This window comes from Aliidongia sp. (genome assembly GCF_035943795.1).
GTDB lineage: Bacteria > Pseudomonadota > Alphaproteobacteria > ATCC43930 > CGMCC-115725 > Aliidongia.
This window is the reverse complement of the sequence record NZ_DASZBY010000002.1, coordinates 1-44,212: the sequence shown is the minus strand read 5'-3', so window position 1 is coordinate 44,212 and position 44,212 is coordinate 1. Positions and strand designations below refer to the sequence as shown.

The window sequence follows — 44,212 nt, the reverse complement described above, 5'->3', positions numbered from 1 at the left end:
TTCGATTTTAGCGACATCGGCGCCTTTATCACGGCGGTTTCGGGGTCGCAGCTGCTGGCCGGCTACGGCTTCGTGACCGGCGACGGCTTGCCCGGCTCGGGGTCGGACCTGACGTCGTTCAGCGGACACGGCGTCCTGACCTACACTTACGTCGATGCCGCGACGGTGCCGGAACCGGTGACGGCGCTCGCCTTCGGCACCGGCCTGCTGGGTCTGCTGGCGCTGCGGCGCCGGTCGACCTGATCCGATCCGGGGGGGGGGCGGATCAGGCCGCCTTTGACTCGGGTGCGCCTCCATCGCATCATTGCTGACTGAAAATCATGGGGTGGCGATGGCGTTCGATGGACGGCTGCTGGCCGGAGTCGGCGTCTTGGCGGCAATCGTCGAGGGCGGCAGCTTCGTGCGGGCGGCCGAGGCATTGGGTATCACGGCGTCCGGCATCAGCCGCGCGGTCGCCCGGCTGGAAGCACGGGTCGGCGTGCGGTTGCTCGATCGCACGACCAGGTCCGTTACCTTGACCGACGAGGGGCGGCGATTCTACGAGCAGGTCGGCCCGCTGCTCGTGGGCATCGAGGACGCGGCGATCGCCGCGTCGGGTGCGTCCGGCACCGTGCGCGGTCGCTTGCGCGTGGATCTCGACCCATATTTCTCGCGGCTGGTCCTGGCCGGGCATTTCGGCCGATTTCTCGAGCGCCATCCGGCGCTTTCCCTGGAGTTGACGACGCGGGAACGAGCCGGCGACCTGGTGGCCGACGGCATCGACGTCGCCATGCGTTTCGGCGAGCCGCTGGCATCCTCGCCGGCTGCGCGCAAGCTGATCGAGACCAGAATCCTCACGGTGGCGTCGCCGGCCTATCTCGAACGGCATGGCCGCCCGAAGCATCCGAACGACCTCACCGGCCACGCCTGCATCCAGTTCCGCAACCCGGCGACCGACCGGGCCTTTCCTTGGGAATTCCACAAGACGGGCAAGATGCTGGCCGTGAAGACGACGGGACGCCTGTTGCTGAGCGATGTCGGCACCATGCTCGGCGAATGCGTCGCCGGCACCGGGGTCGCCCAGGTGATGGCGCTCGGCATGCAAGACCTGATCGACCAGGGTCGGCTGGTCGAACTGTTTCCCGATTGGCCGGGCGAACGATTTCCGCTCTATGCGCTGCACCCGTCGCGGCACCTGCCGCCGGCGAAGGTGCGGGCCTTCATCGACTTCATTCTGCAGACGGTGCACTGACGTGATGCCGTACCGCCGTAAGGATCGCGCGGCATCTGGTTGGCGGCGCTGGATGGATCGGTTCGGCAGCCCGCTCAGTCTGATTGCAATGGTCGCGGCCGTCCTGCCATTTGCAACGGCGCATGCCCAGGATGATGCCAAGGGGGACGGTCCGAGCTTCGATTGCGCCCGGGTCACGTCCGACGTGAACAGGCTGATCTGCGCCACGCCGGAGTTGGCGGCCTGGGATCGCAAGCTCGCCATCGATTACGCGGCCACGCTCCACCAGGGCGGCACGGATCAAAAGGCGCTCGCGGCAGACGAAGATCGCTGGTTGAGGACGATCAGGAACCGCTGCCCCGATGCGGCCTGTCTGGAAACGGCCTACGCGTCGCGCGACAGGGCGGTGCTCGACCAGGGCCTGAAGGCGGCGAGCCCGGCCGCCTATGACGAAACCCGGCCCTTTCCGACACCGTCGGCATCGCTCGAGATCGCGCGGGCCTGGATCGGAAAACCCTGCGGCCGGGCGCCCGCGACGCCCTTTCCCGATTTCACCCGGATCAAGGGTTACCTGCCGGTCGTGACGCCGGGCGCCATCGTCGCCCCGTTCGAAACCGACGGCACGCGCTTCGCCTTCCTGCTACTCGCCGGCAACGATCCCAATACGTGCCGGGTGGCGGACGTGGTGGCGCTGCCGGACGCCGACGCGGGAATGTCGTTCCTGCAATGCACGCTTGGCGGCGAGGGCGACGATCATGGTTTCGGCGTGCGACGGGACGGCCATCCGAACACCGCGGCCTATTGGACGATCGATATCCGCAACGGGCGCCTGATGCGCCGGCCGCTCGGCGTTCTCTCCGGCTTCAAACTGGTCTGTCGGGAGCCCGAAACGGGCGAATAGCCGAAGATCCGGAGTTCAATGCCCCGTCGGCGGCAAAGGATGGCCGAAGTGGAAACGATGAAAGCGCGACCGGGCAGTCGCCAGCTTCTGCCGATAGTCTTTCATCTGCGCATGGCGCCAGCCGTAGAGTACCGGCAAGCCGATGGAAAGCACGATCCAACCCAAGCCGATTTCTAGCCACGTCATGGCGGGTCTCCCACCTTGATCTCATTTCCTGCTCATTAGAAATGTGGCGGAATTTCGGCAAGACAAGATGCTAACCGTTTGGGGCAGGGCTGCCCTACGCCCAGCAGATGGTGCTATCCCTGCAGATCGTACGGTGCCGCCCAGCCCGGGAGTGCGCGGATGCGGTCGAGCCATGTGCCCACGGCCGGCCAGTCGGCAATATCGAGGCCGGCCTGGTCGAGCCAGAACAGATAGCCGCAGGCGGAGATGTCGGCGGTCGTCACCGTATCGCCGGCCAGGAACGGTCTCTCCGACAGTTCCTGGTTCATCCGGTCGAGATCGAACCGCGCGCGGGCGTTCAGCCAGTCGATGGCGCCCGCCGAGCCCCCCGTCGGGAAATGCCGGTAGAAGCGCAGGTTCGGCACCGCGAGATTGATCCGGTTCGCCACCCAGAAATGCCATTCCAGCACAGCCGGATCGCCGCCGCCGTCGAATTTGCCGATCATCCGCGATAGGTGCAGCAAGATCGCATCCGACTGCACGTGCGGCCGGCCGTCGATCAGCAGCACCGGCACCTCGCCGAACTTGGCGACGGCACGGAAATCCTCCGGCCGTTGGGCGCGCGGCGTCATCAGGTCGACCGCGACATAACGATGGGCCAGCCCGGCCAGCGACAGGAACAGCTTCACCTTATAGGCGTGGCCGGATTCCCGGTTGCCGTAGAGCACGAGTTCCGTCATCGCATCAGATCCGTGTCGCCATCCAGATCGCCAGGCGCGAGCCGGCCTTGATCACGGCCGACAGCGCCTCGTAGCCCGGCGCCGCTTCCGCGCCATGGGCGAGGCCGGTGTCGCGATGCTCGCGTTCGTCGGCCTGGAATTTCTCGATCACCGCCTTCAACTCGGGCTCGGCATCGCCCAGCGCCTCGACCTGGTCCTGGTAGTGCTCGTCGATCACTTCCTCGACCGCGACGGTGCAGGCCATGGCGGCCTTTTCGCCCATCAGCGCGGTCGCCGCACCCAGTGCATAGCCAGCCATGTCCCAGAACGGGCCCAGCAGGGTCGGACGCACCCGGCGTTCGACCAGCATCCGGTCGAATTCGGCACGATGCTCGCGCTCCTGGGCCGCCATGTGCCGGATCGTCTCGCCGACCGGCCGCTTGCCGAGGATCGCCAACTGCCCCTCGTAGATCCGTGCGGCACCATGTTCGCCGGCATGGTCGACCCGGACCATCCGTTTCACCTGGTCGGCCGGGATCGGGTCGCCGGGCAGATAACGCTTCAACGAGGGCTTGGCGGTCATGCGGCATATCCTTCGGCCCGGCGCCGGCGGCGGCGCGCATCCCAGGCCGCGGCGACCATCGCCAGCGACAGGATCGCGTCCCAGCCGGCAAGCGAGATGCCGACCAGGCTCCATTGGATATCATCGCATCGCACGGTGGGCGCCGCCATGATTTCGGCGGTCAATTCCTCGATCGTCTTGGCGTGGTGGCTGCCGCCGACGGTGCAGGCGTCAGGGCCGGCAATCCAATGCTGCTCGACACCGACATGATAGGCGGCGAGGCCGGCAGCGGCCAGGAACAAGAGGCCGAACAGCACCGGCGCGTAGCGGTCGATTTCCGGACGCTTCAAGCCCAGGAACGCGCCGGACAGCACGATGGCCGCATACCAGGGCCAGCGCTCGGCCAGGCACAGCTCGCACGCGACCAGGCCGACGACGAGCTGGAAGAACCAGGCGCCGGCGAGGACGGCGATCGAGGTCGCCAGCACGATGACGTTCAAGGGCGGGACGCGCATGGGGCCGATGCTTTCTCAGCTGCCGAAATGAACGAACCTGACCAGCACTACGCCACCGACGAGCATCACGGCCGAAACGGTCGTGACCAGCATCAGGCGCTTTTCGATGAAGGTGCGCGCCTGCTCGCCGATGAAGAACAGGATCAGGGCCAGCAGATAGAACCGGATGCTGCGCGAGACCAGGCAGGCAAGCGTGAACAGGCCGAGGTCGAACCGCGCGAGGCCGCTCGCGATCGTCACCAGCTTGAACGGGATCGGGGTCATGCCCTTCAGCACGATGATCTCGACGCCGTACTGGACGAATTTCTCGCGCAGCGCGTCGAACGTCTGCATGGCGCCATAAAGCTCGAGGATGCGCTCGCCGACGGTCGCGAACAGGTAATAGCCGATGGCATATCCCAAATAGGCACCGACGACCGACGAGGCCGTCGCGACCGTGGCATACCAGAAGGCGCGCCGCCGGTTGGCGATGATCATCGGGATCATCAGCACGTCGGGCGGCAGCGGAAAGAACGAGCTTTCGGCGAAGGCGATGGCAGCCATGACCCAGGTTGCGTTCTTCTTGCCCGCCTGGAGCAGGAGCCAGTCGTAGAGACGTCGAAGCATGCGTGTCCTTGTGCGATCACCGCCGTCCTCGAGCGACGGTCGCGGCATCTAACAGGCTCGCGGTATCGGACGCAACCGCCAGCCGCGCGACATCGTCGCCCAAATCAGCCGCGGCCGGCGAACAGGCCGTACTCCCGGGCGAGGCCGTCGCCGACCAGATCGAAGAATGCGCGGACCCGGGCGGTTCCTTTCAGGTCGGCGTGGGTCACGATCCACAACTCGCCGGCCAGCGCCGGGATCGGATCCGGCACGGCCCGGACCAGGTCCGGATCGCCGTCGGCCAGGTAGCAGGGCAGAAGCGCCAGGCCGATGCCGGCCTTGGCGGCCAGGAACTGGTTGACCAGACTGCCGGTCCGATAGACGAACGCCGTCGCGGGCATCACGCGATCCAGCCAATCCGCCGCCATGATGCCGGCGCTGGCCTCGTCCCAGCCGATCACGGCGTGGCGGGCGAGGTCTTCGGGCGATCCGGGCGGTCCGTCGGCGGCGTCAAAACAGGCTCTGGTGCCATAGATCGACCAGGCGACGTCGGCCAGCTTGCGGCCCCACAGATCGTCCTCCTTCGGGCGCGTCGGGCGCAGCGCAATGTCGGCCTCGCGCCGCGACAGGCTGAGGATGCGATTGTCGACCGTCAGTTCGAGCACGATGCCGGGATGGGCCGCGCGGAACGCCGCCAGGTACCGGGTCAGTACGCGAAAGGCGATCGTTTCGGACGAGGTGATGCGCAGGCGGCCGGACAGCAGATGGTCTCGACCAGCGATTTCGCGATCGAGCGCAAGCATCTCGCCTTCCATCCGCTCGGCCGCGGCCGCCATGCGCGCGCCGGCCTCGGTCGTCCGGTACGTGCCGCCCGGCAAGCGCTCGAACAGTCGGACGCCCAGCTTCGCCTCCAGCGCGTTCAAGCGCCGGAACGCGGTCGAATGATCGATGCCCAGCGCCTTGGCCGCGCCGGTCAGGCCGGCGGCGCGCTGCAGTGCCAACACCAGTCGGGGGTCGTTCCAATCCGCCATGCCGGCCTCGCAGCGCGTCGATGATTTGCAATCATGCAAGCATGGTTGGCAAAATGCCAAGAAGCGTTGCGCGGTGGCACATCCCATCTCAGATCCTGACGATCAGGAGATACTGCCATGGAAACGACCGCATTGACGTTGGTCAGCCACGACCTCTGCCCCTACGTGCAGCGGGCGGCAATCGCGTTGCTGGAGAAGGGCGTCGGTTTCGCCCGTGTCACGATCGACCTCTCGGTCCGGCCGGACTGGTTCGCGGCCCTCTCGCCGCTGGGCAAGGTGCCGTTGTTGCGGGTAGGTCGGCCGGATGGGTCGGAGGCGGTGCTGTTCGAAAGCAACGTCATCTGCGAATACCTGGAGGAGACGCAGCCCGGTCCGAAGCTGCACCCGGCCGATCCGCTGGCCCGGGCGCAGCATCGGGCCTGGATGGAATTCGCCTCGGCGATCCTGGGCGACGTCTGGGGCCTGGAGACGACTCCGGATGCGGCCGTGTTCGACGGCAAGCGCCAGGCGATCGCTACGAAATTCGCCCGGGTCGAGGCGGCCTTGGGCGACGGCCCGTATTTCGCGGGCGAACGATTCGGACTGGTCGACGCGGCGTTCGCGCCGGTCTTCCGCTATTTCGATCTGTTCGACCTGCTCGCCGACACCGGCGTCTTCGCCGCGGTGCCGAAGGTCCGGGACTGGCGGGCGGCGCTGGCGCGGCGGCCCAGCGTCGGCGCGGCCGTCGCAGTGGACTATGTCGAACGCCTTCATGGCTTTCTCGCCCGCCACGACGCCTATCTTCTCAGGGCGGCCCGATGAGTGCGCCGCTGTCTCCCACCCTCGCCTGGGTCGCGCTGATCGCTGCGGGCCTGCTCGACGTCGCGTGGGCGATCACGCTGAAATATGCCGAGGGCTATACCCGTCCCGCCTGGACCTTGACGTCGCTGGCGCTGCTGGGTGCCTTCGTCTTCCTGCTGGGACGCGCGATGCAGGCACTGCCGATCGGTACGGCCTATGCGGTCTGGACCGGCATCGGCGCGTGCGGAACCGTGCTGATGGGCGCGACGCTGTTCGGCGAAGCGCTCGACCCCGCGCGGCTCGGCGGCATCGCCCTCGTGCTGGCCGGAATCGTGGTTCTGAAGCTCGCGCCCGGATGACGGCTCAGCCGTCGACCCCGATGCGATCGGCCAGCCGGTCGATCGCGGTTTCGGCCGCATTGAGGGACGCGGCGAGACGCTCGTCGGCGAACTCGTCGTATTCCGTAGCAATCGCGTCGACCCGGGTCAGGCCGATATAGGCGAACGGGACGGACAGGCCCGTCTCGACCAGGTTCAGATGGGCGATCCGGCCGCCCGGGTCGTAGCCATGGTCGCCGCGCGACCCCAGGATGACCAGGCGCTTGCCCGGCGCCAGCATCGGCCAATAGGGCACGCCCTCGCGGCGGCGGTCGAAGCCGAAGGTGACGCCGACGCGGACGATGTTGTCGATCCAGGCCTTGAGCGGTGCCGGCATGCCGAAATTATACATGGGGGCACCGATCACCAGGATGTCCGCCGCCGTGACCTCCGCAACCAGTTCGTCGCTTTCGGCCAGGGCCTCGTGCATCCACGGCTGGCGCCGGTCCGGCGGCGTGAAGGCGGCGGTGATCCAGTCCTCGGTCACCGGCCGGGGCGGCGATCGGCCGACGTCGCGATACAGCACCGTGTCGTCCGGGCGGACAAGGCGCCAGCGATCCACGAAACGGGCGGAGAGCCGCCGGGTGTGCGAACCATGCCGATCGATGCCGGAACGTCCGGCGCGGGCACTGGCGTCGATGTGCAGAAGCGTAGCCATGGGGACTTGTCCTGGTATGATGAGAAAGATCAGCTCATGCATGAATGCCGGCTCGTGAGATCTATTGACTGAACCAGCGATGGACAAACTCGCATTTCTCATCCGACAGATAAGATGTCCTCATCCATGAAGCAGCGTCGGCTTCCGCCACTCGCGGCGCTGCGCGCCTTCGAGGCGGCGGCCCGACATCTCAGTTTTCGAAAGGCCGCTGCCGAGCTGGCCGTCACGCCGACGGCGATCAGCCACCAGATTCGGATCCTGGAGACGGACCTGGGCCTGACGCTGTTCGACCGCCATATCCGCCGGGTTTCCCTCACGGCCGCGGGGCGCGCCCTGTTCCCGCCCCTGCGCGATGGGTTCGCTGGCTTCGCCCGGGCGATCGACGGGCTCTATCCGCAGGTCCGGCGTGTGGCGGTCACCTTGACGGCGACGCCGCTGTTCACTGAGCGCTTGTTGATCCCGTCACTCGGGATATTCCGGGCGCGCTATCCCGATTTCGAGATCCGGCTGCACGCGTCGGAGGCGGCGGTGGATCTTCAGGGTGACGTGGCCGATGCCGCCGTCCGCTATGGCACGGGACCGTTTCCCGGTCTCGTTGCCCATCCTCTCGGCGACGAGCGGTTCGGCGTGCTGTGCAGCCCGACGCTCGGTCTTGTCGTACCGGCGGACCTGCGCCGGGTGACACTGCTCCATGCCGAATGGCATCGTCAGACCGAGCGGACGCCGGATTGGCGGCGCTGGGCGCGCGAGGCCGGTGCCGATTGGCTGGACGTCGCCGCCGGCCCGCGCTTCACCGACGAGAGCCACGCGATCCAGGCCGCCATCGCCGGCCAGGGCGCGGTGATTGCGAGCCCGCTGCTGCTGCGCGACGCGCTGGCGAGCGGCGTGCTCGTGCAACCGTTCGGGCCGCTGCTCCAGGGCGACGGATATCATTTCGTGGCGACACCCGGGAACATGGCCTGCGCCGACGTGGTCGCGCTCCGGCGCTGGATCCAGGAAGACTGCCTCGGGCATGTGGCGGCTTCCGCCAGCTCCGGCGAAAAAGCCCATCGCCAAACCGGGGGCGGGTCGGCTATAAGCCTGCTCCCCGACAGCAGGTAGCTTTTGACAGCGCCGGCCAAGGGGCGGTAAAGACGAAGCCGTGGCCGTGGCCGCGTTCCGCCCATCGGGACGAGAACGATCGGTCGCCTCGGATGCGGGCGTGGTGGAACTGGTAGACGCGCCGGACTCAAAATCCGGTTCCGAGAGGAGTGTCGGTTCGATTCCGACCGCCCGCACCATCTCTCAAGTTTTAGCGGATGCCGCGGATCGTGCCGCCGTCGCCAGCGTGCGGGCGGTCTGCTGCAGGAACGGCGCTGGTCCTTCCGCATGAAGCGCACGGCCGCTGCTGAGCGCGCCGTCGATGATGATCGCCAGTTGCAACGCAAAGCGGGTGGGTTGGGCCAGGTTCATGGCCGTGGCGAGCACGGTCAGCCGCCGCCGCAGCTCCGCCTTATGGGCCACGGCGACCTTGCGCGCCGGATGGCTCTCGTCCGAATATTCGGCTGCGATGTTGATCTGCGGGCAGCCGCGGTAGCCGACACGGGCGACGCGGTCGCCCAGCCATTGGAGTTGGGCATCGAGTTCCTGGTCCGGCGCGCCGACATGGGCCGCGGCCACCATGTCCCACTGCTGCCAGAACGACTGGTCCTCCTCCAGCAGGAAGGCTTCGATCAGGTCGTCCTTCGTCTTGAAATGCCGATAAAGGCTCGTTTTGGCGACGCCCGAGCGCGCCACGATCAGGTCGACGCCCACGGCCCGTGTGCCTTCCCGATAGAACAGCGCGCTCGCCGTCGCCAGGATCCGGGCACGCACGTCGGTCACGGTATCGGTCGCTCCGGCAGACTGCTGTTTCGGCATCGGGATTTCCTGGCGATCACATTTCCTCCCGATTTTAGCACTAAAGCCGTTGACGACGCTACAGATCTGTATCATGAATAGCTACAGACAGGTCTGTAGCGTTCTTTCTGGGGGAAAATCATGATGCAGAACAAGACGATCGCCGTATTCGGGGCCACCGGCCATACCGGACGCTTCGTCGTCAACGAACTGAGACGGCGCGGGTTGCGGGCGATCCTGGTCGGTCGCGACGCCGGCAAGCTCGCAAGCGCTGCCGGGGGCAGCAACGATCTCGCGAGGCTCGCGCGGGTCGACGACGCGGCGTCGCTGGATGGCGCGCTGGCCGGCGCCGATGCCGTCATCAATTGCGCTGGGCCATTCCTCGATACCGCACTTCCCGTCATCGACGCCGCGTTGCGCGCCGGAATTCCCTACCTGGATGTGACTGCCGAGCAGGTGACGGTGCAGACCATCATCGCGGAACGGGACGATGCGGCCCGCAGGGCAGGGATCGTGCTGTTGCCCGCGGCCGCCTTCTATGGCGGGCTGGCGGATTTGCTGGCCAGCGCGGCAGCCGCATCCTTCGAGCGGGTCGATGAGATCGCCGTGGCGGTGGCGCTGGACAGCTGGCATCCGACCGAAGGAACGCGGGTGACCGGTGCCCGCAACGTCGCCCGCCGGCTCGTTCAGCGGAACGGCCGGCTGGTCCCGGTCGAAGTGCCGGCATTGCAGGGCAACTGGACCTTTCCGGCGCCGTTCGGGCGCCAGGAAATGGTCATGCAGCCATTCAGCGAGACGATCACCCTCGCCAATCATATTCGGGCAGAAACAATCCTGTCCTGGATCAACCGGGCTCCCTTACACGACCTCGACGATCCGAAGACACCGCAGCCCGTGCCGAGCGACGACAGCGGCCGGTCGTCGCAGCAATTCGCCATGGATGTACTGGTGCGCAGCGATGCCCGCCATCGTCGGGCGACCGCTACGGGGCGCGATATCTATGCGGTCAGCGCGCCGATCATCGTCGAAGCCGCCCAACGGCTCCTTGCCGGAAAGGCTTCGGGCATGGCGGGGGTGCGGTCGCTCGCCGAAATATTCGATCCGCGCGACTTCCTGGAAGCGCTCGGCCCGGACGTGGTGCAGGTCCAGTTCGCCGAGGCCGCCGGGCCCCTGCTCGACGTCGGGCCCGGTCACGCGTGACCGGGCTCCCGCGCGGTCCGTCGCCGTAGCTCCCGCCCCGTCGCTCTCGCCTTCGTGGGAACGACGGCGGAGGTTTCAGACCGTCAGGGCGACCGGTACGGCTGGTTCGCGCGGTCGGCCGGGCAATTCGCCGGAGAGTGCGGCATCGATTGCCTGGTCCCGGCTCCAGCCGGCTCCCTCCAGCATCAGTTCCCGCACCGTTTCCGGCGAGTGGCGCCGCGAAAGCATGCCCATCAACCGCCCATAGGATCGCGCTTCGGTGCCTTCCCTGACGCCGCCTTGCGGGGCGCACAGGCGGTCCGCGACGCCGGCGAGCCCGGCCGCGATCTGCTCCGCTCCGCCGAGGCAGTGCAACAGTGCCAGATGGTCCAGCAGGTGACGCAGCCAGGGCGAGTTGCGCACCATCGGCATCGCTTCGGTTGCCGTCGCCAACGCCGCGTCCAGTTCACCCTTCGCGGCGAGGCCGGCCGTCAGGTTCACCATCGCAAGGCCGATGTAGCCCTTGTCGTTCAGTTGTCGGAAACGTTCGACCGCGGCCCTGGCACAGGTCACGGCGTCGTCGAGGCGGCCGACCGACAGCAGGCAGTCGGACAGGTTGGTGAGTGCCACGGCCTCGTCCGATCCGCAGTCCGCTCGCCGATAGAACAGTAGCGCCTTGTCCATGGCGGCCTTGGCTTCCGCCGGGCGCCGATCGGCGAACGCGATATGGGCGAGGACCATCAGGCCCAGACCGCAGAGGAACGGCTCGTCCTCGTCGATCAGTGCCAGGCCTTCCCGGGCGATCGCTTCGGCCTCGGTCGCGGTGCCGTGGAAGGCCAGAATTTCGGCCTTGGTGATCAAGGCATGACCCAGCCACAGGCGGTCGTCCGCTTCGCGGTAATGCGCGATCGCCACCTCGATCAGCCGGCGCGCCAGCGCGACATTGCCGGCGTTTCGCACGAAGGCGGCTGCGGCTCGATGAAGCCTGGCGCTCTCGGCGACCGGCACGGACGGACCGGCGAAATCGAGTGCCTTCATGAGCCGGCCGGTCGCCTCGCTTTCGAGGCCGAGCCAGATCCATAGCCGCGACGTCGTGCTTGCCAGGCCGATGCCGACTTCCGGATCGCCGGCCGGACCGAAGGCCCAGTCGAGGGCCACGCGGACATTCTCGATTTCCCGCTTGTGGGTCCGCAGCCAGGCGTCGTCGATCGGTGCCGGGCGGCGACCGTATTTGTCGTGGAACAGGCCGCGATAATAATGCGCGTGGGCGCGGGCGAGTTGCGCGGTCTCACGGGCATGATCGAGCTTATCGGCGGCGAAGACGCGGACGGTTTCGAGCAGTTCGTATCGCGCATGGCCCTCGCTCGCGTGCGACATGATCAGCGATTTATCGACCAGGCTCGCCATCAGGTTCGCCACGGCGGCCCCGGACAGGCTGCCGCCCGGAACGATGGCCTCCGCTGCCGCGAGCGTATAGCCGCCGGCGAAGACCGACAGGCGGCGCAGGACGACCTGCTCGGCCGGCGAGAGCAGGTCGTGGCTCCATTCCATGGTCGCGAGCAGCGTCTGCTGGCGCGACGGCGCGGTGCGCCGCCCCTGGGTCAGGATTCGGAAGCGCTGGTCGAGCCTGCTCGCGAGTTCTGCCACGCCCAGCCCGGGCACGCGGGCCGCAGCCAGTTCGATCGCCAGCGGAATGCCGTCGAGGCGCTGGCAGATTTCCGCAAGCGCCCTGGTCGTGGTCTCATCAGGCTGGAACGCGTCGAGCGTTTCCGGCATCCGGTCCAGCAGCAGTTCCACGGCGGCGCAACCCAGGATGTCGGCCGTGCTTTGGGGGGCCGTGCGCGACGGAACCGGCAGGCCGGCCAGCCGATGGCGTCGTTCGCCCTCGATCTGCAATGGCTCCCGGCTCGTCGCCAGGATCCGGATCTGCGGACAGCGGGCCAGGATCTCCTCTGCCAAGGCCGCGGTCGCGGCCAGCAGATGCTCGCAATTATCGAGCACGAGCATCGCGTGAAGATCCGCCAGGTGATTGAACAGCGCGTCGGATTGGGAGGCCGTCGGCAGGCCGATCGCAGCGCCGATCGCGGTGGCGACCAGTGCCGGATCGCGGATCGGCGCCAGTTCCACGAACCAGACCCCGTCGCTCCGTTGCTGCACGAACCGCTCCGCTACGGCCAGTGCCACGCGGGTCTTGCCGACGCCGCCTTCGCCGACCAGGGTGACGATCCGTCCCTCGGACAATTTCCGTACCGTCTCGGCCATGTCGGCCGCGCGCCCGATCAGGCGGGTCAAGGGGGCCTGCAGATTGTGGCTGACGGTAGGCGTGGCGGGTGCTTGCCGGTGGGGCGTTTGCATATCGACCGGCGCGATGAACCGGTAGCCGCGCCCCGAGACCGTCGCGATGTAGCGCGGCGACAGGCTGGAATCGCCGAGCGTCCGGCGCAGAGTCGACAGCGCCACGGCCAGGTTATGGTCCTCGACCAGCAGCGTGTCTGCCCAGACGAGGCGCTTCAGCGTCTCCTTTTCCACGATCTGGTCGCGCCGTTCGAGCAAGGCGAGCAGGAGATCGAAGGCATGGCTGCCGATCCGGACGGGCCCCGTTTCGTCGAACAGCTGTCGCCGGCCCGGAAACAGGCGAAAGTCGCCGAAAATCAACACGCTGTCAGAATCGATCATGGAAACCCAAGCCCCATCGTTCTCGGTTGTCCAAGGTCTTGAAATCGCCCTGCAAACGGCGGAGACCCGCGGAATATGGCCGGGCTCCCAATCATATGGCTATCAAATTAGATCAAAGGCGACCGCCCTTGCTGTGTTTGTCGAGCGGCGCAGTTTCGTCCGGCCAATTGGAAATCGAGGCTTGACCCGGCATCATCGCCGGCGCATTAATAACTGACTGGATAGTTATTAAGGCGCTCGCGATGGTGGATGATCCCCCGAAATGGCGCCGGCGCAAGACGGCGCGGTCGGGCGAGATCATCGACGCGGCGCTGGATGTGTTTGCGGACAATGGCTTCGCAGGGGCGAAGCTGGACGAGATCGCGCGGCGCGCCGGCCTGTCGAAAGGCGCGCTGTATCTTTATTTCGAGACCAAGGAAGAAATCTTCCGCGCGGTGGTGCGCACGGCGGTGGCGCCCAATCTCGAGGCCGTCCGGGCCGCCGCGGAAGCCTTCGACGGCCCCTTTGTCCGCCTGGTTCCGATGATCCTCGATCGGATGGCCCGGATGATCGGGACGGGCCGGTTGCCGGCGGTGGTCAAGACGGTGATCGGGGAATCGCGCAATTTCCCCGACCTCGCGCAGATCTGGCACGACGATGTCGTCGGCCCCGCCATCGGCATGCTGGCCGGCTTCGTGGCGCGTGCCCAGGGGCGGGGCGAGGTGGGGGCGGGCGATCCGCGCCTCTACGCCTTCTCGCTCGCCGGGCCGGTCGTGATGGCGATGCTGTTCCGCGAAACCTTCGGCGCCGTCGGGACCGATCTTCCGGATCTGCCGACCCTGGCGCAGCAGCACGCCAGCGTCGTTCTGCACGGCATGGCGAACCCGAAGGCGGCACCATAGGTCGGGAACGGGCCCGGCGCAGCCAACGCATGGATGGAGCGTAAGATGACTCGCAGCGATGTTCTGATCGTCGGCGCCGGTCCCACGGGACTGGTGCTGGCCTTGTGGCTGACGAAGCTCGGCGTCAAGGTCCGCATCATCGACAAGACGGCGGAACCGGGCACGACGTCCCGAGCCCTGGCCGTGCAGGCCCGGACCCTGGAACTCTATCGCCAGCTCGATCTCTCCGACGAGGTCGTGGCGCGGGGGCACAAGACCCCGGCGGTCAATCTATGGGTCCGCGGCGCCCGGGCGGCGCGCATGCCGTTCGAGCATGTCGGCGCGGACCTGACGCCCTATTCCTTCCTGCTGATCTTTCCCCAGGACCAGCATGAACGCCTGTTGATCGAGCGGCTCGAGGCCCTGGGCGTCATGGTGGAGCGGCGGACCGAACTTCTGGGCTTCGACGACGCGGACGGGTCGGTCACGGCCCGGCTGCGCGGTCCGGATGGCGCCGAGCAGGCATGCACGGCGACCTATGTCGCCGGCTGCGACGGCGCGCGCTCCCGGGTCCGCGAGACGATCGGCGCCGGTTTTCCGGGGGGCACCTATCGGCAACTGTTCTATGTCGCCGACGTCGAGGCGGCCGGCCCGGCGCTTGACGGCGAATTCCACCTCGATCTGGACGAGGCCGATTTCCTGGCGCTGTTCCCCCTTGCCGGCACCGGGCGCGCCCGCCTGATCGGCACCGTGCGCGACGACCGGGCGGACCATCCGGAGACGCTGAAGTTCGAGGACGTCAGCGACCGGGCGATCAAGCACCTGAAGATCGACGTCCGTCGGGTGAACTGGTTCTCGACCTACCACGTGCACCACCGGGTGACCGAGCGGTTCCGCCGGGGGCGGGCATTCCTGCTGGGCGACGCCGCGCATATCCACAGCCCGGCCGGCGGCCAGGGCATGAACACCGGCATCGGCGACGCGATCAACCTGGCCTGGAAGCTCGCAGCGGTCCTCGGCGGGCGGGCGCAGGACGATCTGCTCGACAGCTACGAGGCCGAAAGGATCGGCTTCGCCCGCCGCCTCGTCGCGACGACCGATCGGGTGTTCAGCTTCGCCACGGCCGAGGGCCGGATTTCCGATATCCTGCGCACCCGTGTGGCGCCGCTGCTGATCCCCGCCGTCATCGGGTTGGACGCCGCACGCGAATATCTATTCCGGACCGTGGCTCAGATCACGCTCAACTATCGCGGGGGGCCGCTCAGCATCGGAACGGCCGGGCATGTCCATGGCGGCGATCGCCTGCCCTGGGTCTCGGTCGACGGGCGGGACAATTTCGACCCGCTGACCGCCATGAACTGGCAAGTCCATGTCTACGGTACGCCGGCGCCTGACCTGGCCGCCTGGTGTGCTGCCCACGACCTGCCGCTGCACCGGTTCGAATGGCGGCCGGAACATGACGCGGCCGGCATTGCCCGCGACGCGCTCTATCTGCTGCGGCCGGACAGTTACGTTGCCCTGGCCGATCCGTCGGGATCGGTCCCGGCCTTGGAACGCTATGTCGCCGAGCGCATGCTGCGGATCGGATCGGCGGCCTAGCCGTCGGGGTTCAGCGTCGGGACAGCGCGAGCTTGACCCCGAAACCGATGAAGACGATGCCGGTCAGCCGGTCCAGCATCCTGATGACGCTGGGCCGCTGCAGCACCCGGACCAGGGGCCGCGTGGCGACGAGCAATGCCGCGAACCACGCGAGCCCGAGGGCGCCATGGATCGCCGCCAGTAGGAAGGTATAGGGTGCCACGGACACGTCGGGTGGCACGAACTGCGGCAGGAACGAGACGTAGAATACACCGACCTTCGGGTTCAGCAGGTTCTGCGCCATCCCCTTCCAGAACCAGTTCGAGCGGCCGCCGTCCAGGCGCGACCCGCTGGTGGCGGCCGTCGAAAAACCGGTTCGCGGATGCAGGATCAGTTGCAGTCCCATCCAGGCCAGATAGCCGACGCCCAGCCATTTCAGCACCGTGAACGCCACCTCTGACTGGGCGATCAGCGCGCCCAGGCCCAGTGCCACCGCACCGCCCCAGATCAGGCAACCCATCACGACGCCGAATGCCACCTGCACTGCGCGCGCCGCGCCCTCGGTGGTGGCGGTCCGCAGCACGATCGCCGTGTCGAGGCCGGGCGTGATGGTCATCAGACCCGCCGCCAGGACGAAAGACAGCAAGGGGTGGGCGATCGTCATGGCGGTCCCTTCGGAATTCGAGCGGCGACGAGGCTAGCCCGGTACCGGCCCTCCGGGCAATTCCCTGAAAGGGACCTCGATGCTTTCGAGAGTGCAAGCGAAGTCCTCGCCGCCCACGCGATCTCGGCATCTCGATGACCAGGCCGATCACTTCCTACTGCGCAGCGATCGTCGGTTCGCCGAATTGCAGGGCCGCCAGTCGGGCGTACAGGCCGTGTTCGCGGACCAGGCTGTCATGGGTGCCGGTGGCGACGACCTTGCCCTGGTCGATGACGACGATGCGGTCGGCCGACAGCACCGTCGCCAGGCGATGCGCGATGACCAGCGTCGTGCGGCCCTTGGACAGGCGTTCGAGCGCCAGTTGCACCGTGCGCTCGGACTCGGCGTCGAGCGCGCTGGTCGCCTCGTCCAGCAGCAGGATCGCCGGATCGCGCAGGATGGCGCGCGCGATGGCCAGGCGCTGGCGCTGGCCACCCGACAGGCGGACGCCCTTTTCGCCCAGGAACGTATCGAAACCATTGGGCAGCTTGTCGAGGAATTCGCTGGCCAGCGCCGCGTCGGCGGCGGCGCGCACCTCCGCGTCCGACGCCTCTGGCCGGCCATATCGGATGTTCTCCCAAGCGTCGGCGCCGAACACGACCGGTTCCTGGGCGACCACGCCGATACGACGCCGGACCTCGGTTGGATCGGCTGATTTGAGATCGACGCCATCGATGAACACGGCACCTTGGGCCGGATCGTAGGACCGCAGCAGCAGCTGGAACAAAGTCGTCTTGCCGGCACCGGAAGGGCCGACCAGCGCCACGGTCTCGCCCGGCGCGACGTCGAAGCTCAGGCCGTCGAGGGCGGACCGGTCCGGGCGGGCGGGGTAATGGAACGTGACGTCGCGGAACGAGACCTCGCCGCGTGGCGGGGTCGGCAGCGGTACAGGCACCGGGGGCGCCGCGATCCCGGGCACTTCCTGGATCAGTTCCATCAACCGCTCGGCCGCCCCGGCGGCACGCTGCACGTCGCCCCACAGCTCGCTGAGGCTGGCGCCGGCACTGGCGACCAGCACGGCATAGAGCACGAAGGCGGTGAGGTCGCCCGGGGTCATACTGCCGGCCAGGACCTCGTGGCCGCCGATCCACAGCACGGCCGTGATGGCGCCGAACGCAAGTGCTATGACCAGCAGCAGCAGGCGCGCCCGCGTCGCGATGCGCTTCTCGGCGGATCCGAGCGCGGCGCCGACGTGATCGGCGAAGCGTTGGCGGTCGACCGCCTCATGGGTGAAGGCCTGCACGGTGCGGATGGCGTTGATCGTCTCTTCGGCATAGGCGCCAACGTCGGCGATCCGGTCCTGCGCCGCGCGCGACAGGCGCTTTTCGCGCCGGCCGAACAGGATGATCGGCACCAGCACGCAGGGCACCAGCAGCAGCACGACGCTGGCGAGCTTGGGACTGGATGCCACCAGCATGGCGAGCGCGCCCACGAACATCAGCGCATTGCGCAGCCACTGCGAAATGCTGCTGCCGACCACGGTCTGGATCAGCGTCGTGTCCGAGGTCAGCCGGGTCAGGATCTCGCCGGTCCGGGTCGTCTCGAAGAAGGCCGGCGACAGGCTCAGCACGCGATCGAACACGGCGCGCCGGATGTCGGCCGAGACCCGCTCGCCCAGCCAGGACACCAGGTAGAAGCGACCGGCGGTGGCGCCGGCCAGCACGACCACGATCAGCGCCATGCCGATCGCCGCCTGGTCGAGGCGCCGGCCGCTGGCGTCGTTGAAACCCCAGTCGACCAGATGACGCACGCCCTGGCCCAATATCAAGACCGATGCCGCGGCCAGCAGCAGACAGAGCGCCGCCAGCGCCAAACGCCCGCCATAGGGCCGCATGAAGCCCCAGAGCGGCGCCAGGGCCTTCAACTGTCCCTTGGCGCGAACGGAGCTGCCGCCAGCCGGATTGGTCGCCATGTGCTGTTCCAAGTCTCTCTGCGGATGGGGGATTTGGACAGCTAGATGGCGCCGACCGGCGGCGCGCGCAAGGCAAGCCTTTCGCGCAACGAGGGTGGGACTTGCATTCGGCGCCGGGCTCAGGCATCAATCCGGCCCTCATTCGAGTTGCAACGCAGCGGGGCCGCCGCTATAAGACGCGGCTTATCGCGGAGCCATGCCATGAAGACCGACATTCATCCCGACTACCATGAGATCACCGTCGTGATGACCGACGGCGAAAGCTATCAGACGCGTTCCACCTACGGTAAGCCGGGTGACACGCTGCGTCTCGACATCGATCCGAAGACCCATCCGGCCTGGACCGGCGGCCAGCAGCGCCTGAACGACCAGGGCGGTCAGCTCGCGCGCTTCAACAAGCGCTTCGGTGGGTTCGGCATCAAGTACTGAGCGGCTTCCGCCGTCTGGAAGGCTGACGCGCCGGCTTGCCGGCGCGTTTGCATTTCTGCGCCCTCGAACGCATCAGGCGGATCCCGCCGTATCGTCCTGGGGCAGCGCCTCGCGCTTCACCATCTCGTCGAGGCGCGAGACCCGGACATAGAGCCGGTGCGACCGATCGAGCAGCGTGTTCAGCCATTGATCGCCCAGCCGGTCGACCTCGTCGATCACGGTCAGGCAGGTCTTGGCGCCGCCCAGCGCATAAGGCTCCTCCGCGCTGTCGGCGAGGGTGATCTCGCCGGCATGGACCGCCCGCTGGGCCAGCAGCCAAGCCATGACATGGGTCAGTCGCGTCGTCAGGCGCATGGTCTCGCAGCACAACATCAGCCGATCGGATGGCGTCAGGATCGGCAGCGCCCGCAACTCGTTCACCGCGACGTAGTTGCGCGCCTCGATCAGCAGGCCCATGGCCTCGTCGTAGGTCCGGCCGAAAAAGGCCGTGGTAACCGATGCCGTGTTCAGCATGGTGCTTCAGCAGGTTCGGACACGCCCGAAGGACGTTGAGGATTGGCGGGCCGGGCCCGGCAGGCGCACGCACTCATGAGGAAAAGATAGGGCATCCAAATTCCCTGTCATCCCCTGGAATCAGCCGATCATGAAGCGGCCGAGGATCGACCGCGCGGTCTCGTCGAGCGGTGCGGGGCGGCGGGTGGTTCGATCCACGAAGACATGGACGAAATGGCCTGTCGCCGCCGGCGTCTCGATCCCCTCGCGGAACAGGGCGATTTCATAGCGCACGCTGGATGTACCGAGCCGCCCGACGCGCAGGCCGGCCTCGACCGTCTCCGGAAACGCCAAGGGCGCTGCGAAAGCGCAATGACTCTCGACGCACAGCCCGATGACGGGCGAGCGCTCGATGTCGAGCAGCCGCTCCGCGATCAGCATCTTGTTCACGACAGTGTCGAAATACGAATAATAGACCACGTTGTTGACGTGGCCATAGACGTCGTTGTCCATCCAGCGGGTCGGGATCGACAGGAACCAGCGATAGTCCGCGCGGGTCGGCGGCTTGTCCGCGCTCGTCATGCTCACGCGATCTCCATCAGCGCCGCCGTGACCGGTGCCGGCGACTCCAGCATCATCATGTGACCGGCGCCCGGCAGGATCAGGGTCCGGCAACCGGCGATCGCGGATGCCAAGGGCGCCGCCTTGGCCGCCGGCGTCATCTTGTCCTCGGCGCCTAGAATCACGCGGGCGGGGCAGGCAATGCGGGCGGCCGCGGCCAGCGCGCCTTCATAGGCGGCGCAGGCGGCGAGGTCGCTGCCGATCACCTGGCGCGGCCCGCGCTCCAGCAGTCGTTCCGCCCCGCCCGGCAAGTGGGAGCCGGGCGTGCCGACGGCGCCCAGCAGGCTCTGTCGCCCGAAGCTCCAGCCGACCATCATGTCGATCACCCGATGATCGCCGGCCTCGGCCGACTCGAGCATGGCCGGGTGCACCGCCATGCGGGGCACCGTGCCCAGCAGGGCGAGGCCGCGCGTGCGGTCGCCACCCAGAGCACCCGCTTCGAGCGCCACGAGCGATCCCATGCTGTGGCCGGCGAGCGCGGCGCGCTCCACGCCCAGGCTGTCGAGGAGCCGCCATACCCACCCCGCCATGGCCTCGATCGTGCCCAGGGCCGGACCGGCGCTGCCCGCATGGCCGGGCAGGTCGATCGCCAGCACGCCGCGCCCGCGATGGGCCAGCGCGCGCGCCTGGTTCACCCAGACCGTATGGTCCATGCCGGCGCCATGGATCAGCACCAGGGTCGGCAGGCTGCGGTCGAACGACTGGCCACCGGTCGCGATCTGGACGGCCTGGCCGTCGAGCGTGAAGCGGCTCATTTCGACACCGCCTTCTGCGCCTGGCGCAGCGCCTGGCTCAGGTCGGCGATCAGGTCGTCCGTATCCTCGAGTCCGACCGACAGGCGGATCATGTCCTCGCCGATGCCGGCGCGCGCCAGATCCTCGGCCGAGAGTTGCTGGTGGGTCGTACTCGCCGGATGGATCACCAGGGTCTTGGCATCGCCGACGTTGGCCAGGTGGGACACAAGGCCCAGCCCGTCGATGAACGCCTTGCCCGCGGCGCGGCCGCCCTTGATGCCGAAGCTGACGATCGAGCCGGCACCGCGCGGCAACAGCTCGGACGCCAGTGCATGATCCGGATGGTCGGGGCGGCTCGGGTGATTGACCCAGCCGACCGCCTCGTGGCCGGACAGGAAGGCGATCAGCCGCGCCGTATTCTCCATGTGACGGGCCATGCGCAGCGGCAGGGTCTCGACACCCTGCAGGATCTGGAATGCGTTGGTCGGGCTCATGCAGGCGCCGAAATCCCTGAGGCCCTCGCCGCGTGCCCTCTGGATGAAGGCGGCCGGGCCATATTCCTCGGCGAAATTGATGCCGTGGTAGCCGGCATAAGGTTCGCTCAAGGTCGGGAACTTGTCGGAAGCCGCCCAATCGAACCGGCCGCCGTCCACGATCGCGCCGCCGATCGCCACGCCGTGCCCGCCCAGCCACTTGGTCGCCGAATGCATGACGAGATCGGCGCCGAGAGCGATCGGTCGCATCAGGTAGGGGGTGACGAACGTCGCGTCGACCAGTAACGGCAGCCCGTGGTCATGGGCCAGCGCCGACAGGCGCGGCAGGTCGGCCACCTCCAGGCCTGGGTTGCCGATGCATTCCGCGAACACGAGCCGCGTCTCGGGCCGGATCGCCGCCGCGAAGCCATCCAGGTCGCGCGGGTCGACGAATGTCGTTTCGATGCCGAAACGGGGAAGAGTGAGTTTCAGCAGGTTCGTCGAGCCGCCATAGAGCGAGGCCGAGGCGACGATATGGCTGCCGGCACCCATCAGGGTGGCGATGGCGAGGTGCAATGCCGCCTGGCCGCTGGCCGTGCACACGGCGCCGACGCCGCCTTCGAGTGCTGCCAGCCGCTCTTCGAGCACGGACACGGTCGGGTTCGAGATCCGGCTGTAGACATGGCCCGGCTGTTCCAGATTGAACAGGGCCGCCGCCTCGTCGCTGGAGCCGAATACGAATGAGGTCGTCTGGTAGATCGGCACGGCGCGGGCGCCGGTCGTCGGATCGGGGCGCTGGCCGGCGTGGAGCGCCAGGGTGGCGAATTTCGGCCCGTAATTCTCGGCCATTGGGGGCGCCCCTTTCGGACGACGGAGGATCGGCCCGCATCCTAGCCCGGTCCCGAAACGCCGCTCAATGCCGGTGCGGAAGCCCCAAAAGAAAAACGGCGGGCTCCGCTAGGGAACCCGCCGTGAATGTCCTTTTGAATTCCATTATCCGTTCGATCGCATAACGATCCCGGCTAGTAGAAACCTCTCAAAATGTGCGTACCCAACCGACCGTCAATGTGGTCTTACCACCGCGGCCACGAGTGAGAACTTAGGCGTCCGGCATTAAGGATTCGTCGCCAATATCTTGCAATTTATCAATTTTATTCGGCGACCCACCCGCCGTCGACCGAGAGCGTGGTGCCGGTCGTGGTCTCGGCATTGTCCGAACAGAGGTAGACCGCGAGGCCGCCCAGATGTTCCGGCGTGGTGAACTTATGCATGGCCTGCTTCTCGCCCAGCATGGCGTCCTTTTCGGTCTCGACGCTCGTCCCGTTCTTCTGGGCACGGTCCTCGATCTGCTTCTGGACCAGCGGCGTCAGCACCCAGCCGGGGCAGATCGCGTTGCAGGTGATGCCGTCGTTGGCATATTCGAGCGCCACGACTTTCGTCATGCCGACGATGCCGTGTTTGGCGGCGACATAGGCGACCTTTTGCGGGCTGCCGACCAGGCCATGGGCCGAGGCGATGTTGATGATGCGGCCCCATTTCTGCTGCTTCATGTGCGGCAGCGCCGCTTTTGAGGCATGGAACGCGGCCGACAGGTTGATCGCGATGATCGCGTCCCACTTCTCGTCCGGAAAATCCGCGGTCAATGCCGTGTATTGGATGCCGGCGTTGTTGACCAGCACGTCGACCGAACCGAACGCCTCGACCGTGTCGGCGACCATCTTCTGGATGTCGGACGGCTTCGACATGTCGGCAGACGAATAAGCCGTCTTGACGCCGTGCTTCTGGGCGAGGCCCGTCTTCACCTTTTCGATCTCGGCCGCATCGCCGAAGCCGTTCAGCATGATGTTGTAGCCGGCGGCCGCGAGCGCGGTCGCGATGCCGAGGCCGATACCGCTCGTCGAGCCGGTGACGATGGCGCTCTTGGTCATGAATTTCTCCTGGTGAGATTCGGGTAGGGGGAGGGCCTGCACGTCATGAGCGTGAGGATACAGGCATATTGCCGCAAAACTGAACCTGGGCACTGATGAAGTTTTTGCGAGTGCGAAGGCACACGGGCCGCCGTCAACGCTTGAACAGGCCTTCGGCACCGCTGCGGTGGCTCTGTTTCGCCGAGATCGCGGCACGGGCACGGGCGATCTCGGCTTCGAGCCCGGCGATATAGTGCTGAAGCTCGTCGACCGACAGCGGCGTCAGGTCTTTCGGCACCGCCGCGCGCTTGACCGGCGGCTCGTCATCGTCGCGCGCCATGTCAGGCGCCGTCCCGCGCGCCCAGGCGATCGGCGCCCGAGACCACGCGGCCGGCGCCGCTGCCGACCGCTTCGGCCACATGGGAAAAGCCGTCGCGCTTCAGGCAGACCAGCAGGTCGCGCTTGATCCGCGCGATCAGCGCCGGTCCTTGATAGACCAGTGCCGAATAGAGCTGCACCAGCGAGGCGCCGGCCCGGATCTTGGCATAGGCATCCTCGCCCGACGACACGCCGCCGACGCCGACCAGGGGGATGCGGCCCTGGGTGCGGCGATAGATCTCGGCCAGCACCGCGGTCGAGGGCTCGAACAAGGGCTTGCCGCTGAGGCCACCCGGTTCGGGCGCGTTGGCGCTGCGCAGGGTCGCCGGCCGGGCGACCGTTGTGTTCGAGACGATGATGCCGTCGATCTTGGACTGCAGCGCCACCTCGGCGATGTCGTCGATTTCCTGCCGGGTCAGGTCCGGGGCGATCTTCAGCAGGATCGGGGGTGCCCGGTCGAGCCGGACCGCGTCGCGCGCCTCGACGACCGCATGGATCAGCGCGCCCACTTCGCTGCGCCGCTGCAGGTCGCGCAGGCCCGGCGTGTTGGGCGACGAGATATTGATGACCAGATAGTCGGCGAGCGGCGCCAGGGTCGCGACGCCGCGGCAATAATCCGCGGTCGCGTCCGCCGCGTCGCGGTTCTTGCCCAGGTTGGCGCCGACGATGCCCTTGCGTGCACGCGCCGTCAGCCGGGCGGCCACGATGCCCAGCCCTTCGTTGTTGAAGCCCATGCGATTGATGACGGCCTGATCCTCAGCCAACCGGAACAGGCGCGGCAGGGGATTGCCGGCCTGGGGCCGTGGCGTCACGGTACCGATCTCGGTGAAGCCCACGCCCCAGCGCAGCATGGCGTCCGGCACTTCGGCGTTCTTGTCGAAGCCGGCGGCGAGGCCGATCGGGTTCGGGAAATTCAGCTGCCACAGACGGGTCGCCAGCGCCGGATCGTCGATCGGCGGCCGGCTGGGCGCCAGGCCGGTCTTGAGCGCGCGGATCGTCAGTTCATGGGCGCGTTCCGCCGGCAACAGGCGCAGCAGCGGCAACGCGAGCGTGGTCAACGCCATCACGGCTGTTCGCCCGGGCGGGTCAGCGGCGGGAACACGTGGGTCCCGTCGGGTCCGAGCGGCAGGTCGCGCACCCAACTGACCGCGGTCAGGGGCAAGGGGCCGTGCAGATGGGGGAACAGCGCGCCGGACCGTGCCGGCTCCCATTTCAGTTCGGGACCGAGGGCGGCCGGATCGACCGCGATCAGCACCAGGCCGGCCTGGCCGGTGCGATGGCGCGCCGCACTCTCGACGATCTGTTCGGCCGTCGAAAAATGGATGAAGCCGTCGGCCTTGTCCTGGGTCGACCCGTGATAGGCCGACCGGGCGGCATCCTGCCACTCGTCGCGTCGGCACATGTGGAAAATGAGATCGTTCGTCATGAGGCCTGGAACCCTAGGCCCGCAAGACGCCCGAGGCAAGATCGTGGCGCCCCTTTTCAGCGTGGCCGAACCGTGCCTAGGATTGAGGGCAGGGGTTCGGGAGACGGCGAACCCAATCACGAATATTTCCAAGAACAATGTCCCAAGGAATTCGGAGGGAGGGAGGACCCTATGGCGTCCTGGACCTATATCGACGGACAGTGGCAATCCGGCAATCCGCCGATCCTCGGACCCATGAGCCATGCCATGTGGCTGGCGTCTCTGGTGTTCGACGGCGCGCGGGCGTTCGAAGGCACGACGCCCGATCTCGATCGTCATTGCACGCGCGCCGTGGCGTCGGCGAAGGCGCTGGGCCTCGGACCCATGCTGACGCCGGGCGAGATCGAAGACATCGCGCGCGAGGGCGTCGGCCATTTCGCCAAGGACGCGGCCCTCTATATCCGGCCGATGTTCTGGGCCGAGCACGGCTTCATCGGCGGCGATCCCGACAGCACGCGCTTCGCCATCGCGGTCTATGACGAACCCATGCCGTCCGCCGCGGGGTTCTCGACCGGCCTCTCGCGCTTTCGCCGCCCCTCGCCCGAAACGGCGCCGACCGATGCCAAGGCCGCCTGCCACTATCCCAACAGCGGCCGGGCCATCGCCGAGGTGAAGCAGAGGGGCTTCGACAATGCGGTCATGCTCGACCCGCTGGGCCATGTCGCCGAATTCGCCTCGTCCAACCTGTTCCTCGCCAAGGACGGCGTGGTCATGACGCCGGAACCGAACGGCACGTTCCTGAACGGTATCACCCGCCAACGCGTCGTGCGGCTGCTGCGCCAGGCGCAGGTCGAGGTGCAGGAGCGTGTGTTGACGATCGAGGATCTGCAGGAAGCGGACGAGATTTTCTCGACCGGCAATTTCGGCAAGGTGCAGCCGGTCGTCCGCTACGAAGCCCGCGCCTTCGAGCCCGGCCCGCTGTTCCGCCGTGCCCGGGAGCTGTATTGGGCCTTCGCGCACAACGCGCTGTAGGCAAGTTGCCGTTTTACCAGCCGTCATTCCCGCCCCGCTCGGAAATGGCGGCGAAAAGATAAAATCTACGCCACTTCGAACGGTGCCAGCGATATCCGGCAGGGTCCGTCGACCGTCAGCAGGTGGCCGGCCGGCACGCGTTGCCAGTGGTCGGCGATCATGTCGAGCGGTTCCGACACGATGATCAGCCCATCGGTCTCGCAGCCATAGAACAGCGACGGCGGATCGGGGTCGGTCGCGAAGCGGACGGCGAAGGTGCGCTTGCCGTCGGTCAGAGAGGCGGTCATGCGGAACGGCTCGGCGATGTCATGGCTCTGCATGACGGTCAGGACGGCGCGCACGGTTTCGGCGAGCGCGCGCCCGGGGTCCTGCTCCAACCCATGGCGGAACAACAAATAGAAGAAGAGTTCGCTGTCGGTCGTGCCCTGGCGGCAATGATACAGCTCGTCCGGGATCAGCTGTTCCAGGCTGCGCCGGATCCGGTCGTAGCCGCCGATCTGTCCGTTGTGCATGAACAGCCAGCGGCCGTGGGTGAAGGGGTGGCAATTGGCCCGGCTGGTGGCCGTGCCGGTCGAGGCGCGGACATGGGCGAAGAACAGCGGCGCCTGCAGCTGGTGCGACAGGCTCTTCAGGTTCCGGTCGTTCCAGGCCGGCAGGGTTTCATGGTAGGTGCCCGGCTCCTCGCGCTCGCCATACCAGCCGAGCCCGAAGCCGTCGCCGTTGGTCGCGACCCGGGCCTTGCGGGCGTGCAGGCTCTGCTGGATCAAGGAATTCACCGGCTCGAACAGCAGCTTTTCGAGATAGATCGACCGTCCGCTATAGGTGAGCCAGCGACACATGGGTGATCCCTTCCGAACGTCCTGCGGGCTTAGCCCCGTCGATCCACGGCCTTGGGACCGGCCGGCTCCCGCCGCTCCTGCGAGCGCTTGAACTCGTTCACCATGAAGATGACGCCGCCGATGGTCAGCGGCAACAGGTGATAGACGCCGCGATAGACCAGCAGCGACGATAGCACGGCCTCGGACGGCACCGATCCGTGCAGGCTCTTCAAGATCACCGCCTCGAAGATGCCGAGCCCGCCCGGCACGTTCGAAATGATGCCGAGAAAATAGGCCAGCACGAACACGCCGAGGAAGGTCGCGAAATTGAACACGTCGTTGGGTGGCAGCAGCACGTAGAGCACGCTCGCGACCAGCAGCCAGTCGATGCCGGAGACCGCGATCTGCACGCCGGCGAAGCCCGGGCTGGGCACGCGCAGCTTGAAGCCCCACAGGCTGAGCGGCTCCTTGCGGAAATAGCCGACCGTGCCATAGGCCGCGACCAGCGCCAGACACAGCACGCCCAGCGCGTTGATGCCGGACGACGGCAGGTCCGACCAATCCTGCACCCGGCCGCCGTCGAGCAGCAGCGCCACGCCGCCGATCAGGAACATGCCCAGGAACAGGGTGACCCCGGCCATCGCCATGATCTGGGCGACCTCGACCGCGCCGAAGCCCCAGCGCGAATACAGCCGGTAGCGGATCGTCGTGCCGGTGACCGACGCGAAGCCCAGGGAGTGGCTGATCGAATAGGCGGTGAAGGCGGCCAGCGCCACCCGCCAATAGGCGAGCCGCCGCTTGATGTAGCGCACGCCGATATAGTCGTAGGAGGTCAGTGCCAGGTGGCTGACGACGGTCAGGCCCGCCGCGGTCAGGATCGCCGATAGCCGGAACTCGTGCAGATCGTGCCACAGCTCCGGAATATGCATCTCGCTCAGCGACCGGTACAGCAGCAGGATGGCGCCGCCGATCAGACCGAGCGTCAGGGCGGGGCCGAGGTATCTGATCAGCCGATGGTTCATGCCGATTGGGTGACGCAGAGCGTCCTTATGGTCCGGGGCTAAACGATGGGAACGGAATGTTCCTCCATGTAGCGGGTTTGCCGGACGAGGGGAACCGCGAATTCTTGTTCTGCCCGGCATGCCGAGGCTTGCCGCGAGGGGGCTCCGGGGTCCTATAGTCGCGCCGACCATGCATCCCGTTTCCCCGCCTGCCGCCGCCCTGAAGCCGCCCCGTATCCTGCCGCCGGATCTGCCCGTGCTGGTGCTGGGAACCCGCCGCGCCGTCTGGCTTTCGGCCGATGGCGAGATCGATACGCTGGACTTCCGGGCGGCCGCCCGCCGGGCGCGTGACGAACCGCCCCTGCTGACCCACGGCCGGGCCGCGGCGCGCCGGCTCGACTTGCGCGACCTGCGCGCATTCGACGCGCTCGAACTGTTCGCCTTCGCGGCGCCGGGGCAATTCTGCCTACCGACGCCGCGCGGCCTGATGACGAGCTTGGGGCTTGGCCGTGCCGGCTCGCTCGAAGACCAGGCCATGGGCCTGGCCGATGCCGTGCCGATCCTGCTCGACCGCATCGCCCAGGCGGCGACGCCCATCCTGGCCGAACTGGCGCAGCTGATGATGGCCGGCGACTGGGTCTGGGGGCCGTCGGTGCTGGCGGCCCTGGGGGCGGCACCGCTGCCGGCCCGGCCGCGCCGCCTATCCGGCCTCGACATCTGGTCGCGCCTGCCGGAATGGGAGGAGGCAGGGCCGGTCGATCCGCCCAGCCACTATCCGGTCGACCCGGCCGACGCGCGCATCCGGCTGGCCGACCTGGTCCAGGGCCGCTCGCGCCATGGCGGCGACGGGCCCCAATCCGCCGAAGCCCGGCCGCAGCAGGCCGACTACGCCTCGGCGGTCAGTGCCGCCTTCGCACCCAAGGGGGCGCCGAACGAGCCCAATCTCGTGCTGGCCGAGGCCGGCACCGGCGTCGGCAAGACCCTGGGCTACCTGGCGCCGGCCAGCCTCTGGGCTGAACGCAACGGCGGCCCGGTCTGGGTCTCCACTTTCACCCGCAACCTGCAGACCCAGATCGATGGTGAGCTGGACCGACTCTATCCGGATGCGAAGCAGAAGGCCCTCAAGGTCGTGCTGCGCAAGGGCCGCGAGAACTACCTCTGCCTGCTGAATTTCGAGGAGGCGGCGCAGACCGTGCTCGGCAATCCGGCGCATGCGATCGGCCTCGGCCTGATGGCACGCTGGGCGATGGCGACCAAGGACGGCGCGCTGATCGGCGGCGATTTTCCCGGTTGGCTGGTCGACATCATCGGCCGCGCCCAGAGCCTGGGCCTGGCCGACCGGCGCGGTGAATGCATCTATTCCGGCTGCCCGCACTATTCGCGCTGCTTCATCGAGCATTCGATCCGCCGGGCGCGCCGGGCCGACATCGTCGTCGCCAACCACGCGCTGGTGCTGATCCAGGCGGCAATGGGCGGCATCGAGGACGCGACGGTGCCGACCCGCTACGTGTTCGACGAGGGCCATCACCTGTTCGAGGCGGCGGACTCGGCTTTCTCGGCCCAGCTCTCGGCTCTGTCGACGGCGGAGTTGCGGCGCTGGATCCTGGGTGCCGAGGGCGGCGGCGGCCGGGCGCGCGGCATGCGGCGGCGCTATGAAGACCTGGTGGTCGGCGACGAGGCCGCGGCGGACGACCTGCAGGCAATCCTGGTTTCCGCCGCCGTCCTGCCCGGCGACGGCTGGCAGCATAGATTGGCCGAGGGCGAGCCGCGCCACCCGATCGAGAAATTCCTGGCTCTGGTGCGCCAGCAGGTGCTGGCCCGCGCCCAACGGCCGGAAGCGAACTACGACCTGGAGACCGACCGGCAGCCGGCGATCGACGGGCTGGCCGATGCGGCAATCGAGGCGGACCAGGCACTGGCCGGCCTGGAGGCGCCGATGCAGCGGCTGGTCAAGTTCCTGGCGCGGCGTCTCGATACCGAGGCCGACGAACTCGATACAGCACTCCGAACGCGGATCGAGGCGGCGATCCGCAGCCTGGAACGGCGCGCGGTCACGGTGCTGGGCGCCTGGCGCACCATGCTGAAGGACATGCCGCACGCGACACCGGACACCATGGTCGACTGGCTGTCGATCAGCCGCCAGGAAGGGCGCGAGGTCGACGTCGGGCTGCATCGTCATTGGATCGACCCGACCCTGCCGTTCGCCAAGGCGGTGGTCGAGCCGGCCCATGGCGTGGTCGTGACCTCCGCCACCTTGACCGACGGCACCGGCGACGCCGGGGTCGATTGGCATGCCGCCGAGGCGCGGACCGGGGCGATCCATCTGGCGGTCCCGGCGATCCGCGCCCGCGTGCCGTCACCGTTCGATTACGCCGCCCAGACCCGCTGCCTGGTCGTGACCGACGTGCGCAAGGACGACCTGGACCAGGTGGCGGCCGCCTATCGGGAGCTGTTCCTGGCGTCGGCCGGCGGCGGTCTCGGCCTGTTCACCGCGATTTCGCGGTTGAAGGCGGTGCGCGAGCGCATCCTGGCGCCGCTCGACGATGCCGGGATCGAATTGCTGTCGCAGCACGTCGATCCGGTCGACGTCGGCACCCTGATCGACATCTTCCGGGCCGAGGAGGATGCCTGCCTGCTCGGCACCGATGCGGTGCGCGACGGCGTCGACGTGCCGGGACGCTCGCTGCGGCTCATCGTGTTCGACCGCGTGCCCTGGCCGCGCCCCGACATCCTGCATAAGGCGCGGCGCCAGGACTACGGCTCGCGCGGCTATGACGACATGTTGACCCGCCTGAAGCTGCGGCAGGCCTTCGGCCGGCTGATCCGCCGGTCGGGCGACCAGGGCGTATTCGTGTTGCTGGACCCGATGATGCCGTCGCGGCTTTACGGCGCCTTTCCCGAGGGCGTCGATATCCGGCGGGTCGGGCTCAAGGAAGCGGTCGAGGAGACGAAACTGTTCCTGCGACCGGAGGATTAGCTCGACGCCATTTGTGGTCGCCACGAGATCACGCCTTCGGTGCGCGCCCGCACATCCGGCGAGGCCAGGCAGGTGGCGACGGCTTCATGGCCGGGCGCGCCCGGGTACGGTGCCACGCTGGTTGGCGGGCTGTGATTGGCAGGGCAGAGGATGATCGTCTCGTCCGGGCCGACCGCGGCCAGGTCCAGGATCGCTGAGGAGCGCGTCATCAGGAACAGCGGCCGGCTGCCGGGCCCGCGACGGCGCAGGCGCGCGATCAGAGCCTCCTGGGTCGCCTGGTCCAGCCCCTGTTCCACCATGTCGACGACGAAGATGGCCGGCGCTTCCGCCTCCAGCCCGGCGATCAGGGTAACCAGGGCGTCGGAGAGCGCGGCGCCATCCTCCACGAGCCAGGCCAGCGTTTCGTCGACCCGCGCTTTGAGCGCCGGGTCGGCGTTCATTTGCGCGCGCGCCGCGATGCCGCCGTCCCCGGTCCGTTCCATGGGCAGGAAAGCGGCGCTGGGCAGGGTTTCGGCCAGCCGTTTCGCCAATCGGGTCTTGCCGCTGCCCAGGGGGCCGATGATGTAGTTCAGGGCCCTGACGTCGTTCAACTCGAAGCGTTCGCCGCCCCAGGGCCAGGGCAGGTCGAAGGCGACGCGGATGCTCCCGGTCGGTCGCAGCAGGCGGGCCAGGTCTCCCGCGGCCGGTACCTGGCCGCGGGCGATGTCGGCGCGCAGGCTGCGGATCTGTTCCACGGCGCCGGCGATCTGGCGCATGCGGGCCTCGAGCGTCGCCTGATGGGCGGCCAGGGCCGGCCCCAGGTCCTGGGTCGCGCCGTCCAGTACCCGCGCGACCTGGGCAAGGCTGAGGCCGAGCGCGCGCAGGGCGACGATCTCGCCGGCCCGCGCCATCTCGCCCGGGCCATAGGCTCGCCATCCGGCGGCGGAGCGGACGGGTTCGAGCAGGCCGCGCCGCTCGTAAAGACGCAGGGCCTTGGCGGAGACGCCGAGCCGCCGGGCGGCCTCGGATGGGTTCAGGAAGGCGGCGGAAGAACTCACGAAACACCTCGTCGATCGCTGATCCCCGATCTTATCGGGGCGGTCCCAAGGGCCGGGTCAAGCACGCGCTCCGCCGAGCGGCATGCGCAGCGTGAAGCGGGTCTCGTCGGCCGTGAGGCCACGGTCAGCGCGCCACCATGGGCGCGGGCGATCTCGGCCGCGATGTAGAGGCCGAGACCCAGTCCCTGCAAGCCGGGACGAGCCTCGCCCCGGAAGAATGGCTGGAACAGGCGCTGCATCGCGTCCGGCTCGATGGCCGCGCCGGCATTGGCGACCCAGCGGTCCTCGATCACGCGTGCGACGGCGGCGAAGCCCATGCCCGTCGTGCGGCACACCACGTCGAGAATCGTCGGAACGGCCCCGATTCGGCCGATCGCGTCGATATCCGTCTGAAAGTCGCTTGCCATCGTCAATCTAAGCGTACCGCGCTACGGCGCGGATGGCGATGAAATGCTGGATCATCGGCACCTGACCCGCGACGCGCCGATCGGTTCGGCTCAGACCCCGTCGGTCGCGGCAGGCGCCGGCTTCGCGACGGCCAGCGCGTCATGCACGGTCCGGTAGAGATCGCTCCGGGTCCGGACCACCTCGTCACCGGCGACGGTGAAACTGAGGACGACCTCCAGCAGGTTGTCGGCCGTGGTCCGATCGACCAGGATGCCGGGCGCCGGATCCGTCAACACCTTTGGATGAGCCGTGGCCGCGCCGAGGATGGTCTGGATGATTGCCGAGAGATCCGCAGTCTCGGGCACGCGGAACCGCGCCTCGCCGGCGTGGGTCGTCACGGGATAATAGCTGTAGTTGCGCAGGGGCTGCCCCCAGACGCCGCCGTTCGGCACGATGATCTGCACCTTGTCGTCGCTGACCAGTTCGGTCCAGAACAGCGACAGTTCCCGGACCGTGCCGGTGATACCGCCGACCTGGACCTTGTGACCGATCCGGAACGGCCGGAAGATCAGCAGCATGACGCCCGCCGCAAGGTTCGACAGCGTGCCTTGCAGGGCCAGGCCGACGGCCAGGCCGGCGGCGCCCAAGACCGCGATCAGGCTCGTGGTCTGGATGCCGAACTGCGACAGCACCGCCAGGACGGTCACGGTCAGCACCAGATAGCGCATCAGGCTGCCGAAGAAGCTCTTCAGCATCTCGTCGAAATGCGGCGCCCTGCTCAGCGCGCGCACGACCAGCATGTGGCACCGGCCAGACAGCCACAGGCCGACCAACAGGATGACGACGGCGCCGACCAGGTTCAGGCCGTTCGAGACGATCAGCGGCAGCAGCAACTGGAAACGGGCCAGCAGGTCGTTCGGGTTCAGATCCGACATCGTGACTTCTCTTCGCAGGGGCGGGGAGGCAGCCAGGAAGATAGAAGGCGAAACCGTCCCTGCCAAGCCGGCCCACGTCGTGAAAGGCTGTGCGCCCGGTTGACTCCACCCGCGACGGGACCGATGCTTGGCAACAATGGTCTGATGATACGACGACCGAGAAACGCCGGGGCCCGATCCTCGGCCGGGGGAGGGGAAAAGCATGGGCGATGGATTGTCACGGCGCCAGGTTCTCGGCGGATTTACCGGCTTGGCCGCCATGCAGGCGGCCGGCGCCTTCGGTCAGGGACTGGCGATGCCCTCCTCGCCGGTGTCGCTCAACATCATCGATGTCGCGGGCGACCTGCAATTGACCCAGGCCGGGATCGAGCGGTTCCGCGAGCAGAACCCGAAGCTGGTCTCGCGCATCACCTACACCCGCGCACCGTCGCCCGAGCTGCCGGGCAAGATCAAGGCACAGCAGGATGCCAACCACGTCGACATCGACATGGTGCTGACCGGTCCGGGGGCGCTGTCCGACGGCGTCGAGCAGGGCCTGTGGATCCCCGTCTTCTCGAAATACCCGGACTCGCTGCCAAAGCCCGAGGCGGTCTATCACCCTCACGCCCTGATGATGCAGAAGAATTTCGGGCGCGATCAGGGTGTCGAAGTCGTGTTCTCGCCGTCCGGGCCGCTGTTCGAATATGCTCCGGCGCGGGTCAAGGACCTGCCCAAGACCGCGGCCGACCTGCTGGCCTGGGCCAAGGCGCATCCCAATCGCTTTACCTATGCCCGGCCGATCAACTCCGGCCCCGGTTGGACCTTCCTGATGGCGATGCCCTACATTCTGGGCGACAAGGATCCGAAGGATCCGATCAAGGGCTGGGACAAGACCTGGGCCTGGCTTAAGGAGCTGGACAAGAGCATCGACTATTACCCGGCCGGTACCGGCGGCACGATGAAGGAGCTGGGCGAGGGCACGCGCGACATGATCGTCAGCACGTGCGGCTGGGATATCAATCCGCGCGTGCTGGGCGTGGTGCCCAAGGAAGTCGAGATCTTCGCGCTCGAGGGCACCCATTGGGTGCCGGACGCGCAGTTCATGTGCATCCCGAAAGGCGTATCGGAGGAGAAGCTGCCGGTGCTGCTGGCGCTGATGTCCTTCATGCTGAAGCCCGAGCAGCAGGCGCTGACCTACGACAAGGGCTATTTCTATCCGGGCCCGGCAGTCAAGGACGTGCCGCTCAGCATGGCGACGGCCGAAAGCCAGGCGGTCGTCAAGGAATTCGGCCGCCCGGCCTATGACAAGCTGATCGCCGATCTGCCGGTCGAGGTGCCGTTGCAGCCCAAGGACCTGGTCCTGGCCTTCCGCCGTTGGGACGACGAAGTGGGCGGGGCCAAATCGAAATGATCGGATCCAGATGACTCTGCGTTTCGCGGCGATCGGGCTCGACCATCGCCACGTCTATCATCTGGTCGGCGGGCTGATCGACGCGGGTGCCATCTGCGTCGCCTACGACCCGGCGACCAGCGATCATCGGGTGCTGGCCGGGTTCCGCGAGCGGTTCCCGGCGCTGCCCGAGGTGACGGACCGCCGGCGGTTGCTGGAGGATCCGTCGATCGACGCGATCTGCATCGCCGCGGTGCCGTCCGACCGCGCCGACATCGCCATCGCGGCGATGCGCCAGGGCAAGGACGTCATGGTCGACAAGCCCGGCGTCACCTCTCCGGTGCAATTGGCCGAGATCGAGCGCGTGGTACGCGAGACCGGGCGGATCTTCTCCATCTGTTTCTCCGAACGCTTCGTGGTGCCGGCGACCGAGGTCGCGGGCGACCTCATCGCCGCCGGGGCGATCGGCCGGGTGGTGCAGACGCTCGGCCTCGGCCCCCACCGGCTCAACCGGCCGATCCGGCCCGACTGGTTCTTCGATCCGGCCCGCTATGGCGGCATCCTGGCCGACATCGGGTCCCACCAGATCGACCAGTTCCTGCATTTCACCGGATCGACCGACGCCCGCATCGTTTCCAGCGCCGTCGGCAACGTCGGCACGCCCGAGACGCCGGCCTTCCAGGATTTTGGCGAGATCCTGCTGCGCAGCGACCAGGCGACCGGCTATATCAGGGTCGACTGGTTCACCGCCCACGGCCTGCCGACTTGGGGCGACGGCCGGATGGTGATCCTCGGCACCGAGGGCACGATCGAGCTTAGGAAATACGTCGACATCGACGGCCGACCAGGCACCGACCACGTTTTCCTGGTCAACCGCGAGGGCACCCGCCACATCGACGGCAGCACGGCGCCGCTGCGCTATTTCAGGAACTTCATCGCCGACGTGCGCGACCGCACCGAAACCGCCATGGCCCAGCGCCACGTCTTCACCGTCAGCCGGCTGGCGCTCGAGGCGCAGGCCGCCGCCCAGCGGCTGACACTCAAACCGCACGACCGATAGGAACGCCCATGGCCAAACTCGGCATCGCCATCATCGGCCTCGGCTCTGCCGTGCAGCCCCATGTCCGCAGCCTGTCCGATCTGGCCGACCGTGCGATCTTACGCTGGGGCTTCAGCCGGACCGAGGCGCGCCGCGCCGCCTTCGCCCGCGACCATGGCGCACCGGTCAGCGGCGACCTGGATGCGGTGCTGGCCGACCCCGCCGTGGGTGTCGTACTGATCCTGACGCCGGCCAATGCGCACCTGGAGATCGCCGAGCGCGCCTTCGCCGCCGGCAAGCATGTGCTGGTCGAAAAGCCGCTCGATGCCACGCTCGACCGGGCCGAACGGCTGGTCGCCGCCGGTCGTGCCGCCGGGCGCAGGCTGGGCGTGGTGCTGCAGCACCGCTTCCGCGGCGGCAGCCTGCGGCTCAAGGAACGGCTTGCGGAAGGCGCGCTCGGCACGATCGAGGCGGCGTCGCTGGCCGTGCCCTGGTGGCGCCCGCAGAGCTATTACGACGTCGAAGGACGCGGCACCCTGGCGCGGGACGGCGGCGGCGTGCTGCTGACCCAGGCGATCCACTCGCTCGACCTGTTCCGTTCGCTGGTCGACGTGACCGACGTGGTCGCGGCCCAGGTCGTGACCACGGCGCTGCATCGCATGGAGACCGAGGACTACGTCGGCAGCCTGCTCCGCCTGCGCAACGGCGCCCCGGCCCAGATGATGGCGACCACGGCCTTCGCGCCGGGAGCGGCCGAGCGGATCGAGATCATCGGCACGGCCGGATCGGCCTCGCTCCACGGCGGTTCGCTGCGCATCACCGCGCTCGACGGCACAGAGGAACGGCTCGATGCCGAGGGGCCGACCGGTGCCGGCGCCAACACCATGGATTTTCCGCACGACGCCCATCGCGAATTGTGGCGCGACTTCCTCGACGCCGTCGACAGCGGCCGCGATCCGACCGTGTCGGGCGAAGAGGCCCTTGCGACCCAGCGTCTGATCGGCGCGATTCTGAAGGCCGGTGGCAGGGGTTAGAGCGCCATCCGCATCTGGTGCTGACCGACGAACGGCTCGAAGCCCAACTCGGTCAAGCAGGTCGCCACCGGGCTGTCGGCCGGTTCGTTGACCAGGGTCGCGGTCCGGCCGCCGGTGGCGGCGAGCAGGGCCGCGATCTCCGTGGTGCACGCAGCCGCCAGATGGCGGATCGCGATGGCGTCGTCGGCTCGGGTAAACAACAGAAACGTATCCTCGAGCGTGACGGCCGCCAGGCCCGCCGTCCGGGCCAGGCTCGCACGCTCGCGCTGCCAGCAGGTGGGCCGCAGCGGCCGGTCGAGCAAGGTGGCGGGATCGACCGGCTGCGCGGTGGTTGCAGCGGGCGCGATCGCCCCCTGGAGGCCGCTGAGCCGGCCGGTCTCCCGGAATCCCGCCCGCTCATAGGTGCGGACCGCCTTGTCGTTGCCGACCAGCACCTCCAGCTCGATCTCGCTGGCGCCGGCGGCGCGCGCACCGTCGAGGCAGGCATCGACCAGCGGCAGCGCCAGTCCCCGGCCACGCCAGTCCGGCGCGATGCCGAAACCGCCGATCCAGGCGCGCTGCGCCCGGTGGCCGACGAGGCCCAGGCCGATCAATTGCCCGTCGCCGTCCAGCCAGAGCGGCGAACCGGCGAGTTCGACGTCATGGCTTGCGATATGGCTCGCCAGTTGCGCCGCATTCATCGTGAGCGGCCGCATGTAGCCCTGGTAGATCATGGCGAAGGCTTCGGCACGCTGAACGGGGTCCAGGGTCGCGACGGTCGTCCTGGTGGCTATGGGATCGGTCAATTCGGGGCACTCGGACGCAAGGTGGCAAGACGCATCAGGGCGGCGCGCGCCATCGGCTCGTCCGGCGGCAACTTTCCGGCCTGTCTGGCGAGGCCGGCCCGGATGCGCTCGGCGTCGGGGAAGGTGCGATCGGTCCAATAGCGCTTGGCCGGATCGAAGATCCCGGCCTCGTCGAGGAACGCGGCGGTAAAATAGAGCGCGTCCGGCCAGGATTCGCCATCCGCGCGGGTCCGGATCGTGCCATCGGGACCGAGCGCCGTGCCGAGGCACCAGTCGACCAGGCCCGCGAGTTCGACGGCGACCAGCGGGCGCTGTTCGGGCCGCAGCTTCGGCCAGCCGAGCCGGAACAGCGTCGCCACGTCATAGTTGTTGTGGCTGGTCATGCCATCGGCGTCGAGCCAGCCGTGGGGATATTGCTCATGCTTGATCGCGATCAGGTGATCGACCAGTTCCGGCCAATGATCGATGGCCCCGTCGAGGTAGCGCGCCATGTGAAAGGTGACGCTGAGGTCCATGACCGGGAGGTCGCGGTCGCCCTCGCGGTAGCGCTCGCCGAAGAAGCCGGTCGCCGGGTCCTGGGCCGCCGCGATGAAGCGCCGGACCACCGGCTCCAGATCGGCCCGCCACGGATAGGTCGCCGGCCGTCGGCGCAGGATCAGGCGGACCAGATCGGCGCCGGCGATGTTGAGTTCCTTGCGGCGGTCGACGCCGTCCCGACGCAGGTCCGAGACCAGCAGCCCCCGCAGGTAGGCATCGAGCCGGGCCGGATCGTTGATCCGGTCGAGGAAACGCGGCGCCACCGGCACCGGGTCATCGTCGAGGAACCGGTCGGTCGACGCGTCCAGCTTCCAGAACCAGGCCTCGACGCAGGGACCATAGCTGCCGTCGGCATCCTGGGTATTGCCCGGGGGATTGGTGGTGCTGGCGGCGAGGCTGCGCAGCCGGTCGCGGCTGCGCAGGGCGGCGGCGGTGTCGCTGGTCGCACCCAGGCGCCAGCGCAACTCCGTCACGGCCTGACGCAGGCAGCTCCGATCGGCACCGGCCCGCTCGTCGGCATCCAGACGGGCTTCGAGCGCCGCAATCTCCGGCTTGGTCGCCTGGCGCAGCGCGCGCATCTGCGGAAAGGCGGTGGCCAGAATGGCCTGGGGATCCACCGTCTCGGCCCGGGCTATCGATGCGGCGAGGGCCCCGGCCGCGAGCAGGGCCAGCGGCGCGGCCCATCTCCACAAGTGTCTTGTTCCGGTCATGATCGCCGCGTATTCAGGCGGGAAGGTTTCGTCTGCCAGGAGGACATGTTTCCATGATCGATCATCACGCGGCCCTGATTCAGACGATGTTCCTGGTCTCAGCCGCCGATGCTGACATGACCGATGCCGAGTTGGGCATCATCGGCGAGGTCGTCAGCTTTCTGCCAGTGTTCCGCGGCTATGACAATTCCAAGCTCGGGGCCACGCTCGAGGAATGTGCCAAGTTCCTGGGCCAGGAAGACGGGCTGGAACTGGGCCTGAAGGCGATCCGCGAGGCGCTGCCGCCCAAGCTGCGCGAGACGGCTTACGCGATCGCCTGCGACGTGGTCGCGGTCGACGGCGAGGCGACCCAGGAGGAACTGCGCATTCTCGAGCTGTTGCGCCATCGTCTGGGCATCGACCGCCTGATCGCCGCGGCGATCGAACGCGGCGCCCGTGCCCGCTTCATGACGGTCTGACCCCGCCAAGCCCTTCAGCCGGCCGGTGCGGTCTTGCGACCGCCCGGCCGTTTCTTCTTCGCCGGTACGGGCTTGGGTGGCGGTGCCGATGGCTCGGAGGCGAGCCCGGGGAGCCGCTGCTTGCGCCACAGCCGCCGCATCGCCTTCAGGAACCGCTCCTCCCGTCGCCCGAGCACGTCGAAGAATTCGGTATCCACGGCGGCGATCAGCGGCAGCGCCGCGGCGAGCTTGGCGGCACCGTCGGCGGTGAGGGCCAATAGCCGCGAACGGGTGTCGGCTTGGTTGCGCTCGCGCTTGATCAGGCCGCCGGTTTCGAGCGTGCGCAGCACCTGCGACGTCATCATAGGGTCGGCACCCAGCGCATGGGCCAGCGCCGCCTGGCTGACGGGCGGGCCTTCCGCCAGCTTGTCCTTCAGCCCGGCCATGAGCACGATCTGAACATAGGTGAGGCCGGTCGGCTGCAGGGCCGCCCGGATCGCGCGCTGCCAGCCGTTCGTGGTCTGCCACAGCATGAAGCCGGGCCCTAGGGATGCGGCCTCGCCGTCTGCGGGTTCGTCGACTGCCTTCATGCGCCGCACTCCTTCGCTGAAGATCGTGTTCCGGCAGTATGCGTGCAGAGCTTGCCTCATCACCAGAAAATTCCCGGCAAGGTTTTGATGGTCTTCCTCAAGGTCCACCTCTAAGCCTCTGGCGGGTCGAGAGCTTACCGGTTTGACGGGCCTGTATGGCGGGGCCAGGCATCGACAGCCCTGCGACGGATGCAAGGATGTGCCGCGTTGCCGCGCCGCAACAAAGCGCTTGCATGCCGGCCCGACAGACCTAAGATCCCTCGCTTTCCAGGTCGGAACAGATTTCGAGGGCTGCTCTTGAGCATCGCTGTTACCGCCGTGCCGGCTCGCAAGACGGCGACGGATCGCGTGGTTGCCTATTGGCTGATCGCCACGGCCGTGATGATTCTGCTGATGGTCGTGATCGGCGGCGTCACCCGCCTGACGGAATCCGGGCTCTCCATCACCGAATGGAAGCCGGTCAGCGGCGCGCTGCCGCCGCTCAGCCACGCCTCCTGGGCCGACGCGTTCCAAAAGTACCAGCAGATCCCCGAATACCGGGAAATCCATCGCGGCATGACCCTCGAGGAATTCAAGGGCATCTTCTTCTGGGAATATCTGCATCGGCTGTGGGGTCGGCTGATCGGCCTGGTGGCGCTGGTACCGCTGGTCGTGTTCCTGATCCAAGGCCGGATCAAGGGCGCCGACGTGCCGTTCCTGGTCGCCGTGCCGTTCCTGATCGCCCTGCAGGGCGCGCTCGGCTGGTACATGGTCGAAAGCGGCCTCGCGGTCCGGACCAGCGTCAGCCAGTATCGCCTGACCGCCCACCTGATGCTCGCCGTCGCGATCTATGGCTATATCGTCTGGATCGCTGCCGACATCCTGCGACGCGAGCCCCTGTGGCTTGATGGTACGCGGGTTCGCAAGTTCCGCCGGGCCGCGCGCGGCATCCTGGCGCTCGTCACGCTCACCATGGTCGCCGGCGGCTTCACCGCAGGCCTCAAGGCCGGTCTCACCTACAACACCTTTCCGCTGATGGACGGGCGGATCGTGCCGGCCGGCTATCTGCAGATGGCGCCGTGGTGGCGCAACCTGTTCGAGAATATCGCGACGGTGCAGTTCGACCATCGAGTGCTCGCGGTCACCAGCTTCTGCGCCATCCTGGCTTTCTGGCTGGCGGCGCGAGGCCAGTGCCTGCCGCGCAGTCTGCGCACGCCGCTGAACGGGCTGATGCTCGTCGCCTGCCTGCAGGTCGCGCTCGGCATCTCGACCCTGCTGCTGGTCGTACCGGTGCCGCTCGCCGCCGCCCACCAGGCCGGCGCCGTGCTGCTGTTCACCTTCGCGCTGCTGACGCTCCATGGCTTGCGCCAGCCGCGCGGCGCGCGCAAACCGGTCGCGAACTAACGATCAGGCCGCCAGCGCGTCAGGCGCAACGCGTTCGACACGACCGCGACGCTGGAGCCGGCCATGGCCGCCGCCGCCAGGGTCGGGCTCAGCAGCCCTGACGCCGCCAGCGGAATGCCGATCAGGTTGAAGCCGAAGGCCCAGCCCAGATTCTGCCGGATGATCGCCCAACTGGCGCGCGACAGCGCCAGCAGGTCGGCGACCCGGCCGGGATCGCCGCCCCGGATCGAAGCACCGGCCGCCGCGACCGCGACGTCGGTGCCGTCGGCGATCGCGATGCCGAGCGTCGCCAGCGCCAGCGCCGGCGCGTCGTTGATGCCGTCGCCGACCATGGCGACCTGACGCCCCTGCTGCTGCCATGCCGCGATGGCCGCTCCCTTCTCCGCCGGCAGCAGCCGGGCGCGCACCTGGGCGATGCCGGCAGCGCGGGCCGCGGCATCGGCACTGCCGGCCGTGTCACCGGTCAGCAATGCCACCTCGACGCCCATGCCCTGCAGCCGCGCAACCGCGTCGGCGGCACCGTCGCGCAGCCGGTCGGTGAAGCCGAATAGGGCCAGGGGTGTGGGAATTTCGCCCCGCCGGACCAGCCAGGACAGCGTGCGGCCCCGGGCTTCCAGCCGCGTCGCCGCATCGGCCAGGGCCGGCGGCATCACAGCGTCGTCGCCCAGCAGTCGGCTGGTCCCGACCGCATAAGCGACGCCGTCGATCGTGGCCTCCACGCCGATGCCCGGTAACGCTCGGAAATTCGTGCTGTCCGGCAAGGTTGTCCCGCGGGCGGCCGATGCCGTCGCGAGCGCCGCCGCCAAGGGATGCTCGCTGCCGCGCTGGACGGCCGCCCCGAGGCGCAGGCAGGCCGCATCGTCGCCTGCCGCCGCGACGATGTCGGTCAGCGCCGGCCGGCCCTCGGTCAGAGTGCCGGTCTTGTCGAAGGCGACCAGGTCGACACGGTGGGCCGCCTCCAGCGCCGCCGGATCCTTCAGCAGGATGCCCAGGCGCGCGGCCGCACCAAAGGCCGCGACCAGGGCCGCCGGCGTCGCCAGGCCGAGCGCGCAGGGGCAGGCGATGACCCAGACCGCGACGCCTCGCAGGATCGCCGTCGCGGGGGCAGCGCCGGCCAGGACCCAGCCGAGCATGGTCGCGAGCCCGATGACGAGCACCGCCGGCACGAAGACGCCGCTGACCCGGTCGACCAGACGCTGGACCGGCGCCTTGGTCGCCTCCGCCGTTTCGACCTGGGTGAGGATCCGGCCGAGCGCAGACTCGCGTCCGAGCGCGGTCACCTCGACCTCCAGGGCGCCGTCGAGATCGAGCGCGCCGGCGACGACCGCATCGCCGGGGCCGCGCTCGATCGCCCGGGTCTCGCCGGTCAGCAGTGCTTCGTCGAGCCCCGCCCGGCCATCGCGGATGATGCCGTCGGCCGGCAACCGCTCCCCGGGGCGGACGCGGATCCGGTCGCCCAGCGCCAGCGCCTCGACCGGCCGCTCGATTTCGGTGCCGTTTTCGACGACCCGGGCGGTCGCCGGGCGCAGGGCCGCCAATGCCGTCACCGCGTCGCGGGTATGGCGCTTGGCGCGGGCTTCCAGGTATTTGCCGATCAGCACGAACGTGACGATCGCCGCCGCCGGCTCCAGGTACAGGTCGGGCATTGTGCCGGCCGGGACGGTCGCGAGGTCGTAGAGGCTGAGCGCCCAGGCGGCACTGGTGCCGAGCACGACGAGTTGATCCATGCTGCCGACGCCGGCCCGCAGCGCCGCCCAGGCCGATCGATAGAAATGCCGGCCGAGCCAGAGCTGCACCGGGGCGGCGAGTGCCAGGGCCAGCCAGTCGGGCAGCATCACCGGCCAGCCGACGAGGCCCAGCACCATGGGCGCCAGCAGCGGCGCCGTCAGCAGGCAGGCCAGGATCACCGGCGTCGCCGAGGGACCGACCGGCAATGACGCGGGCTCGTCCGTAACCGTCGTGGCGCCGTAGCCGGCGGTCGTGACGGCGGCGACCAGGTCTTCCGCGCGCGATGGTCCTGTTACCAGCGCCTGCTCGGTCGCGAGGTTGACCGAGACGGCGGTGACACCAGGCACGCGGGTCAGCGCGCGCTCGACCCGGCCGACGCAGGAGGCGCAACTCATGCCGGTGATCGAGAGGCGTAGGGTCGTGGTCATGGCGAATTCCGATATGGTGCGATCCGTACATGGGGCTTCCCATGATGGGAAGGTCAAGAGGCGCACTGGCCTATACCGTGCCTACTGCGCTAACCTGTTCGCCGGTTTGGTCTTTTGCGGGGCGAGGGAAATGATGTCAGGTCATCCGAGACGGATTGTCGGGTTCGTCGGGCCGATCTACGACGCGCTGCAGGGCGTCAGTTATCCGCTGATGCGGATCGTCACCGGCGCATTCCTGCTGCCGCATGGGTCGCAGAAGCTGTTCGGCCTGTTCGGCGGCAACATCCACGACACGGCGGGATTCTTCGCCAAGGTCGGGATCGAGCCCGCGCTGCCGCTGGCCTATGTCACCGGTGGAGTCGAATTCTTCGGCGGGCTGTTGCTGGTGCTGGGGCTGCTGACCCGCGTCGCCGCGGCGGCGGTCGTCATCATGATGGCCGTGGCGATCCTGTCGGTCCATCTGGCCAAAGGCTATTTCTGGACCTCGCTCGGCTTCGAATACCCGCTGATGTGGGCGCTGTTCGCTTTCGCGATCTTCATCCACGGCGGCGGCCGTTTCTCGCTCGATCGGGCGATCGGCTACGAATTCTGACGGGCGGCGCATGACAGGGCTGCCGGGGGGTGAAGCCGCCCCTCGGCGATGCTATACCCGCCCGATCGTTCGACAGGGCAGATGGGGCATGACCGACGCCTTCGCCATCCGGTTCATCACCGAGGAAGACGGCCGGCCGCTGCGCTGGACCTATCTGAGGCCGGGCATGCCGAAAGGCGGCTCGATCTATCAGGCGCCGGATTCGCTGCATGTCGGCGTGTTCGCCGGCGACGCGCTGATCGGCTCGGTCTCGTTCCTGCTCGAAGACCAGACCGGCGGTGTCACGGCCGGCGTCTGGCGGCTGCGCGGCATGATTACCCATCCGGATTGGCGCGGCCGGGATGCCGGCGGGCGGGCGCTCGAATTCGGCGTCGCCGAACTGGCCCGCCGCGGCGCCGGGCAGGTCTGGTGCGACGGCCGGAGCCGGGCGCTGCCCTTCTACCGCCGGCATGGCTTTCATGCGGTCGGCGCGGAGTTCGAGACTCCCGGCACCGGCCCGCATTATCGTCTGATCCGCCCCCTGGTGGGCGAGATCCCCACGCCGCTCGCCGGCGCGCCCGAGGAACTACCATGAAGATCGTTATCGGCACCGCCCATCCCGAGCTTGGACGGGACATATTGAAGGCGCTCGACCTGCCGCCGGTCGAGGCATCGATCAAGCGTTT

At 68.1% G+C, this 44,212-nt stretch carries 47 protein-coding genes and 1 tRNA gene; 20 read left to right on the top strand and 28 right to left on the bottom strand.

The genetic code is table 11. The annotated features are described in order from the left end of the window. The 3 genes from VGV37_RS00320 to VGV37_RS00310 form a co-directional block, all read left to right on the top strand. Nucleotides 1-243, top strand: a 243-nt coding sequence (locus VGV37_RS00320) for a PEP-CTERM sorting domain-containing protein (RefSeq protein ID WP_326877588.1), incomplete at its 5' end; no start/stop codon positions are given. 88 nt (nucleotides 244-331) lie between these two features. Then, a complete protein-coding gene (locus VGV37_RS00315; RefSeq protein WP_326877587.1) occupies nucleotides 332-1,231 on the top strand; it encodes a LysR family transcriptional regulator in 900 nt (299 codons plus the stop codon). Between the two features lie 52 nt (nucleotides 1,232-1,283). Further along, nucleotides 1,284-2,111 (top strand): hypothetical protein, encoded by an 828-nt coding sequence (locus VGV37_RS00310; RefSeq protein WP_326877586.1) that lies wholly within the window; start codon nucleotides 1,284-1,286, stop codon nucleotides 2,109-2,111. A gap of 15 nt (nucleotides 2,112-2,126) precedes the next feature. On the opposite strand, the gene VGV37_RS00305 is transcribed toward VGV37_RS00310, so the two are convergent. The 6 genes from VGV37_RS00305 to VGV37_RS00280 form a co-directional block, all read right to left on the bottom strand. After that, nucleotides 2,127-2,297 carry a hypothetical protein gene (locus VGV37_RS00305; RefSeq protein WP_326877585.1) on the bottom strand — a complete coding sequence of 57 codons (171 nt, stop codon included), beginning with the start codon at nucleotides 2,295-2,297 and terminating at the stop codon, nucleotides 2,127-2,129. 113 nt (nucleotides 2,298-2,410) lie between these two features. Further along, nucleotides 2,411-3,016: a glutathione S-transferase family protein gene (locus tag VGV37_RS00300; protein WP_326877584.1), complete on the bottom strand. Its 606-nt coding sequence runs from the start codon at nucleotides 3,014-3,016 to the stop codon at nucleotides 2,411-2,413. Between the two features lie 4 nt (nucleotides 3,017-3,020). Beyond that, nucleotides 3,021-3,578, bottom strand: coding sequence for a demethoxyubiquinone hydroxylase family protein (locus tag VGV37_RS00295; protein WP_326877583.1), 558 nt, complete (start codon nucleotides 3,576-3,578; stop codon nucleotides 3,021-3,023). Continuing rightward, nucleotides 3,575-4,072: a disulfide bond formation protein B gene (locus VGV37_RS00290; RefSeq protein ID WP_326877582.1), complete on the bottom strand. Its 498-nt coding sequence runs from the start codon at nucleotides 4,070-4,072 to the stop codon at nucleotides 3,575-3,577. The genes VGV37_RS00295 and VGV37_RS00290 overlap by 4 nt, the downstream gene beginning before the upstream one ends. A gap of 15 nt (nucleotides 4,073-4,087) precedes the next feature. Further along, on the bottom strand, nucleotides 4,088-4,678 hold the full coding sequence (locus VGV37_RS00285) for a YqaA family protein (protein WP_326877581.1): 591 nt from the start codon (nucleotides 4,676-4,678) through the stop codon (nucleotides 4,088-4,090). Between the two features lie 104 nt (nucleotides 4,679-4,782). Then, nucleotides 4,783-5,688, bottom strand: a complete 906-nt coding sequence (locus VGV37_RS00280) for a LysR family transcriptional regulator (RefSeq protein ID WP_326877580.1) — start codon at nucleotides 5,686-5,688, stop codon at nucleotides 4,783-4,785. Nucleotides 5,689-5,805: 117 nt separating this feature from the next. Here VGV37_RS00280 and VGV37_RS00275 point away from each other — a divergent pair, with 117 nt between their 5' ends. Together VGV37_RS00275 and VGV37_RS00270 are read left to right on the top strand one after the other, a co-directional pair. Beyond that, nucleotides 5,806-6,489, top strand: coding sequence for a glutathione S-transferase family protein (locus VGV37_RS00275; RefSeq protein WP_326877579.1), 684 nt, complete (start codon nucleotides 5,806-5,808; stop codon nucleotides 6,487-6,489). Beyond that, nucleotides 6,486-6,827 carry a multidrug efflux SMR transporter gene (locus tag VGV37_RS00270; protein ID WP_326877578.1) on the top strand — a complete coding sequence of 114 codons (342 nt, stop codon included), beginning with the start codon at nucleotides 6,486-6,488 and terminating at the stop codon, nucleotides 6,825-6,827. The genes VGV37_RS00275 and VGV37_RS00270 overlap by 4 nt, the downstream gene beginning before the upstream one ends. Nucleotides 6,828-6,831: 4 nt before the next feature. On the opposite strand, the gene VGV37_RS00265 is transcribed toward VGV37_RS00270, so the two are convergent. Further along, nucleotides 6,832-7,503: an FMN-dependent NADH-azoreductase gene (locus VGV37_RS00265; protein WP_326877577.1), complete on the bottom strand. Its 672-nt coding sequence runs from the start codon at nucleotides 7,501-7,503 to the stop codon at nucleotides 6,832-6,834. A 126-nt stretch (nucleotides 7,504-7,629) separates the two neighbouring features. Between VGV37_RS00265 and VGV37_RS00260 the strand changes: the two genes are divergently transcribed. Together VGV37_RS00260 and VGV37_RS00255 are read left to right on the top strand one after the other, a co-directional pair. Then, complete coding sequence (locus VGV37_RS00260; protein WP_326877576.1) at nucleotides 7,630-8,604, top strand: LysR substrate-binding domain-containing protein; 975 nt, start codon at nucleotides 7,630-7,632, stop codon at nucleotides 8,602-8,604. 94 nt (nucleotides 8,605-8,698) lie between these two features. Then, nucleotides 8,699-8,783: transfer RNA gene (locus VGV37_RS00255), tRNA-Leu, on the top strand. A gap of 4 nt (nucleotides 8,784-8,787) precedes the next feature. On the opposite strand, the gene VGV37_RS00250 is transcribed toward VGV37_RS00255, so the two are convergent. After that, complete coding sequence (locus tag VGV37_RS00250) at nucleotides 8,788-9,402, bottom strand: TetR/AcrR family transcriptional regulator (RefSeq protein ID WP_326877575.1); 615 nt, start codon at nucleotides 9,400-9,402, stop codon at nucleotides 8,788-8,790. Nucleotides 9,403-9,522: 120 nt separating this feature from the next. On the opposite strand from VGV37_RS00250, the gene VGV37_RS00245 reads away from it, so the two are divergent. Next, a complete protein-coding gene (locus tag VGV37_RS00245) occupies nucleotides 9,523-10,581 on the top strand; it encodes a saccharopine dehydrogenase family protein (RefSeq protein ID WP_326877574.1) in 1,059 nt (352 codons plus the stop codon). A 75-nt stretch (nucleotides 10,582-10,656) separates the two neighbouring features. Here VGV37_RS00245 and VGV37_RS00240 read toward each other — a convergent pair whose 3' ends face one another. Then, on the bottom strand, nucleotides 10,657-13,236 hold the full coding sequence (locus tag VGV37_RS00240; protein WP_326877573.1) for an ATP-binding protein: 2,580 nt from the start codon (nucleotides 13,234-13,236) through the stop codon (nucleotides 10,657-10,659). Between the two features lie 242 nt (nucleotides 13,237-13,478). On the opposite strand from VGV37_RS00240, the gene VGV37_RS00235 reads away from it, so the two are divergent. Next, nucleotides 13,479-14,117 carry a TetR/AcrR family transcriptional regulator gene (locus tag VGV37_RS00235; RefSeq protein WP_326877572.1) on the top strand — a complete coding sequence of 213 codons (639 nt, stop codon included), beginning with the start codon at nucleotides 13,479-13,481 and terminating at the stop codon, nucleotides 14,115-14,117. A 45-nt stretch (nucleotides 14,118-14,162) separates the two neighbouring features. Further along, the gene (locus VGV37_RS00230) at nucleotides 14,163-15,695 is read left to right on the top strand and encodes an FAD-dependent monooxygenase (RefSeq protein WP_326877571.1); all 1,533 of its coding nucleotides are present in this window, start codon (nucleotides 14,163-14,165) and stop codon (nucleotides 15,693-15,695) included. Nucleotides 15,696-15,705: 10 nt separating this feature from the next. Here VGV37_RS00230 and VGV37_RS00225 read toward each other — a convergent pair whose 3' ends face one another. After that, nucleotides 15,706-16,338: a LysE family translocator gene (locus VGV37_RS00225; protein WP_326877570.1), complete on the bottom strand. Its 633-nt coding sequence runs from the start codon at nucleotides 16,336-16,338 to the stop codon at nucleotides 15,706-15,708. 154 nt (nucleotides 16,339-16,492) lie between these two features. Then, nucleotides 16,493-18,289, bottom strand: coding sequence for an ABC transporter transmembrane domain-containing protein (locus VGV37_RS00220; RefSeq protein ID WP_326877569.1), 1,797 nt, complete (start codon nucleotides 18,287-18,289; stop codon nucleotides 16,493-16,495). Between the two features lie 201 nt (nucleotides 18,290-18,490). Between VGV37_RS00220 and rpmE the strand changes: the two genes are divergently transcribed. After that, on the top strand, nucleotides 18,491-18,718 hold the full coding sequence (gene rpmE / locus VGV37_RS00215; RefSeq protein WP_326877568.1) for a 50S ribosomal protein L31: 228 nt from the start codon (nucleotides 18,491-18,493) through the stop codon (nucleotides 18,716-18,718). Nucleotides 18,719-18,790: 72 nt separating this feature from the next. Here the strand turns inward: rpmE and VGV37_RS00210 are convergent, their stop codons facing one another. From VGV37_RS00210 to VGV37_RS00175, 8 genes are all read right to left on the bottom strand, one after another. Then, on the bottom strand, nucleotides 18,791-19,231 hold the full coding sequence (locus VGV37_RS00210; RefSeq protein WP_326877567.1) for a DUF1465 family protein: 441 nt from the start codon (nucleotides 19,229-19,231) through the stop codon (nucleotides 18,791-18,793). Nucleotides 19,232-19,351: 120 nt separating this feature from the next. Continuing rightward, on the bottom strand, nucleotides 19,352-19,792 hold the full coding sequence (locus tag VGV37_RS00205; RefSeq protein WP_326877589.1) for a thioesterase family protein: 441 nt from the start codon (nucleotides 19,790-19,792) through the stop codon (nucleotides 19,352-19,354). A gap of 2 nt (nucleotides 19,793-19,794) precedes the next feature. Further along, complete coding sequence (locus tag VGV37_RS00200; protein ID WP_326877566.1) at nucleotides 19,795-20,586, bottom strand: alpha/beta hydrolase; 792 nt, start codon at nucleotides 20,584-20,586, stop codon at nucleotides 19,795-19,797. Then, nucleotides 20,583-21,887 carry an O-acetylhomoserine aminocarboxypropyltransferase gene (locus tag VGV37_RS00195; RefSeq protein WP_326877565.1) on the bottom strand — a complete coding sequence of 435 codons (1,305 nt, stop codon included), beginning with the start codon at nucleotides 21,885-21,887 and terminating at the stop codon, nucleotides 20,583-20,585. Before VGV37_RS00195 ends, VGV37_RS00200 begins: the two co-directional genes overlap by 4 nt. Before the next feature lie 302 nt (nucleotides 21,888-22,189). Beyond that, a complete protein-coding gene (locus tag VGV37_RS00190; RefSeq protein WP_326877564.1) occupies nucleotides 22,190-22,966 on the bottom strand; it encodes a 3-hydroxybutyrate dehydrogenase in 777 nt (258 codons plus the stop codon). A 133-nt stretch (nucleotides 22,967-23,099) separates the two neighbouring features. Continuing rightward, nucleotides 23,100-23,285, bottom strand: coding sequence for a DUF1192 domain-containing protein (locus VGV37_RS00185; RefSeq protein WP_326877563.1), 186 nt, complete (start codon nucleotides 23,283-23,285; stop codon nucleotides 23,100-23,102). A gap of 1 nt (nucleotide 23,286) precedes the next feature. Continuing rightward, nucleotides 23,287-24,387, bottom strand: a complete 1,101-nt coding sequence (locus VGV37_RS00180) for a quinone-dependent dihydroorotate dehydrogenase (RefSeq protein ID WP_326877561.1) — start codon at nucleotides 24,385-24,387, stop codon at nucleotides 23,287-23,289. Continuing rightward, nucleotides 24,387-24,749: a DUF952 domain-containing protein gene (locus tag VGV37_RS00175; protein WP_326877560.1), complete on the bottom strand. Its 363-nt coding sequence runs from the start codon at nucleotides 24,747-24,749 to the stop codon at nucleotides 24,387-24,389. Before VGV37_RS00175 ends, VGV37_RS00180 begins: the two co-directional genes overlap by 1 nt. Before the next feature lie 171 nt (nucleotides 24,750-24,920). Here VGV37_RS00175 and VGV37_RS00170 point away from each other — a divergent pair, with 171 nt between their 5' ends. Beyond that, nucleotides 24,921-25,760, top strand: coding sequence for a branched-chain amino acid aminotransferase (locus VGV37_RS00170; protein ID WP_326877559.1), 840 nt, complete (start codon nucleotides 24,921-24,923; stop codon nucleotides 25,758-25,760). Between the two features lie 65 nt (nucleotides 25,761-25,825). On the opposite strand, the gene VGV37_RS00165 is transcribed toward VGV37_RS00170, so the two are convergent. Together VGV37_RS00165 and VGV37_RS00160 are read right to left on the bottom strand one after the other, a co-directional pair. After that, nucleotides 25,826-26,599 (bottom strand): class II glutamine amidotransferase, encoded by a 774-nt coding sequence (locus tag VGV37_RS00165; RefSeq protein WP_326877558.1) that lies wholly within the window; start codon nucleotides 26,597-26,599, stop codon nucleotides 25,826-25,828. A 29-nt stretch (nucleotides 26,600-26,628) separates the two neighbouring features. Next, a complete protein-coding gene (locus tag VGV37_RS00160) occupies nucleotides 26,629-27,600 on the bottom strand; it encodes a lysylphosphatidylglycerol synthase domain-containing protein (protein ID WP_326877557.1) in 972 nt (323 codons plus the stop codon). A gap of 169 nt (nucleotides 27,601-27,769) precedes the next feature. Here VGV37_RS00160 and VGV37_RS00155 point away from each other — a divergent pair, with 169 nt between their 5' ends. Continuing rightward, nucleotides 27,770-30,556, top strand: a complete 2,787-nt coding sequence (locus tag VGV37_RS00155) for an ATP-dependent DNA helicase (RefSeq protein ID WP_326877556.1) — start codon at nucleotides 27,770-27,772, stop codon at nucleotides 30,554-30,556. Here the strand turns inward: VGV37_RS00155 and VGV37_RS00150 are convergent. The 3 genes from VGV37_RS00150 to VGV37_RS00140 form a co-directional block, all read right to left on the bottom strand. Further along, nucleotides 30,553-31,593: a MerR family transcriptional regulator gene (locus VGV37_RS00150; protein WP_326877555.1), complete on the bottom strand. Its 1,041-nt coding sequence runs from the start codon at nucleotides 31,591-31,593 to the stop codon at nucleotides 30,553-30,555. The genes VGV37_RS00155 and VGV37_RS00150 overlap by 4 nt on opposite strands. Beyond that, on the bottom strand, nucleotides 31,590-32,000 hold the full coding sequence (locus VGV37_RS00145) for an ATP-binding protein (protein WP_326877554.1): 411 nt from the start codon (nucleotides 31,998-32,000) through the stop codon (nucleotides 31,590-31,592). Before VGV37_RS00145 ends, VGV37_RS00150 begins: the two co-directional genes overlap by 4 nt. 90 nt (nucleotides 32,001-32,090) lie before the next feature. Further along, nucleotides 32,091-32,915 carry a mechanosensitive ion channel family protein gene (locus tag VGV37_RS00140; protein WP_326877553.1) on the bottom strand — a complete coding sequence of 275 codons (825 nt, stop codon included), beginning with the start codon at nucleotides 32,913-32,915 and terminating at the stop codon, nucleotides 32,091-32,093. 202 nt (nucleotides 32,916-33,117) lie between these two features. Between VGV37_RS00140 and VGV37_RS00135 the strand changes: the two genes are divergently transcribed. The 3 genes from VGV37_RS00135 to VGV37_RS00125 are packed head-to-tail and all read left to right on the top strand — an operon-like array spanning nucleotide 33,118 to nucleotide 36,357. Next, a complete protein-coding gene (locus tag VGV37_RS00135) occupies nucleotides 33,118-34,305 on the top strand; it encodes an ABC transporter substrate-binding protein (protein ID WP_326877552.1) in 1,188 nt (395 codons plus the stop codon). Between the two features lie 10 nt (nucleotides 34,306-34,315). Further along, a complete protein-coding gene (locus VGV37_RS00130) occupies nucleotides 34,316-35,344 on the top strand; it encodes a Gfo/Idh/MocA family oxidoreductase (RefSeq protein WP_326877551.1) in 1,029 nt (342 codons plus the stop codon). Between the two features lie 8 nt (nucleotides 35,345-35,352). Further along, nucleotides 35,353-36,357 carry a Gfo/Idh/MocA family oxidoreductase gene (locus VGV37_RS00125; protein ID WP_326877550.1) on the top strand — a complete coding sequence of 335 codons (1,005 nt, stop codon included), beginning with the start codon at nucleotides 35,353-35,355 and terminating at the stop codon, nucleotides 36,355-36,357. Here the strand turns inward: VGV37_RS00125 and VGV37_RS00120 are convergent. Both VGV37_RS00120 and VGV37_RS00115 read right to left on the bottom strand, forming a co-directional pair. Beyond that, nucleotides 36,354-37,142 carry a GNAT family N-acetyltransferase gene (locus VGV37_RS00120; RefSeq protein WP_326877549.1) on the bottom strand — a complete coding sequence of 263 codons (789 nt, stop codon included), beginning with the start codon at nucleotides 37,140-37,142 and terminating at the stop codon, nucleotides 36,354-36,356. The genes VGV37_RS00125 and VGV37_RS00120 overlap by 4 nt on opposite strands. Beyond that, complete coding sequence (locus VGV37_RS00115) at nucleotides 37,139-38,371, bottom strand: hypothetical protein (protein ID WP_326877548.1); 1,233 nt, start codon at nucleotides 38,369-38,371, stop codon at nucleotides 37,139-37,141. The genes VGV37_RS00120 and VGV37_RS00115 overlap by 4 nt, the downstream gene beginning before the upstream one ends. 71 nt (nucleotides 38,372-38,442) lie before the next feature. On the opposite strand from VGV37_RS00115, the gene VGV37_RS00110 reads away from it, so the two are divergent. Next, nucleotides 38,443-38,847 carry a tellurite resistance TerB family protein gene (locus VGV37_RS00110; protein ID WP_326877547.1) on the top strand — a complete coding sequence of 135 codons (405 nt, stop codon included), beginning with the start codon at nucleotides 38,443-38,445 and terminating at the stop codon, nucleotides 38,845-38,847. 14 nt (nucleotides 38,848-38,861) lie between these two features. On the opposite strand, the gene VGV37_RS00105 is transcribed toward VGV37_RS00110, so the two are convergent. Continuing rightward, entirely contained in the window at nucleotides 38,862-39,416 is a 555-nt protein-coding gene (locus VGV37_RS00105) for a MarR family winged helix-turn-helix transcriptional regulator (protein ID WP_326877546.1), read from the bottom strand. A 297-nt stretch (nucleotides 39,417-39,713) separates the two neighbouring features. Between VGV37_RS00105 and VGV37_RS00100 the strand changes: the two genes are divergently transcribed. After that, nucleotides 39,714-40,799, top strand: coding sequence for a COX15/CtaA family protein (locus tag VGV37_RS00100; protein WP_326877545.1), 1,086 nt, complete (start codon nucleotides 39,714-39,716; stop codon nucleotides 40,797-40,799). Here the strand turns inward: VGV37_RS00100 and VGV37_RS00095 are convergent. Next, the gene (locus tag VGV37_RS00095) at nucleotides 40,796-42,955 is read right to left on the bottom strand and encodes a cation-translocating P-type ATPase (protein WP_326877544.1); all 2,160 of its coding nucleotides are present in this window, start codon (nucleotides 42,953-42,955) and stop codon (nucleotides 40,796-40,798) included. The genes VGV37_RS00100 and VGV37_RS00095 overlap by 4 nt on opposite strands. Nucleotides 42,956-43,085: 130 nt before the next feature. On the opposite strand from VGV37_RS00095, the gene VGV37_RS00090 reads away from it, so the two are divergent. Beyond that, nucleotides 43,086-43,547 (top strand): DoxX family protein, encoded by a 462-nt coding sequence (locus VGV37_RS00090; RefSeq protein ID WP_326877543.1) that lies wholly within the window; start codon nucleotides 43,086-43,088, stop codon nucleotides 43,545-43,547. Between the two features lie 88 nt (nucleotides 43,548-43,635). Further along, on the top strand, nucleotides 43,636-44,121 hold the full coding sequence (locus tag VGV37_RS00085) for a GNAT family N-acetyltransferase (RefSeq protein WP_326877542.1): 486 nt from the start codon (nucleotides 43,636-43,638) through the stop codon (nucleotides 44,119-44,121). Nucleotides 44,122-44,212: the final 91 nt, after the last annotated feature.

Bases quoted from the DNA above. Each gene is read 5' to 3' on its own strand.
- VGV37_RS00315 (WP_326877587.1), top strand. From the start codon at position 332: ATGGCGTTCGATGGACGGCTGCTGGCCGGAGTCGGCGTCTTGGCGGCA.
- VGV37_RS00310 (WP_326877586.1), top strand. From the start codon at position 1,284: ATGGATCGGTTCGGCAGCCCGCTCAGTCTGATTGCAATGGTCGCGGCC.
- VGV37_RS00305 (WP_326877585.1), bottom strand. From the start codon at position 2,297: ATGACGTGGCTAGAAATCGGCTTGGGTTGGATCGTGCTTTCCATCGGC.
- VGV37_RS00300 (WP_326877584.1), bottom strand. From the start codon at position 3,016: ATGACGGAACTCGTGCTCTACGGCAACCGGGAATCCGGCCACGCCTAT.
- VGV37_RS00295 (WP_326877583.1), bottom strand. From the start codon at position 3,578: ATGACCGCCAAGCCCTCGTTGAAGCGTTATCTGCCCGGCGACCCGATC.
- VGV37_RS00290 (WP_326877582.1), bottom strand. From the start codon at position 4,072: ATGCGCGTCCCGCCCTTGAACGTCATCGTGCTGGCGACCTCGATCGCC.
- VGV37_RS00285 (WP_326877581.1), bottom strand. From the start codon at position 4,678: ATGCTTCGACGTCTCTACGACTGGCTCCTGCTCCAGGCGGGCAAGAAG.
- VGV37_RS00280 (WP_326877580.1), bottom strand. From the start codon at position 5,688: ATGGCGGATTGGAACGACCCCCGACTGGTGTTGGCACTGCAGCGCGCC.
- VGV37_RS00275 (WP_326877579.1), top strand. From the start codon at position 5,806: ATGGAAACGACCGCATTGACGTTGGTCAGCCACGACCTCTGCCCCTAC.
- VGV37_RS00270 (WP_326877578.1), top strand. From the start codon at position 6,486: ATGAGTGCGCCGCTGTCTCCCACCCTCGCCTGGGTCGCGCTGATCGCT.
- VGV37_RS00265 (WP_326877577.1), bottom strand. From the start codon at position 7,503: ATGGCTACGCTTCTGCACATCGACGCCAGTGCCCGCGCCGGACGTTCC.
- VGV37_RS00260 (WP_326877576.1), top strand. From the start codon at position 7,630: ATGAAGCAGCGTCGGCTTCCGCCACTCGCGGCGCTGCGCGCCTTCGAG.
- VGV37_RS00250 (WP_326877575.1), bottom strand. From the start codon at position 9,402: ATGCCGAAACAGCAGTCTGCCGGAGCGACCGATACCGTGACCGACGTG.
- VGV37_RS00245 (WP_326877574.1), top strand. From the start codon at position 9,523: ATGATGCAGAACAAGACGATCGCCGTATTCGGGGCCACCGGCCATACC.
- VGV37_RS00240 (WP_326877573.1), bottom strand. From the start codon at position 13,236: ATGATCGATTCTGACAGCGTGTTGATTTTCGGCGACTTTCGCCTGTTT.
- VGV37_RS00235 (WP_326877572.1), top strand. From the start codon at position 13,479: ATGGTGGATGATCCCCCGAAATGGCGCCGGCGCAAGACGGCGCGGTCG.
- VGV37_RS00230 (WP_326877571.1), top strand. From the start codon at position 14,163: ATGACTCGCAGCGATGTTCTGATCGTCGGCGCCGGTCCCACGGGACTG.
- VGV37_RS00225 (WP_326877570.1), bottom strand. From the start codon at position 16,338: ATGACGATCGCCCACCCCTTGCTGTCTTTCGTCCTGGCGGCGGGTCTG.
- VGV37_RS00220 (WP_326877569.1), bottom strand. From the start codon at position 18,289: ATGGCGACCAATCCGGCTGGCGGCAGCTCCGTTCGCGCCAAGGGACAG.
- rpmE (WP_326877568.1), top strand. From the start codon at position 18,491: ATGAAGACCGACATTCATCCCGACTACCATGAGATCACCGTCGTGATG.
- VGV37_RS00210 (WP_326877567.1), bottom strand. From the start codon at position 19,231: ATGCTGAACACGGCATCGGTTACCACGGCCTTTTTCGGCCGGACCTAC.
- VGV37_RS00205 (WP_326877589.1), bottom strand. From the start codon at position 19,792: ATGACGAGCGCGGACAAGCCGCCGACCCGCGCGGACTATCGCTGGTTC.
- VGV37_RS00200 (WP_326877566.1), bottom strand. From the start codon at position 20,586: ATGAGCCGCTTCACGCTCGACGGCCAGGCCGTCCAGATCGCGACCGGT.
- VGV37_RS00195 (WP_326877565.1), bottom strand. From the start codon at position 21,887: ATGGCCGAGAATTACGGGCCGAAATTCGCCACCCTGGCGCTCCACGCC.
- VGV37_RS00190 (WP_326877564.1), bottom strand. From the start codon at position 22,966: ATGACCAAGAGCGCCATCGTCACCGGCTCGACGAGCGGTATCGGCCTC.
- VGV37_RS00185 (WP_326877563.1), bottom strand. From the start codon at position 23,285: ATGGCGCGCGACGATGACGAGCCGCCGGTCAAGCGCGCGGCGGTGCCG.
- VGV37_RS00180 (WP_326877561.1), bottom strand. From the start codon at position 24,387: ATGGCGTTGACCACGCTCGCGTTGCCGCTGCTGCGCCTGTTGCCGGCG.
- VGV37_RS00175 (WP_326877560.1), bottom strand. From the start codon at position 24,749: ATGACGAACGATCTCATTTTCCACATGTGCCGACGCGACGAGTGGCAG.
- VGV37_RS00170 (WP_326877559.1), top strand. From the start codon at position 24,921: ATGGCGTCCTGGACCTATATCGACGGACAGTGGCAATCCGGCAATCCG.
- VGV37_RS00165 (WP_326877558.1), bottom strand. From the start codon at position 26,599: ATGTGTCGCTGGCTCACCTATAGCGGACGGTCGATCTATCTCGAAAAG.
- VGV37_RS00160 (WP_326877557.1), bottom strand. From the start codon at position 27,600: ATGAACCATCGGCTGATCAGATACCTCGGCCCCGCCCTGACGCTCGGT.
- VGV37_RS00155 (WP_326877556.1), top strand. From the start codon at position 27,770: ATGCATCCCGTTTCCCCGCCTGCCGCCGCCCTGAAGCCGCCCCGTATC.
- VGV37_RS00145 (WP_326877554.1), bottom strand. From the start codon at position 32,000: ATGGCAAGCGACTTTCAGACGGATATCGACGCGATCGGCCGAATCGGG.
- VGV37_RS00140 (WP_326877553.1), bottom strand. From the start codon at position 32,915: ATGTCGGATCTGAACCCGAACGACCTGCTGGCCCGTTTCCAGTTGCTG.
- VGV37_RS00135 (WP_326877552.1), top strand. From the start codon at position 33,118: ATGGGCGATGGATTGTCACGGCGCCAGGTTCTCGGCGGATTTACCGGC.
- VGV37_RS00130 (WP_326877551.1), top strand. From the start codon at position 34,316: ATGACTCTGCGTTTCGCGGCGATCGGGCTCGACCATCGCCACGTCTAT.
- VGV37_RS00125 (WP_326877550.1), top strand. From the start codon at position 35,353: ATGGCCAAACTCGGCATCGCCATCATCGGCCTCGGCTCTGCCGTGCAG.
- VGV37_RS00110 (WP_326877547.1), top strand. From the start codon at position 38,443: ATGATCGATCATCACGCGGCCCTGATTCAGACGATGTTCCTGGTCTCA.
- VGV37_RS00105 (WP_326877546.1), bottom strand. From the start codon at position 39,416: ATGAAGGCAGTCGACGAACCCGCAGACGGCGAGGCCGCATCCCTAGGG.
- VGV37_RS00095 (WP_326877544.1), bottom strand. From the start codon at position 42,955: ATGACCACGACCCTACGCCTCTCGATCACCGGCATGAGTTGCGCCTCC.
- VGV37_RS00090 (WP_326877543.1), top strand. From the start codon at position 43,086: ATGATGTCAGGTCATCCGAGACGGATTGTCGGGTTCGTCGGGCCGATC.
- VGV37_RS00085 (WP_326877542.1), top strand. From the start codon at position 43,636: ATGACCGACGCCTTCGCCATCCGGTTCATCACCGAGGAAGACGGCCGG.